58 protein-coding genes (2 of these 58 cut by a window edge) are annotated in these 57,047 nt (G+C 50.5%); 22 read left to right on the top strand and 36 right to left on the bottom strand.

Annotation, left to right across the window (positions count from 1 at the left end; all coding sequences use genetic code 11):
• The 3 genes in view from E4L36_RS02890 to folM are tightly spaced (at most 44 nt apart) and all read left to right on the top strand, a layout consistent with a single transcriptional unit that may run on beyond the window.
• A protein-coding gene (locus tag E4L36_RS02890) for a deoxyribodipyrimidine photo-lyase (RefSeq protein WP_136679104.1) crosses the window boundary here: on the top strand, window positions 1–996 show its 3' portion. 432 nt of this gene lie to the left of the window's left edge; only the last 996 of its 1,428 coding nucleotides appear in the window; its start codon lies off the left edge, out of view; it ends in the stop codon at window positions 994–996.
• Window positions 997–1,040: 44 nt separating this feature from the next.
• The gene (gene folX / locus E4L36_RS02895; RefSeq protein ID WP_136679106.1) at window positions 1,041–1,415 is read left to right on the top strand and encodes a dihydroneopterin triphosphate 2'-epimerase; all 375 of its coding nucleotides are present in this window, start codon (window positions 1,041–1,043) and stop codon (window positions 1,413–1,415) included.
• Complete coding sequence (gene folM, locus E4L36_RS02900) at window positions 1,405–2,112, top strand: dihydromonapterin reductase (RefSeq protein WP_136679108.1); 708 nt, start codon at window positions 1,405–1,407, stop codon at window positions 2,110–2,112. The genes folX and folM overlap by 11 nt, the downstream gene beginning before the upstream one ends.
• Window positions 2,113–2,150: 38 nt before the next feature.
• On the opposite strand, the gene E4L36_RS02905 is transcribed toward folM, so the two are convergent.
• Window positions 2,151–2,738: an XRE family transcriptional regulator gene (locus E4L36_RS02905; RefSeq protein WP_127692729.1), complete on the bottom strand. Its 588-nt coding sequence runs from the start codon at window positions 2,736–2,738 to the stop codon at window positions 2,151–2,153.
• Window positions 2,739–3,204: 466 nt separating this feature from the next.
• On the opposite strand from E4L36_RS02905, the gene E4L36_RS02910 reads away from it, so the two are divergent.
• The 6 genes from E4L36_RS02910 to E4L36_RS02935 all read left to right on the top strand — a co-directional run bounded on the left by E4L36_RS02910 (window position 3,205) and on the right by E4L36_RS02935 (window position 8,812).
• Window positions 3,205–4,212, top strand: coding sequence for a TRAP transporter substrate-binding protein (locus tag E4L36_RS02910; protein WP_136679110.1), 1,008 nt, complete (start codon window positions 3,205–3,207; stop codon window positions 4,210–4,212).
• Window positions 4,213–4,283: 71 nt separating this feature from the next.
• Window positions 4,284–4,847 carry a TRAP transporter small permease gene (locus E4L36_RS02915; protein ID WP_127692727.1) on the top strand — a complete coding sequence of 188 codons (564 nt, stop codon included), beginning with the start codon at window positions 4,284–4,286 and terminating at the stop codon, window positions 4,845–4,847.
• Window positions 4,848–4,863: 16 nt separating this feature from the next.
• A complete protein-coding gene (locus E4L36_RS02920; RefSeq protein WP_127692726.1) occupies window positions 4,864–6,207 on the top strand; it encodes a TRAP transporter large permease in 1,344 nt (447 codons plus the stop codon).
• A gap of 54 nt (window positions 6,208–6,261) precedes the next feature.
• Entirely contained in the window at window positions 6,262–6,762 is a 501-nt protein-coding gene (locus E4L36_RS02925) for a universal stress protein (protein ID WP_136679112.1), read from the top strand.
• Window positions 6,763–6,862: 100 nt separating this feature from the next.
• Window positions 6,863–8,062 (top strand): chromate efflux transporter, encoded by a 1,200-nt coding sequence (chrA, locus tag E4L36_RS02930; RefSeq protein ID WP_136679114.1) that lies wholly within the window; start codon window positions 6,863–6,865, stop codon window positions 8,060–8,062.
• 87 nt (window positions 8,063–8,149) lie between these two features.
• Complete coding sequence (locus E4L36_RS02935; protein WP_136679116.1) at window positions 8,150–8,812, top strand: hypothetical protein; 663 nt, start codon at window positions 8,150–8,152, stop codon at window positions 8,810–8,812.
• 42 nt (window positions 8,813–8,854) lie between these two features.
• Here the strand turns inward: E4L36_RS02935 and E4L36_RS02940 are convergent, their stop codons facing one another.
• Both E4L36_RS02940 and E4L36_RS02945 read right to left on the bottom strand, forming a co-directional pair.
• A complete protein-coding gene (locus E4L36_RS02940) occupies window positions 8,855–9,502 on the bottom strand; it encodes a response regulator transcription factor (protein ID WP_136679118.1) in 648 nt (215 codons plus the stop codon).
• 3 nt (window positions 9,503–9,505) lie between these two features.
• Window positions 9,506–9,811, bottom strand: a complete 306-nt coding sequence (locus tag E4L36_RS02945; protein WP_136679121.1) for a DUF6506 family protein — start codon at window positions 9,809–9,811, stop codon at window positions 9,506–9,508.
• 319 nt (window positions 9,812–10,130) lie between these two features.
• On the opposite strand from E4L36_RS02945, the gene E4L36_RS02950 reads away from it, so the two are divergent.
• Window positions 10,131–12,293 (top strand): EAL domain-containing protein, encoded by a 2,163-nt coding sequence (locus E4L36_RS02950; RefSeq protein ID WP_136679123.1) that lies wholly within the window; start codon window positions 10,131–10,133, stop codon window positions 12,291–12,293.
• A gap of 37 nt (window positions 12,294–12,330) precedes the next feature.
• Here the strand turns inward: E4L36_RS02950 and E4L36_RS02955 are convergent, their stop codons facing one another.
• The gene (locus E4L36_RS02955) at window positions 12,331–13,128 is read right to left on the bottom strand and encodes a helix-turn-helix transcriptional regulator (RefSeq protein ID WP_136679125.1); all 798 of its coding nucleotides are present in this window, start codon (window positions 13,126–13,128) and stop codon (window positions 12,331–12,333) included.
• Between the two features lie 102 nt (window positions 13,129–13,230).
• Between E4L36_RS02955 and E4L36_RS02960 the strand changes: the two genes are divergently transcribed.
• Window positions 13,231–14,178: a DMT family transporter gene (locus E4L36_RS02960; protein WP_136679127.1), complete on the top strand. Its 948-nt coding sequence runs from the start codon at window positions 13,231–13,233 to the stop codon at window positions 14,176–14,178.
• A 55-nt stretch (window positions 14,179–14,233) separates the two neighbouring features.
• Here E4L36_RS02960 and E4L36_RS02965 read toward each other — a convergent pair whose 3' ends face one another.
• The 7 genes from E4L36_RS02965 to E4L36_RS02995 form a co-directional block, all read right to left on the bottom strand.
• Window positions 14,234–14,920, bottom strand: coding sequence for a hypothetical protein (locus tag E4L36_RS02965; protein ID WP_136679129.1), 687 nt, complete (start codon window positions 14,918–14,920; stop codon window positions 14,234–14,236).
• 125 nt (window positions 14,921–15,045) lie between these two features.
• Complete coding sequence (gene zapE, locus E4L36_RS02970; RefSeq protein ID WP_136679131.1) at window positions 15,046–16,179, bottom strand: cell division protein ZapE; 1,134 nt, start codon at window positions 16,177–16,179, stop codon at window positions 15,046–15,048.
• Window positions 16,180–16,221: 42 nt separating this feature from the next.
• Window positions 16,222–17,025 carry a DNA-binding domain-containing protein gene (locus tag E4L36_RS02975; RefSeq protein WP_136679133.1) on the bottom strand — a complete coding sequence of 268 codons (804 nt, stop codon included), beginning with the start codon at window positions 17,023–17,025 and terminating at the stop codon, window positions 16,222–16,224.
• Entirely contained in the window at window positions 17,022–17,867 is an 846-nt protein-coding gene (locus E4L36_RS02980) for a DUF692 domain-containing protein (protein ID WP_136679136.1), read from the bottom strand. The genes E4L36_RS02975 and E4L36_RS02980 overlap by 4 nt, the downstream gene beginning before the upstream one ends.
• Window positions 17,868–17,920: 53 nt before the next feature.
• A complete protein-coding gene (locus E4L36_RS17965) occupies window positions 17,921–18,385 on the bottom strand; it encodes a hypothetical protein (protein ID WP_136679138.1) in 465 nt (154 codons plus the stop codon).
• Window positions 18,386–18,504: 119 nt separating this feature from the next.
• A complete protein-coding gene (locus E4L36_RS02990; protein ID WP_136679140.1) occupies window positions 18,505–20,019 on the bottom strand; it encodes a HAMP domain-containing sensor histidine kinase in 1,515 nt (504 codons plus the stop codon).
• Window positions 20,009–20,710, bottom strand: a complete 702-nt coding sequence (locus tag E4L36_RS02995; protein ID WP_136679272.1) for a response regulator transcription factor — start codon at window positions 20,708–20,710, stop codon at window positions 20,009–20,011. The genes E4L36_RS02990 and E4L36_RS02995 overlap by 11 nt, the downstream gene beginning before the upstream one ends.
• Before the next feature lie 747 nt (window positions 20,711–21,457).
• Between E4L36_RS02995 and E4L36_RS03000 the strand changes: the two genes are divergently transcribed.
• The gene (locus E4L36_RS03000) at window positions 21,458–22,069 is read left to right on the top strand and encodes a PEP-CTERM sorting domain-containing protein (protein WP_136679142.1); all 612 of its coding nucleotides are present in this window, start codon (window positions 21,458–21,460) and stop codon (window positions 22,067–22,069) included.
• 72 nt (window positions 22,070–22,141) lie between these two features.
• Here E4L36_RS03000 and E4L36_RS03005 read toward each other — a convergent pair whose 3' ends face one another.
• Window positions 22,142–23,059, bottom strand: coding sequence for a LysR family transcriptional regulator (locus E4L36_RS03005; protein WP_136679144.1), 918 nt, complete (start codon window positions 23,057–23,059; stop codon window positions 22,142–22,144).
• Between the two features lie 91 nt (window positions 23,060–23,150).
• On the opposite strand from E4L36_RS03005, the gene E4L36_RS03010 reads away from it, so the two are divergent.
• Complete coding sequence (locus tag E4L36_RS03010) at window positions 23,151–23,873, top strand: SDR family oxidoreductase (RefSeq protein ID WP_136679145.1); 723 nt, start codon at window positions 23,151–23,153, stop codon at window positions 23,871–23,873.
• A gap of 34 nt (window positions 23,874–23,907) precedes the next feature.
• On the opposite strand, the gene E4L36_RS03015 is transcribed toward E4L36_RS03010, so the two are convergent.
• The 7 genes from E4L36_RS03015 to E4L36_RS03045 form a co-directional block, all read right to left on the bottom strand.
• Complete coding sequence (locus tag E4L36_RS03015) at window positions 23,908–24,411, bottom strand: YcxB family protein (RefSeq protein WP_136679147.1); 504 nt, start codon at window positions 24,409–24,411, stop codon at window positions 23,908–23,910.
• 208 nt (window positions 24,412–24,619) lie between these two features.
• The gene (locus tag E4L36_RS03020) at window positions 24,620–25,525 is read right to left on the bottom strand and encodes a hypothetical protein (protein ID WP_136679149.1); all 906 of its coding nucleotides are present in this window, start codon (window positions 25,523–25,525) and stop codon (window positions 24,620–24,622) included.
• Between the two features lie 81 nt (window positions 25,526–25,606).
• Window positions 25,607–27,121, bottom strand: coding sequence for a hypothetical protein (locus tag E4L36_RS03025; RefSeq protein ID WP_136679151.1), 1,515 nt, complete (start codon window positions 27,119–27,121; stop codon window positions 25,607–25,609).
• Window positions 27,122–27,330: 209 nt separating this feature from the next.
• Window positions 27,331–28,764 carry an aldehyde dehydrogenase family protein gene (locus E4L36_RS03030; RefSeq protein WP_136679153.1) on the bottom strand — a complete coding sequence of 478 codons (1,434 nt, stop codon included), beginning with the start codon at window positions 28,762–28,764 and terminating at the stop codon, window positions 27,331–27,333.
• A 103-nt stretch (window positions 28,765–28,867) separates the two neighbouring features.
• Window positions 28,868–29,650, bottom strand: a complete 783-nt coding sequence (locus tag E4L36_RS03035; RefSeq protein WP_136679155.1) for an alpha/beta fold hydrolase — start codon at window positions 29,648–29,650, stop codon at window positions 28,868–28,870.
• 37 nt (window positions 29,651–29,687) lie between these two features.
• Window positions 29,688–31,157, bottom strand: coding sequence for a PLP-dependent aminotransferase family protein (locus E4L36_RS03040; protein ID WP_136679157.1), 1,470 nt, complete (start codon window positions 31,155–31,157; stop codon window positions 29,688–29,690).
• Between the two features lie 238 nt (window positions 31,158–31,395).
• On the bottom strand, window positions 31,396–32,778 hold the full coding sequence (locus E4L36_RS03045) for an aminotransferase (RefSeq protein WP_136679159.1): 1,383 nt from the start codon (window positions 32,776–32,778) through the stop codon (window positions 31,396–31,398).
• A gap of 294 nt (window positions 32,779–33,072) precedes the next feature.
• On the opposite strand from E4L36_RS03045, the gene thiS reads away from it, so the two are divergent.
• Both thiS and E4L36_RS03055 read left to right on the top strand, forming a co-directional pair.
• Window positions 33,073–33,276: a sulfur carrier protein ThiS gene (gene thiS / locus E4L36_RS03050; RefSeq protein WP_206052589.1), complete on the top strand. Its 204-nt coding sequence runs from the start codon at window positions 33,073–33,075 to the stop codon at window positions 33,274–33,276.
• A 2-nt stretch (window positions 33,277–33,278) separates the two neighbouring features.
• Window positions 33,279–34,061, top strand: coding sequence for a thiazole synthase (locus E4L36_RS03055; RefSeq protein WP_136679160.1), 783 nt, complete (start codon window positions 33,279–33,281; stop codon window positions 34,059–34,061).
• 43 nt (window positions 34,062–34,104) lie between these two features.
• Here E4L36_RS03055 and E4L36_RS03060 read toward each other — a convergent pair whose 3' ends face one another.
• Window positions 34,105–34,395 carry an antibiotic biosynthesis monooxygenase gene (locus tag E4L36_RS03060; protein WP_136679161.1) on the bottom strand — a complete coding sequence of 97 codons (291 nt, stop codon included), beginning with the start codon at window positions 34,393–34,395 and terminating at the stop codon, window positions 34,105–34,107.
• A 146-nt stretch (window positions 34,396–34,541) separates the two neighbouring features.
• Window positions 34,542–36,170: a BCCT family transporter gene (locus tag E4L36_RS03065; protein ID WP_136679162.1), complete on the bottom strand. Its 1,629-nt coding sequence runs from the start codon at window positions 36,168–36,170 to the stop codon at window positions 34,542–34,544.
• A 460-nt stretch (window positions 36,171–36,630) separates the two neighbouring features.
• Here E4L36_RS03065 and E4L36_RS03070 point away from each other — a divergent pair, with 460 nt between their 5' ends.
• The 3 genes from E4L36_RS03070 to E4L36_RS03080 all read left to right on the top strand — a co-directional run bounded on the left by E4L36_RS03070 (window position 36,631) and on the right by E4L36_RS03080 (window position 40,247).
• Window positions 36,631–37,755 carry a ring-hydroxylating oxygenase subunit alpha gene (locus E4L36_RS03070; RefSeq protein ID WP_169051455.1) on the top strand — a complete coding sequence of 375 codons (1,125 nt, stop codon included), beginning with the start codon at window positions 36,631–36,633 and terminating at the stop codon, window positions 37,753–37,755.
• 69 nt (window positions 37,756–37,824) lie between these two features.
• A complete protein-coding gene (locus E4L36_RS03075; protein WP_136679163.1) occupies window positions 37,825–39,273 on the top strand; it encodes an NAD-dependent succinate-semialdehyde dehydrogenase in 1,449 nt (482 codons plus the stop codon).
• Window positions 39,274–39,296: 23 nt separating this feature from the next.
• Window positions 39,297–40,247, top strand: a complete 951-nt coding sequence (locus E4L36_RS03080; RefSeq protein ID WP_136679164.1) for a PDR/VanB family oxidoreductase — start codon at window positions 39,297–39,299, stop codon at window positions 40,245–40,247.
• On the opposite strand, the gene E4L36_RS03085 is transcribed toward E4L36_RS03080, so the two are convergent.
• Entirely contained in the window at window positions 40,248–41,135 is an 888-nt protein-coding gene (locus E4L36_RS03085; protein WP_136679165.1) for a helix-turn-helix transcriptional regulator, read from the bottom strand.
• 13 nt (window positions 41,136–41,148) lie between these two features.
• Window positions 41,149–42,060, bottom strand: coding sequence for a LysR substrate-binding domain-containing protein (locus tag E4L36_RS03090; RefSeq protein WP_136679166.1), 912 nt, complete (start codon window positions 42,058–42,060; stop codon window positions 41,149–41,151).
• 99 nt (window positions 42,061–42,159) lie between these two features.
• Between E4L36_RS03090 and E4L36_RS03095 the strand changes: the two genes are divergently transcribed.
• Window positions 42,160–43,227, top strand: coding sequence for a tartrate dehydrogenase (locus tag E4L36_RS03095; RefSeq protein ID WP_136679167.1), 1,068 nt, complete (start codon window positions 42,160–42,162; stop codon window positions 43,225–43,227).
• Window positions 43,228–43,271: 44 nt separating this feature from the next.
• Here E4L36_RS03095 and kdsB read toward each other — a convergent pair whose 3' ends face one another.
• Genes kdsB through E4L36_RS03125 form a run of 6 tightly spaced genes read right to left on the bottom strand, consistent with a single transcriptional unit; the run spans window position 43,272 to window position 48,578 of the window.
• On the bottom strand, window positions 43,272–44,030 hold the full coding sequence (gene kdsB / locus E4L36_RS03100) for a 3-deoxy-manno-octulosonate cytidylyltransferase (protein WP_136679168.1): 759 nt from the start codon (window positions 44,028–44,030) through the stop codon (window positions 43,272–43,274).
• Window position 44,031: 1 nt separating this feature from the next.
• Entirely contained in the window at window positions 44,032–44,229 is a 198-nt protein-coding gene (locus E4L36_RS03105) for a Trm112 family protein (protein WP_127692687.1), read from the bottom strand.
• Window positions 44,222–45,223, bottom strand: a complete 1,002-nt coding sequence (lpxK, locus tag E4L36_RS03110) for a tetraacyldisaccharide 4'-kinase (RefSeq protein ID WP_136679169.1) — start codon at window positions 45,221–45,223, stop codon at window positions 44,222–44,224. Before lpxK ends, E4L36_RS03105 begins: the two co-directional genes overlap by 8 nt.
• A 3-nt stretch (window positions 45,224–45,226) precedes the next feature.
• Window positions 45,227–45,649: a biopolymer transporter ExbD gene (locus tag E4L36_RS03115; protein WP_127692685.1), complete on the bottom strand. Its 423-nt coding sequence runs from the start codon at window positions 45,647–45,649 to the stop codon at window positions 45,227–45,229.
• Between the two features lie 12 nt (window positions 45,650–45,661).
• Window positions 45,662–46,285, bottom strand: a complete 624-nt coding sequence (locus E4L36_RS03120; protein ID WP_127692684.1) for a MotA/TolQ/ExbB proton channel family protein — start codon at window positions 46,283–46,285, stop codon at window positions 45,662–45,664.
• Between the two features lie 58 nt (window positions 46,286–46,343).
• Window positions 46,344–48,578: a DNA internalization-related competence protein ComEC/Rec2 gene (locus E4L36_RS03125; RefSeq protein ID WP_136679170.1), complete on the bottom strand. Its 2,235-nt coding sequence runs from the start codon at window positions 48,576–48,578 to the stop codon at window positions 46,344–46,346.
• Between the two features lie 73 nt (window positions 48,579–48,651).
• Between E4L36_RS03125 and E4L36_RS03130 the strand changes: the two genes are divergently transcribed.
• On the top strand, window positions 48,652–49,155 hold the full coding sequence (locus tag E4L36_RS03130; RefSeq protein WP_136679171.1) for a DUF2062 domain-containing protein: 504 nt from the start codon (window positions 48,652–48,654) through the stop codon (window positions 49,153–49,155).
• A gap of 2 nt (window positions 49,156–49,157) precedes the next feature.
• Here E4L36_RS03130 and lolD read toward each other — a convergent pair whose 3' ends face one another.
• Both lolD and E4L36_RS03140 read right to left on the bottom strand, forming a co-directional pair.
• Complete coding sequence (gene lolD, locus E4L36_RS03135) at window positions 49,158–49,844, bottom strand: lipoprotein-releasing ABC transporter ATP-binding protein LolD (protein WP_136679172.1); 687 nt, start codon at window positions 49,842–49,844, stop codon at window positions 49,158–49,160.
• A complete protein-coding gene (locus E4L36_RS03140; protein WP_136679173.1) occupies window positions 49,837–51,081 on the bottom strand; it encodes a lipoprotein-releasing ABC transporter permease subunit in 1,245 nt (414 codons plus the stop codon). The genes lolD and E4L36_RS03140 overlap by 8 nt, the downstream gene beginning before the upstream one ends.
• 228 nt (window positions 51,082–51,309) lie before the next feature.
• Here E4L36_RS03140 and E4L36_RS03145 point away from each other — a divergent pair, with 228 nt between their 5' ends.
• Both E4L36_RS03145 and E4L36_RS03150 read left to right on the top strand, forming a co-directional pair.
• Entirely contained in the window at window positions 51,310–52,143 is an 834-nt protein-coding gene (locus tag E4L36_RS03145; RefSeq protein WP_136679174.1) for a hypothetical protein, read from the top strand.
• A 32-nt stretch (window positions 52,144–52,175) separates the two neighbouring features.
• Complete coding sequence (locus E4L36_RS03150; RefSeq protein ID WP_136679175.1) at window positions 52,176–52,454, top strand: hypothetical protein; 279 nt, start codon at window positions 52,176–52,178, stop codon at window positions 52,452–52,454.
• A 56-nt stretch (window positions 52,455–52,510) separates the two neighbouring features.
• On the opposite strand, the gene sthA is transcribed toward E4L36_RS03150, so the two are convergent.
• The 5 genes in view from sthA to nqrE are tightly spaced (at most 59 nt apart) and all read right to left on the bottom strand, a layout consistent with a single transcriptional unit that may run on beyond the window.
• Window positions 52,511–53,911 carry a Si-specific NAD(P)(+) transhydrogenase gene (gene sthA / locus E4L36_RS03155; RefSeq protein ID WP_127692677.1) on the bottom strand — a complete coding sequence of 467 codons (1,401 nt, stop codon included), beginning with the start codon at window positions 53,909–53,911 and terminating at the stop codon, window positions 52,511–52,513.
• A gap of 59 nt (window positions 53,912–53,970) precedes the next feature.
• A complete protein-coding gene (nqrM, locus tag E4L36_RS03160) occupies window positions 53,971–54,210 on the bottom strand; it encodes a (Na+)-NQR maturation NqrM (RefSeq protein WP_136679176.1) in 240 nt (79 codons plus the stop codon).
• A gap of 7 nt (window positions 54,211–54,217) precedes the next feature.
• On the bottom strand, window positions 54,218–55,243 hold the full coding sequence (locus tag E4L36_RS03165) for an FAD:protein FMN transferase (protein ID WP_136679177.1): 1,026 nt from the start codon (window positions 55,241–55,243) through the stop codon (window positions 54,218–54,220).
• Window positions 55,244–55,249: 6 nt separating this feature from the next.
• On the bottom strand, window positions 55,250–56,476 hold the full coding sequence (gene nqrF, locus E4L36_RS03170; RefSeq protein ID WP_127692674.1) for an NADH:ubiquinone reductase (Na(+)-transporting) subunit F: 1,227 nt from the start codon (window positions 56,474–56,476) through the stop codon (window positions 55,250–55,252).
• 35 nt (window positions 56,477–56,511) lie between these two features.
• Window positions 56,512–57,047 carry the 3' portion of an NADH:ubiquinone reductase (Na(+)-transporting) subunit E gene (nqrE, locus tag E4L36_RS03175; protein ID WP_127692673.1) on the bottom strand. 73 nt of this gene lie beyond the right edge of the window, so the window shows 536 of its 609 coding nt (coding positions 74–609); its start codon lies beyond the right edge, outside the window; the stop codon is at window positions 56,512–56,514.

A 57,047-nucleotide genomic window follows, 5' to 3' on the forward strand; every position in this document is an offset into this window, starting at 1 on the left:
GTATTTACGCCTTTCTACCGAAAAGGCTGTTTAAAGCAAGCACCGCGCGAGCCCTTTGGTCCACCTGAGCAGATACCCTTTGCAAACGTTAACGTTGATTTAGACTGCACACTCGATGAGTTACTGCCCAATCCGGAGCCGCGCTGGGACCAAGCAATGCTCGAAGGCCAACATATCGGCGAAATAGGCGCCCGCGAACGGCTCGGAGCGTTCCTCAACTACGGCTTAGCGCGCTATGCGAACCAGCGCGATCTGCCATCAGCTGATGCGGTATCCAAGCTCTCACCTCACTTGCATTTCGGTGAAATCTCACCGAACCGCGTTTGGTACGAAGCTAACCGTATCGGGCACCTCGCCCAGAGTGAAGAGTCTCTTGATAAATTCTTGGCTGAGCTTGGGTGGCGCGAGTTTTCGTACTCGCTGCTCTACTACAACCCGACTTTACCAAGAGATAATTTAAGCGCTAAATTCAATAAGTTCCCGTGGCAAGATAAGCACAGCGATGCCTTCAAACGGTGGCGAACAGGCCAAACCGGTATACCGATAATCGACGCCGGTATGCGCGAGTTATGGCAGACGGGCACGATGCATAACCGCGTGCGTATGGTGGTCGCCTCGTTTTTGGTGAAGAACTTACTGATCGATTGGCGCCACGGAGCTGAATGGTTTTGGGACTGCCTCACCGATGCGGATTTGGCGAGCAACTCAGCCAGTTGGCAGTGGGTTGCTGGCTGCGGTGCTGATGCAGCGCCCTACTTCCGAATTTTTAATCCCGTGACGCAAGGCCAAAAGTTCGACAAAGAGGGGCACTACGTTCGCAAATTTGTTCCAGAACTGGCAAACGTACCGGAGAAATATCTCCATTCACCTTGGGAAGCACCCAGCGCCGTGTTAGCCCAGGCTGGCGTCCTGCTGGGCAAAGACTATCCCAAACCGATAGTCGACCTCAAGGCATCGCGCCAGCGTGCTCTCGACGCTTTAGACCAAACAAAATAGCCACACCCCGCGGGGCGTGCTGTCATTAATACAGGAATAACGCTATGACCAACGTTAGCTTAGCCACTATTACGATTACTAATTTACGCTTAAGAACCTATATCGGCTTCAACCCTGAAGAGACGACTAAGCTGCAGGACGTCGTGATCAATATTCGTATTCAGTATCCAGCAGAAAAGGCTGCCGCAACCGACAATGTGGAGAGCGCCCTGAACTACAAAACCATCACCAAGGAGATTATCCAGCACGTCGAAGAGGGACGCTTTTTGCTGCTCGAAAAGCTGGTTGGCGATGTATTGGCCATCTGCACGACCCACCCGTGGGTTCGCTACGCATCCGTCACGGTCGATAAACCCCATGCCCTGCGCTTTGCCGACTCAGTATCGTTGACGCTGGAGGAGTACCGTGATGAGCAATAAAACAGTTCTCATCACAGGGGTCGGTAAGCGCATCGGTTTGGCATTGGCGCAGCATCTACTTGCTGAAGGTTATGACGTGATCGGTACTTACCGCACCCGTTATGACAGCATTGAAGCTCTCCAAGCCGCTGGCGCCGATCTTTATTGCGTCGACTTTTACGATGACACACAGCTAAGTGCCTTTATCGCAACCATACAAGCGACGTACCCATCGCTACGCGCTATCGTGCACAACGCATCTGACTGGCTACCAGAGGGGCAAGCAGCGCCAGCCGACACTCTTGCGAAAATGATGCAGATACACGTAGGAGTTCCCTATCAGATCAACCTTGCACTGCAAGCGCTCTTAACCGCTCACGATGGCACGGCCGATATCGTGCATTTGTCCGACTATGTGGCCGAGAAAGGCAGCAAGAAGCATATCGCCTACGCCGCGAGTAAAGCCGCCCTTAACAACCTAACGCTCTCTTTTGCTGCACAGCTGGCGCCAAAGGTGAAGGTCAATGCCGTCGCGCCTGCCATGATCATGTTCAACCCTGATGATGACGAGCAGTATCGCGCGAAAACCCTTAAAAAGTCGCTGATGAAGATAGAGCCCGGCGCACAAGAAGTCGTCGAGGCGATCACTTATCTTCTCAACAGTCAGTATGTGACCGGGCGCGTATTGCCGGTCGATGGCGGACGCCACCTGAAGTAGCTTAATCCAACACGACATGCCAGCGTGTTATGACGTTTTTAGTACACCTGCCCGACAAGACTCCAAATCACCACACACGGCTCCGTTTGTGAGCCGTTCATCACCCAGTGTGGTGATTCTCCGGTTAGCGAGAAGCTATCACCCGCGTGTAGTGTATGCACCTCATCACCAAAGCCTAGCAACAATGTACCGGTTTGAACTACGCCAGCCTCGGGGCCTTTGCGCGCCCGCGGTTCTTTGCTGCCAGCCCCGGGTTCGAAGGTCGTTACGACCATTTTTAGCTCATCACTGACCCTTGGCGATAGCAGCTCTTCTCGGATACCAGTACCAGCGAAGTTCAAACATTTGCGATTTTGCTGGCGCACAATGCAGTCCCGCTCGTTACTCGGTACGGGGCGCTCACCCTGAAAAAACCAGCTCATCGGTACATCGAGTCGTTCGCTGATCGCCTGTAGAACAGGAATCGGCAAATTGGACTGCCCACGCTCAACTTGGCTCGTATAACCCACCGAGCGTCCAATATGTGCAGCCATTTGCTGTAGCGTAATACCTCTGGCTTTACGCAGATCACGAATTTGGATACCAATCTGCAAATTATCGGTACGCGCTTTTACGTTAGATTTCATAGCAAGTTATAGCTTCCTTATCCCATCAAACCTGATCACTCAGGGCACCTTTTCGCATCGCCCGTGCCAAAGAGAAGAGGACCTCTGCCGAGGTTATGCGATAAAAAGCACACCTTGCAGCGAGACCCAGCTAATATAATTAAGCAGGAAGTACTCCGACAAGCTTTCACTTGGACCAGTCGGACTAAAGATGGAACTATGTTTAGTTTTCAATATGTTATTGCTGGTTCTAAAGCCACGATAAAGTTGGCCCTAAACAACAAATCGTGACAGGTGAACTATTACATCATCGTCACATTCGATCTTCAGCAGCGAAAAACAGGGTCTTGCGGCGCTTTTTGCTGAGGTCGAACGGGCGGTTCAAGGATGTGATGGCGAGCACAGCGGTGCCACCCAAACATGTCCCGTATCCCGACTTGCTGCATAAAGAACAGCAGGCGGGAAAAACACAATTCAGGAGATACTTATGAAACACAAGAATAAGATCGTTAAAGTACTTTCCCTGACGGCCGGCATGCTCTTCTCTGCGAGCACACTGGCGGCTAGTTGGAATATCGCCGTTGGTGACGGTGGCGGTAGTGCACAGGAAGCTCTAGGACTGAAGTTCATTGAGTCCTTAGAAGAGAAAACCGGTGGTAAACATACTGCTAAGTTGTTCTTGAATGGCCAGTTAGGCTCCGAACAAGACACTGTTAACGAAGCTGCGATTGGTACCCTCGACTTTTCTATTCTTGCTAGTAACAACCTCGCACCTTTCTCTCCAACACTCGGTATTCTCTCCCTTCCTTACATTTTCGAAAACCTAGATCAAGCCCAACAAACCGTTGAAGGTCCAATTGGTGCTGAGCTGGTCGAAAATACTGTCCGTGACGCGGGTGTTCGTATCCTAGGTTGGACATACTCAGGTTTCCGTGTACTCAGTAACTCCAAGCAACCGGTTCAGAAACTAGCAGATCTGGATGGTCTTGTGGTGCGTGTACCGAAAAATGAGATCATGATCGATACTTACAAGTCTTGGGGTATCAACCCAACACCAATGGCGTGGTCAGAAACATTCACGGCGTTGCAGCAAAAGGTTGTTGACGGACAAGACACACCTTATACAACCATCCATGCAATGAAGTTTGGTGAAGTACAAAAGTACATCTCTGACTTACATTACCTATTCCTGCTTGAGCCTCTCATCGTTTCTGAATCACTGTTCCAAGACCAAAACGAAGCCACTCAGCAAGCGATGCTAGCCGCAGGTAAAGACGCGACAGCTTACAGCTTGCAATGGCTAAAAGAGCAAGAAGCGGCGATCAAAGAAGAGTTGGTCAGCAAGTACAACATGCAAATCGACACACTGGCTGATGAAGCTGAGTGGGCGAAGCGCGCGCAAGATGCTGTATGGCCAAAATTCTATGAGTCAGTTGGTGGCAAAGCGAAAGTAAACGAGCTGCTGCGCTCTCTGGGACGTGACGAAGTCAAATAATTGAGACCTTGTCGATCCACACGCGCGGTAACTGCCTAACGGCAGTTACCGCTGTATCCGGAGGCCTGACCATGGGCAGAAAATTCCTTCACTTTATCGATAATATCGAAAGCTACGTCTGCCGTACGCTACTGGCGATGTTCGTCACATTGCTATTCGCGCAGATCATCTCCCGCCAGTTTTTTAATCACTCCTTCTCATGGAGCGAAGAGCTGTCGGTTTACATGTTTGTTTGGTTCGTATTTTTTGGCGCCAGCTACGCTGCAAAGCTAGCCGCCCATAACCGAGTGACTTTTCAGTACAAGCTGATGCCGGGCAAAATGCCAATCGTACTCGAGGCCATCTCTGACCTGATCTGGGTGGCATTCAACTGCTACTTTGTCTATCTCGCATATGACTTTGTATTCAACCGCATGAATCTTTTCTGGAAGTCGCAAACACTCGGCATCCCTATGAAATACATCTATATGATTTTGCCAATCGCCTTCACATTAATGACGATTCGCATCATTCAGGTTAACTATTACAAGTTTGTCAAAGGCATCGATATTCGTGACCCTGAATCTCAGGAGCTCGATAGTTTGATAGACGATGCGCATCAGCAAGACGATAACAACAATAAGAGCTCGGCTTGATACAGGAGCCTGACCTATGACAGAAACATCGATCGTATTAATTCTATTCGGGTCTTTTCTCGTATTGCTGGTAATGGGTGCACCCGTGACGGTTTCGTTGGGTGTTGCAGCGTTAGCTTCATTCCTCTACCTCGATCAGAACCCGATTAAGTTTGTTCAAATTGCTTTTACCTCCGTGGGCTCCTTCCCGTTGATGGCATTACCCGCATTTATTCTTGCCGGTGCCCTGATGGAAGCCTCGGGGATATCCAAGCGGCTTGTACACCTTGCCGAAAGCTTTGCCGGGCCAGTCACCGGTGGCATGTCGGCAGCCGCTGTATTGGCGTGTATGTTCTTTGGCGCGATTTCAGGATCAGGCCCAGCCACCACAGCGGCAGTCGGTATGTTGATGATCCCAGCGATGGTGAACCGTGGCTACGATAAAGGCTACGCCTCAGCTGTCACGGCCTCATCTGGTGGATTGGGTATTGTTATCCCGCCCTCGATCCCGATGGTTATCTTTGGTATTTCGGCCATCGGTATGCAAGTACCGCCAGAAGCCATTGCGCGCCATGGTGAGTTCCAGAGCGTCTCAATCACCAAGCTGTTTATCGCCGGTTTCTTACCGGGCATGGTACTCGCGGGTGCTCTGATGACACTCAACTACATTCGTTGTAAGCGTGCCGGTTACAAAGGTACGGCAGAAGGCTGGGATATGGGCCAAATCGGCCGTGCGTTTAAAGACGGATTTTGGTCCGTTCTGGCGCCACTCGTGATCTTGGGCGGTATCTACTCTGGTTTCTTCACACCAACAGAGTCAGCGATCGTGGCGATCTTCTACACGTTGTTCATCGGGCTATTCGTGCACCGTGAACTGGGTTGGAAAGATATTTCGCGCTCCCTCGAGACCACCACATGGCTATCAGGGCGGGTACTCCTGATTCTCTTCACCGCCACAGTGTTTGGCCGCTTACTGGTGGAGAACCAGATTCCTGCCATCGTTGCAGAATCGATGCTCAGCCTGACCGATAACGTCTACTTTATCTGGTTGCTGATCATTGCATTCTTGCTGTTTGTCGGCATGTTTATGGAAACGCTCGCAGCGATCATGATCCTAACGCCGGTACTGCTGCCTGTGACCTACAACCTCGGTATCGATCCTGTCCACTTCGGTATCGTGATGGTATGTAGCTTGTCGATTGGCTTTGCAACGCCACCACTGGGGGAGAACCTCTTCGTAGCTTCGGGTATCTCGGATACCTCACTTGAGGAGGTGACCGCCAAAGCGCTGCCATTTGCGCTGGTGTCCGCACTCGGTGTTGTCATCATCGCGTTTGTACCCGAAATCGCACTCTTCCTGCCGCGCTTGTTCGGCTATTAACGGACGATAACAGTGGCCTACGGGCCTCTTGTTTGGAAGACCTGAGGAGTTCCTATGCTACCGACTATCAAAACCATTCTATACAGCACCGACCTTTCCATCGGCTCTACTGCGGCCTTTGAGCACGCGGCTTACCTAGCGAAAACAACCGGTGCAAACATCCACGTACTCCATGTGGTAGAAAAGCTCTCACGTGAGGCAAAGATCACCCTGCAAACCTATGTGCTGGATGCACCCAGCCGCAAAGATATCTTCGAAGAGCGTGTGCACCGTGCACAGGCAAAACTTGAAGAGCGCCAAAACAATTTTTGGAATGCACTGCCTCCCGAGGAGCAAGCGCTGCGTCAACAGGTGCTAAGCGTCAGCGTCGTCGAGGGCTACCCAGCCGAAACCATTTTACTGGAAGCTCAGAAACGCTCGGTGGATCTCATCGTCATGGGCACCCATGAAAAAGGCATGATCCAAACTTTTCTGGGCAGTGTGGCTAAAAACGTCCTTAGTCGTGCAAAAATACCCGTTATGACGGTGCCCCTACCGGAGCGGCGCAGCGATTAGATACACACAAGCCAGCATGATGCTGGCTTTTTTGTCACGTTTTCTTCATGTTAATTCGCTACGCTATTCGGTTGTCTAATGTAAAAATAACGAATCCATTATGTTCGAAGATACCCAACAGCCCACGCCAGAAAACACACCGTTCCTAACAATATTTCTGATCTTTTTACGCTTAGGTCTCACCTCTTTCGGTGGTCCCGTTGCGCATATAGGTTATTTTCGGCGCGAGTTCGTGGATCAACGCCACTGGCTTAGCGAGAGCACATTCACCCAGCTGCTCGCGATCTGCCAGTTCTTGCCTGGACCTGCTAGCTCGCAGCTCGGATTCGCCATTGGCATGCAGCGCGGTGGTTGGCTAGGCGGACTAGCCGCGTTTAGCGCTTTTACGCTGCCATCAGCTGTTTTATTGCTCCTCTTCGCGCTGGGTGTGAGTGAGTTTGTGGGGCTTACTCCCCTTATTCAGGGGTTAAAGTTGGTCGCGGTGGCCGTCGTTGCTGATGCACTGCTCTCGATGGCGCGTAACCTATGCCCAGACCGCCAGCGTCAAGTGATCGCCTTAATGGCGATTAGCCTCATCGCATTAATCGATACCTCATGGAGCCAACTCATTGCTGTTGCAGGCGGCGCGATGCTCGGTTTTGCGCTATGCAAACAAGCCAGTCTCAGCCAAGCGGAGATTCTGACGCATAACTACCACCCACGCTCAGGCATTATCGCCGGTGCTCTATTCGCTGGGTTGCTTATGGTTGCGCTTATCAAACCGTTCCCTACAGGCACACATGGCAACCTATTCCTGAGTTTTTATGAAGCTGGCGCCCTCGTCTTTGGCGGCGGCCACGTTGTGCTACCGTTGCTTGAATCTGCAGTTGTCGATACGGGGCTCGTCAGCAGCGAAGCTTACCTAGCAGGATATGGAGCAGCACAAGCCGTACCTGGGCCAATGTTTACATTTGCCAGCTACCTAGGTGCTGTGATCAATGCCAGCAGCCCTATTCTTGGGGCAACCGTCGCGCTTATCGGCATTTTTCTACCGGGGTTCCTACTCCTTATTGCCGTGCTGCCGCTCTGGAAAAAGGCCGCAGAACACCGCGGCATGGCAGCCATGGTATCGGGCGTTAATGCAGCCGTGGTAGGTTTACTGGCCTGTGCCTTCTACGACCCCGTCATTACCAGCGGTATCACCTCAATGATCGACTTTACGATTGTCACCGTTGCATTCGTGGCGCTGCACCTTTGGCGTATGCCTGCTATGTGGGTAATTTTATTCTGCATCACGTGTGGAGTTTTGCTCGGTCTTTGAGCTGGCGCTAGTTGCTGGTGGTGACTGGTGCTTCCGAAGCCCTCTGGTAGTGATTAGATTGGCCATTTTGCCAGAGGGTCATCGCACATGAGCGCATATAATAAGATTCGACTCCCACAGTGGGCCGAGCCAAATACCACAATCGGTTCTGGCCATGACATTCGCACCAGCGAAAACGGTCTGTTAAACAGCTTTTATGGCAGCCTAGAACACGCCTCACGCTTTGCTTGGCTTAATGCCGGCCGCACACTGATTGATAAAACCTATATTAACCTCTTGTGGCAAGCCGTTGGCTTACATCTCAGGGGACGCACCAGCGATGAACTCGCCCGAGAACTCGACAGCTTCATCCGCACGCATATTGCTCCGCGTTGGGATGATCTAGAGGAGTGGAATCCAGAGCAACAGCAGCAGCGGGTGGGTGAGCTCGTCGATATACTGGCTGGCGTCTTGGGCGGCCAAGATCCGCAGCGCGAGGCAAGTTGGCTGCTTTTTTACATGCTGCCACAGCTCCCTGTGTTTCCATTGTGGGCGAGCGATATCGGCACATACGCCGAGCACCATACCGCGTGTCGCGCTCACTTCTCGCACCACCTGCCTACCTTCTATACGCCTGCACCAAAAGCGGCGGTTGGCACACCAGACGAGCGCTGTGCTATCGATCAAGCGGTGAAGATGGGCGATTGGTGGCAGCGCCGCTGCTTTATCGCACAAGCCATGCCAGTCACATTAGACTCACAGATAAGTTAAGAGGACACCGCCAGCGATTACTATGCTGGCGGTATGATCGGATTAAGCGCTCAGGCGATGCTCAAATGGGTCGTGTGGTGCTTTAATATCTCGCAGCGCGACAACCAGCTGCGTGCGATTCTCGATGCCAAGCTTGCGTAAAATATTAGAGATATGAGTCTTGATGGTGTGTTCGGTCAAACTCATTTCACACGCGATCTCTTTATTCCGCAGCCCCGAGCGTACCAGCTCAAGTACGCGGCTCTCACGATTGGACAAGCGGCATAGCGCATAACCTAAACGCGTTGCTTGGTTGGTCAGTGGCACCTCTGCAACATCATCGTAACGCCAGCAAGCTCCGCTCATCACCGCAACAATTGCATCCACCAGTTCCTCCATCGGAGCCGTCTTCGCAATAGCCCCCGACGCGCCACTAAATAGTACACGGCGCATCTGCACAAGATCTTTGGTATCCGTGAGTACCAGCGTTTTTACCCGCCCAACGCTCTCTAGTACTTTCAGCTCTTGGAGATCCTCACTGAGTTGTCGACTATCGATAATCACTAGGTAACTACCGTGCCTGCGTAAATCGGGTAACACATCAATGAGGGTTTCAGCATGAGCAGAGCGCGCCATTACACCGGCACTCTTCAATGCAAGTTCAACACCCAAGCGGTAAGCCGGGGAGCGATCCACAATAAAGACTTTCATCGATCACTCCTTGCTTAGCTCAGCGGCTAAACGGCTGCGCTCTTCTGGTGTGTACTGCACCACACCAACGGGGATATGGTCGTTAATTGCATCGCGAATTGATTGCGCATCTTCCGGCATAAACCCGCCACACAGCTCAATCAGTTGAATGCCTTTGGTGATCATCTCCTGAGCGACTGCTTGCGCTTCCGTGACACTGCTGACACCCGCTACTGACATATCAAAGCCTTCACTTTGGATACGCGCATGGTGTTTAAACATCTCTAGGGATGGGCTTTTAACGATGTAACCGTAACGCTCTAAGGCCATGTGCAAGACTCCTTCAGATCATTGTTTTTATTCTCGTATCTATTAAAGGAGCTGCGAGGAAAAGCGATTAGAACCAAAGACTATGTGACTTTAGTACCAGTACATACAAGATAATAAACAAGCGAAGGAAATGGCCGAAATACACTGGAGTCTGTGGTGCGTCACTCCGACATGCAAAAATTTGCGCATAACTATCTAATTACCGTCATTTTTGTGCAAATCTGGCTACACTATAAACGTACTGGAAAAGAGAAGATTGCAGCACGTCGCAAGACTGCGTCATAACCTACTAATGATGTTAAGAGTAAGGCCGTAATAAGTGATCCAGATTTCAGACGAACGCAATGAAGCGATTCTCTCCGTCGAGGAGCTTGACCATATTCTGCAACTCCAACATGCGCTATTTCCGCGCGTATTAGATGATGCAGACCACATCGGGATTATTAATGACCTTTGCTTTGCAGCTGAGAAATTACTGCCCAACTCAGTGGCCTCAGTGATGCTGTTATCTGAGCAAAGCAGGCTGCTCAATGTCCTATGTGGACCCAGTATCCCCGACTCGGCAAAAGCATCATTAGCAAACTTGAAACCCGGACCTTTCGGTGGCTCCTGTGGTAATGCCGTTCATAGCAACCAGCCAACTTTCGTAACCGACACATACACTGATAAGCGTTGGTCAGACCTTAGAAAAGTGGCGGTGGATTTCAATATTTGTGCCTGCTGGTCAATGCCGATACGTAATAAATCGGGTGACGCTATTGGATCTTTCGCACTCTCCTCTTTTGAGCATCGCGCACCGTCGGAGTTTCATCGCCGCCTGCTCGTTGTTTGTGCGTCGATCGCCTCCATTGTTTTGGAGCGGCAAACCAAAGAGCTCCTGCTCAAAAAGCGCAATCATCAGCTGCGTATTATGGGTAACGCCTTAAAACAAGCCCAAGAACTGTTTCTCATTATTGATGCCGAGCGCAAAGTTATTGAGGCGAGCCAAGCAGTAGAGCCGTTATGCGGTTACTCTCCTCAGGAGATCATCGGAAAGCCCCTAAGCGATGTACTTGCCCCGTGTTATTCCACCTACTTTATCGAGCGCATCTGGTCGCAACTGGAAGCGACGGAGCGCTGGCACGGCGAGGTCAAGATTCGCAACAGTGAGTCCCAAGAGTTAGTTCAGTGGCTCAGTATTAGCCAAACAGAGCAGTACGACGATGATCAGCCAAGCTATGTCGCGGTTTTCACCGACCTCTCGGAGATAAAAAGAAGCCGTGAAGAGCTAGTCCAAGCACTAGAGTATGATCAGTTAACAGGGCTAGGTAATAAGGGCAAGCTGATGCTCGCGTTGGAGGTGGCAGAGCCAGATGCAAGCTTACTCCTGTTAAACCTAAACGGCTTCAGTATCGTCAACACGGCGTACGGTATCGACTTTGGTGATCGCCTGCTGATCGCAATTGCTGCGCATCTACATCAGTTTGCGAGCGCGGACCGGCTTTATCGAATCAACGCCGACGAATTCGCGTTACTGCTTCCTAAACACGCTGACTTAGAAGGCCAGATCATATCGATTCGTGACTATTTTGCGAGTACTACGATCGATGTTGATACCCTGAATTTCAATGTTACCTTTACCTACGGCGGCGCTGCCAACACCAATGATCTACTGAGCAAGTCGTTGCAAGCGCTGCGTAAAGCAAAACGCCGTGGTAAACACAGCTACCATCTCTATGACAGCGATCAGGACGCACCAGACCAGTCGCAGCGAATGAACCATATAGAATGGGGCCAAAAGCTACACGCAGCCATTGCTGAAGACCGCATCGTGCCCTATTTTCAAGGCATCCAAGATAATAAGCTTGGTACGATCAACCACTACGAAGCACTCGTGCGTCTCGTTGATGATGAGCAAATACACAGCCCGTTCCACTTTCTGCCGGCAGCGCATATCGCTGGGCTACTCCCCACCATCACCCGTATTATGATCGATAAGAGCTTTGCGCATATTGCAGATATGCCGGTAACACTATCGCTGAATATTACGGAAGCCGATTTAAACGAGCACTACTTAGCCGACTATCTTGCCGAAAAGTCTGAAGCTTACGGCGTTTCCCCCGAACGTATTACCCTTGAGATCCTTGAAAGCGTGAGTGCAGATGGCAAGAAAAACCATATCAAGCAGTTGGGGGCGCTAAAGGCCCGCGGCTACCACCTCGCTATCGACGATTTCGGCACAGAATACTCCAATTTTGAGCGTATTTTGGAGCTGCAGGTGGAGCAGCTTAAGATCGATGCCAAGTATATTCGTAACATTACCAAAGACAGAACAGCACTTGAGATCGTGCGTGCTATGGTGTTTTTTGCCAAGAATACTGGCATTGTCACCGTTGCGGAATATGTTAGCGACGCCGACATTCAGGCCGTGGTCGAAAGCTTAGGTATTGAGCTCTCACAAGGGTATCTGTTCAGCGAACCGGCCCCCGCCATTACGCGCTAAATACCGCAAAACAACAGACCTATCGATACGGTAACACTCAGAGCGTGCTCTGTTGTTTGCGATATTCATCCGGCGTAGTGTTTAAAAGCCGGCGGAACATCGCGATAAATGCAGATGCGGTACTGTAGCCAAGGTCCAGCGCCACACTCTCGACGCTCATCCCCTCTTGCAGCAATACAATCGAGCGCATCACTTTCAGCCTTTGCCGCCACTCGCTCAGTGGCATGCCTAAATCTCTGCGGGCTTTGCGCGCCAGCGTTCTCTCCGTGGTACCGAAATACTCAGCAATCGCACTTAAAGATTGGCTATTGGCGGGATCATCTTTTAGATAGTTCAGCACCTTAACCAACGTGCCATCACTAGAGTTTGGCAGATAGCTACCCGTTGCAGGGCTTGCCACGAGCTGATCTAACAAAACATCGAGAAGTTTGCTCTCTTGCACAGTATAGGGACTTTGGGGCGGATGGTGCCGTAAGTGGTTCAAAATCGCCTGCAACATCGGATTGATCAGCAATGCGCATGTCCTAGCGGGCATACCGCGCTCACGGGCAAGAGCTGCGTCGATATATAGCGAGCAGTGCAGCGACGCATGGGTATTTCCACCATGATGCTCACAACCCGGTGGATGCCATAATCCAAAGTTCGGCGGCACTCGAAACTCCAAGCCCTCGGCTTTCATCTCTAAAACGCCACTGAAGGAAAACACGAACTCCCCCCACAGGTGTTGATGGGGTAGGTAAACGGTATTCGCGGGCATATGGCGAACCTGATGAAAAATAGGCTCTGGCAAACTATCAAGTTGTAGCGGAGTATGTAAAAAACGATCTACCGGCATGACCTGTCTGATCCTAACTATGGACTGTCTGATTCTCACTATATACAACAGTAACGACACTATAGGCTTTACAAAAATCCCCCTCAAGTAAAGAGTCTTACTATGGATACACGCAAAGAGATGGACAGCCTCGCAATCGGCTTGGTGACGCTTACCAGTTTTACTTGGGGGTTACAGCAAGTTCTCTTAAAAGCGGTATCTGCGGATATGTCGCCGGTTTTACAGATCGCAATCAGGTCAGGGATCGCAGCAGCGCTGCTCGCTGCCGTGATGATGTATCGCCAGGAAAAGCTTTTCAGCGATCACACTTGGAAGCCAGGCCTAATGGCTGGCGTGTTGTTCGCTCTGGAATTTTTTCTGGTTGGCGAAGGGCTACGCCACACCACGGCATCTCACATGATTGTGTTTCTTTACACCGCCCCGATCTTTGTGGCGCTGATACTGCACGTCAAAATCAAATCAGAGCGACTAACACCTATCCAGTGGCTCGGCATTCTCGTCGCCTTTACGGGTATCAGCATCGCCTTCCTTTGGCGGGATGTCCACAGCTCCACACCCAGTGCACCCAATATGCTCTGGGGCGACCTGCTCGCGCTAACCGCTGCCCTTTTTTGGGCACTCACTACGGTGCTTATTCGTAGCTCAAGCCTTGCCAAAGCACCCGCAACACAAACGCTGCTCTATCAGCTCGTTGTGTGTTTTATTATCGTCTCCTTCGCTGCCATCGCGTTGGGGCAAACCCACTACACACTCACAACCGCGGTGGTCAGCAACTTGGCGTTCCAAGGGGTTGTGGTGACATTTGGCAGCCTGCTGCTCTGGTTCTGGCTGCTACGCCAATACTCAGCATCACAACTGGGCGTGTTCACTTTTATGACACCCCTTTTTGGCGTGTTATTAAGTGTTTGGCTGCTTGATGAGCCGTTTGAGGAGGGATTTCTCTATGGTGCGATCTTAGTGTTGCTAGGTATTTTTATGGTCAGCGGACACGCGAGAATCGGCGGCTATCTGGCGCTACTTCGCAATAGCGCCGCGCGTATTGATCGCTGAGGCTACCAGTACTTTCGTGGCGTACCTCAGCACTCTCACAGTGCCCGGTCGCTGACTAGCGTCGACGTGCCGCTGCGGCACCCAGCACACCCGCACCGAACAGCAACGCAGTGCCACTTAACGGCACACTCGCAGATGCGTCACGGACCAGCGCAACACCTAAGGTATTAACGCCAACGTCTGCTGTGAACGCGTAATTGTCGGAAGATTTAAAGACAGTACCCGCGTTATAACCCGTGAACAGGTCGGCAAAATCATCGTTTACGCCAGTAAAAGCATAGAAACCGTCACTATCTGTATCGTTTCCATAGAGTGCCATTGAACCACTGAAAGGGTCTAGCGGGCTAAATGGGAACCCACCGTTAAAGATCGTTTGACCCATCAGCTCGATAAATGCGTTTGCAGCATCGTCTTCCGCTGTCGGGTTGGAGGCCAGTGTTACCTCCTGCTCGGTGTTTTCGTTTGCATCTAACGCGATGCCAAAACCAAAGTCCTGATAAAGCCCCGCAACCTCATCATGCAATGCTAGGCGCCAACCGTCGGCTGCAAAGATACCTAGCGCCTCGTTGATCGACAGATCAAGCGTCGCATCCCAGCGTAACCATTCAAGGGTATCGCCTGCAACAACGTTGCTAGAATCATCGTACTGATACCCTGTATAATCGATAATCGCGGCTGATGCAGGCATCGCAGCCAGGCATCCTACCAACCCCAAAGACGCCAACAAACTCGGCAGTTTCATCTGTTACTCCTTACGTTCTTCATCTGCGAATGACAGTGCTCAAATTGTGAACAACTCTACAAGCGCAGCAGCATAGCGGTAGCAGATGACGAAAATATGTCCAGTTCGAGTCAGTACTTTTTTGCCTACGCCGTTTCCTCCGTGGCGCGCTGCAAATATTCATGCGATTGCATCTCGGTCAGGCGGCTGTGGGTGCGGCGAAACTCAAACGTCAGCGCACCACCGCAATACAGCTCAGCCAGCGGCACATCCGCTTGGAGATAAAGCGCTACATTTTGATCGTAGAACTCATCTACTAAACTGATGAAACGCCGAGCTGGGTCATCCATCCTCGCGTGCTGCACAACCCGCTCACCGGTTTCGGTAACCGAAAAGCTGCCATCCTCAGTCCCGCGCGCTTTGATACCGCTGCGCAGCTCTCCCCCTAGTATTGGAATGCCAGTCACCAAGACCACTGACCAACGTTTGGCTATCTCGATATAGTCCAGCGCAGATCGCGGACCTTCACACAGCGCGCTAAAATCAGCCCAAACAGCCTTGTTACTCACGCCATTAACATCGATATCACGCCCCAATATACGGATGCTACTAGGCCGAGACACCTCATCTGCAACATGTGAAAACAGCACAGCAAAATCCTGTTCGTGGGGTAAGTAATAGGTCTTTTGCGGAGTCAAATGGCGCAGCCGATGATCATGGGCTCCACTGAGATGTAGCATCTGCAGGTGAGCTTCAAGCAATGCAATCGCAGGCAAGAAACGGGAGCGCTGTAAACCATCCCAGTAGAGCCGCTCGATCGGAATATTAGAGGTGGCTACGAGTGTTACGCCGCAAGCAAACAGCGCGTCAAAAAGGCGCCCCAGTAGCATCGCATCGGCGATATCAGAGACAAAAAACTCATCAAAGCAGATGACTCTATGCCCTTTTGCAAAGCGCTTAGCGATAACGGTGAGTGGCTCCGGCTGACCGGCTACCTCTTCAAGGGAGCGATGCACCCACGCCATAAAGTGGTGAAAGTGCATGCGCACTTTTTTATCCGGCGGCAGACTGTCGTAAAACAGATCCATGAGGAAGGTTTTTCCGCGACCAACATCTCCCCAAAGGTAAAGCCCTTTGATCGGCTTTCGGCGCAGCGTAAAGCGCTTAATATCAGCGGACAGCTCTGCTGAGAGAAGATCCAGCGCTACCACAGCCTCTTGTTGAGCTGTATCAACAGCGATCTCCCCTGCATCAACAAGTGCTTGATACTGAGCAAGCATGAGCAATCCCCGAAAAAGGGAGCATGGTAACCGATCTATCGTTTAAACGGCAGTTAACTCAGTGCCTGCATCGGTGGGTAATGCAATAACCCAGCCCGCATCAAGCCAAGTAAACAGTTGTTCAACCAGGTGCGCAGCTATCAGGTCTGGAGCAAAGCTCGCAGCTAGCTGCTCTGCAACGCCAGCGAGGTTGTTGCCACTTAGGAAGCCATTCAACATAAGTTGCTCGAAATCACTTGCGGAGCGGAACTCAGTCAAGCGCTCGGCGTTTCGCCATAGAACCCACATGGCAGCTTGAGTGGTCAGATCAGGTGGGTGTTGCTCAGCTTTGATCGCCTGCCAAATCTCTACAACATTGTAGGGCGCTTGAAAGCGCTGCAGACTTGGATGAAAACGCAGCGTCATGTTAGGCCATTGCTCCTGTGGTATGGCCATCAGATCGCTACGCGCTAAGCGCGGTCGGTCTGCTGCATCAAACGAGTCCATCAGGGCACGCTCGAAACGAGCCAAATGCGCAAGCTGCGGGTAGTTTTGAAACGGTTCGGTCTCGGTTAAAAACTGCGGTAGTTGATTACCGAAATCGCGTAGCGATGTGTACTGAGATGGGCACGTTTCGATATACCCCTCGATCATTGGGTCAAACAGCTCATCCCCCATGTAACGCCCCAGAATATCGAAGTCGGTATCAAGCACATCACGTAGCGCACACAGGTAATTATTTCGGTAGATTCCAAGCCGTGTTTGGGTATCCGCACCCTGCCCCTCTTTAAGTAGGCCATCGGTAGACGAAGGCTGCCCCATAATAAAGGCCATCATCTGCTCTTGCAGGTGCTTAAGGTCGCTCATGCAGGTATCCCTTCACGCAGTTCAGGTAGCACTGCACTGGCAAGTTGGCGCGCTTGATCTAACTCGACTAACAGTTCAGGCAAAGGGGGAATATGATCATCACGCTCGATCATAGTACTTACCGGCCCCAGTTTCGCGATGGTTGTTTGGTACAGTTCCCATACGGCGTCACACACTGGATGATCATGGGTATCTATCACATAGGTGCCGTAGTCAGTGTGTCCTGCCAAATGGATCTGCCAGATGCTCTCTGGGTCAAAGGCGCCGATATAAGCATGTGGGTCGTAGTTGTGGTTCCGTGCACTCACATAGACGTTGTTGACATCCAAGAGCACTTTACAGCCAGAGCGGCGAACCATCTCGGCCATGAATTCCCATTCAGGAATACTGGAGTCGGTAAACTCAACGTAACTGGATGGGTTTTCCATCAGAATGGGATGGCCTAAGAACTCTTGAACCTGATCCAGCCGCGAAACAATATGGTTAAGGGCTTCTTCAGTGTAAGGAACGGGCAACAGGTCGTGGCTATTCACTTTGTTCACGCCCGTCCAACAAAGGTGATCCGATACCCAAGCCGGCTCAAGCTCTTGAATTAAGCGCTTAAGGCGGGTGAGATAGTCACGGTTTAGCGGGTCGGTGGAACCGATTGAGAGCGAGACACCATGCATGACCATCGGATAGTGCTGACGTATTTCATGTAGGTAGTATTTTGGTTTTCCGCCTTCAATCATGAAGTTTTCTGAAATCACTTCAAACCAATCGACTGGTGGCCGCTCAGCTAATACATCGTGGAAATGATCAGTACGCAGCCCTAGTCCAAACCCTAAAAATTCTCGTTTCATCGTGTGCTCCGTGACAATGCGGGAGCATGGCACTCCCGCGTATTCAGCCGCGCTTAGACGTCGTTGTTACCGCCAATGTGGTCGCAAGACTGCGGTGTTGTCAGAACAAAGCCTGTGCCTTTGCAAGACGCATGGCCCGCGCAAGCGTTGTCTGCTGTTTTACAGTCGTTATGACCTTTACAGATGTTAACACCATAGCACTGGGTTAGGTCAGCTTTGCCGATCGCACCGCGCCAGTCATCTTTTACCGAACCACCTACGTCAGCACACGCTTTTGCAGGCATACCTACAAAGCCGGAGCCTTTGCAAGAGCCGTGGCCCGCACATGCGTTATCTTTACCACCACAGTCGTTGTGGCCTTTACACTTGTTCACACCGTAACAATGCACCATCTCTACTTGATCTGCTGCAGCAGACGCTTGAGAAGCGGTTTGTTGAGTCGCGCCACATGCTGCCAAGCCTGCCGCTGCTAATGCAATTGCTGCCCCATTTAGTGCCGGTTTTAGATAGTTATTCATGGCTAAGTCCTCGCTTGTCTGGTGCCATACTTATTGTTTTTGACACACAGCCGTTATGCTATATACAACGTTAGTTAGATGCTCGGCTAGCTCACACAACTCGTAGCTTGTGTTAACTGCTAAGCGCTTTTATGCAGCGTGAACGAAAACGTGGTGCCTTCGTTCAAGCTACTTCTCACTGCAATAGTGGTTTGATGCAGATCGAGAATCTTCTTCGTAATAGCGAGCCCCAAACCGCCATGCGCGGTGTTCTCACGCACACTATTCTGCGCCTTGAAATGGGGATCAAAAATATGAGGAATATCTTGGCTCGGTATGCCGATACCCGTATCCGTTACCTCAATCGAAACCATGCTGGAACGCTCAAAAAGATGGACGGTAATAGCACCTTTATCAGGCGTATGACGCAGCGCATTTTCAACTAAATTGGTAAATACACGGTCGAGCTTTTCAATATCACCCCAAACACAGATCGCGCTGTTTTTTGGCATCACATCGAGTGACACACCCCGCTTGCCCGCTTGAATCTGGAACTTTTGCAGAACATCTTGCACCAGTTCAGCAATAGGAAACTGCTCTTTTTGTACCTGAACATTGCCGCTATCAAGATGCGCGAGTTCAAAAAGCTGTTCAATCAGCGTAGAGATGCGGTAAGCGCTTTTCTTCGCCGTCGTTATATATTGGCGGCTCTCGTCATCCGTCATTTTGCCCTGCTGCAGCTCCCATGTTTCGAGATACCCCATTAAGGATGCCAGCGGCGTTCTTAGGTCATGGGAAACGTGAGATAGCAGCTCTTTACGCAGGTCATCAATCGTCACAACCTGCTGATATTGCTCGTTGAGCTTGTCCACCAACTGGCGAAACGCCACACCCAATTTATCAAGCTCATGTTCGCTTTCTGGGCACCAGCACTCTAACTTCTGCATCGCTTCCAGATTGGCACGCGGGTCTTTGCTCAGACCTTTTTGTTGAATCGCATCCACTTGACGCGTCAGTCTGCGCAGCGGCTTCGTAATAACACCTGTAACGAACAGCGTTGCAAACAATGCAAAGGCCAGCCCGGCAAGCAAAATAATCAAGCCCCACTGAAACACTTTATTGTTCCAAACCCGTGCAGCAACGGCGTCATAGACCTGACTACCGAGGATGACATAAAGATATCCTTTGAGCTGTTCGTCCTGCTTGATCGGCGCCACACTGAACACTTTAGTGGCAGACTCTGAGCGCGGATCGTCACCATAAACAGGGCGCTGCACTCGCGATTGGGCCAAATAGTTACGTAATGGAACCAAGTCTACCTGCGCTCGTTTTAATGCGTTTGGGTCTTCGGCGGAAAATGCGAGCACCTTACCGTTGGTATCAAGGACGTAAAACTCAAAGTTTTGTCCCAAAAACATCAACTGATGAAAGGTCTGCTTGGCCGCAGCAAGGTCAATCGTATCGCCCTCTTGCGCGAGATAATCCTTCACCACATGCTGCGCTAGCCCTTTGTGCATCTCTTGCATGGCTTGTTGCTGAAATACCTGAATAGAGCAAAACAGTGTCACGAGCGCCAGCAAGCCTACCGTCAAAAAGCTAATAAACAGGGTTAGCGACAAACGCCCCTGAAAACTGCCAAACGCCTTATTGCTCATTAAACTTATACCCCACACCCCAAACCGTCATAACATACTGCGGGCTCGAAGGGTCAACCTCTAACTTGCCACGCAAACGGTTAATATGAGAATTCACCGTATGCTCGTAACCGCTGTGCTGATAACCCCACACCGCATTCAGCAGTTGCTCGCGGCTGAACACCTGCCCCGGGTAGCTCGCTAGATATAACAGCAGATCGAACTCTTTAGCCGTTAAGCTGAGCGCTTCTCCCGCGATAGAGACAAGGCGTTTTAGCTTATTGATCCGCAACTGACCAAATACCAGCAGATCACCATCATCCATCGTTTGCTGTTGTTTGTTCAATGTCATACGGCGCAACAGTGCTTTTACACGAGCTTGCAACTCCAACACACTAAAAGGCTTGGTGAGGTAATCATCCGCCCCGACCTCTAGCCCGACCACGCGGTCTGCCTCACTTTTCTTGGCCGTTAACATCAAGATAGGGGTATAGACCTCTTTCGCACGCAAGGTCTGGCAAACCTGTAAACCGTCCATCCCCGGCAACATAAGATCCAGCACGATCAGATCGAAATTCTCATCAAGTGCACGTGCGAGCCCGTCTTGACCGTTCATTTCGCGGGTAACGGTATAATTGATCGCCTCTAAGTTCATAGCGATGAGTGCATTGATATCTTCTTGATCTTCAACAATGAGTATTCTTTCGTGCATCATCTTTACCTTTTTACTGCAGCTTACCTGTTTAAGTTAGCAGCTATTGATACTCAGTCCAGATACAAGTGCCGGATAGATAGAAACAGCGCCAATCCTTGCTAGAGCAGCGCGTACAGGAGTTAGATTAAGGAGGAGTGTTCAATTAGAGGTCACGCATTTGTAAAAAAAGTATCACGCGCTTTTTCCTAGATAGCGACGAGGTAGAAAGCGCCGCTTTTTCAGTGACAACAGGGCAAAACAAACACAGCTGTAGATTACCTCGCCAACAAGCATCAGTTTTTGTCTGTGCAGAGTTACAATAGATCGCCTGCAGGGCAGCACATGGCTCGAGCGCAACGGAGCGATATATTAACTTTTAAAGAATATTTAAGAGAAAATCCTTTTATAAAAAACTTTAAAACTTAGTTAAACGTCACCTAACTGATACGTTAAAAGTAGATATTTTTAACCTTTCATTCAGCATTAAATAATATAGAAAATAAAATATTCAAAATAACCATTTATTTAAAACAGTTGTTTGATTATTTTTTCTGAATCTGTAGATTACCGTTGAGTGGTCCACTCTATTATTGATGTTTCTATCCTTTGCTTTATAGAAAAAAGAGCCCGATTTCTGTCAATCTGCACCGCTTAAACAGAAGCGTCGCCGGTTGACGGCTAAAAATCAGATCACTCATCGATGGCCCGTTATTTTGGTGCAATAACTATCTATTAATAAAATAAAACCATACAGGAGATTTTAAAATGAAAAAGCCACTAGCGCTTTCCGCATTACTTCTTATGAGCAGCGTCGCTGATGCTGGCCTTATCCTCGAAATCACCGAAGGTAATGCTGTAGGAACAACTAAATGGACATTTTCTGGCTCAGCCATCGCCGGAGGAGCAGGTTTTTTCGATAACGAAGGCAATTTAGGCTCTCAAGATACATGGTCAAATATCGGCTCATACACTGAGGTTAACGATTTCGAAAACACCACACTTACCGGTAACGCATTCCTGAGTGTTGGCGCCGATACGCGTGATATCAACATGGTTTACATCGATGATGACAACGGTGTCGATTCTGACGATATTGGCGTGGGCATTTCAGGCGGTACACTGCTGGCGTTTGCTGCAGGTGATACTGTCAGCTGGGGTGGCGAGTTGTTCGTTACAGGGATTAGCCTTGCAGACCTTTCTGAGTCAGGTTTACCCTTCAGCTATACAGGCAGCACCTATGGCGGGCAAGACGGTACGCTCGAGCTAACAGTGAATATTGGTAGTGGAGCGACCAGCGTTCCTGCACCAGCAACAGCATTTTTGTTCTGCGCTTCACTGCTAGGTGTTGCGGCGTCTTCTAAGCGTAAGAAAAGCTAATTGGGTATCCGTGCTCATGTAAGCATAAAGGGGCTACTTTAGCCCCTTTTTTGTGGGTTTTGCTCGCTTAGATTAACTTCGCAGGCCTCCGTGCATGGCCACCTCTTGATAACGATTAGGAAACTGTTGGGCTAGCCAGTCAAGCAACAGCTTCACCCGTGCAAGCTGATAGCGGCCAGGTGGACACACCAGTGAGATTGGCGTTACCTGATGCCACTGCGGTAGTACCTCGACCAAGCGCCCATCTTCAAGCGCAGCCGCCACGTAGATATCAGCTAAGCGCGTGACGCCCAGCCCAGATAGTGCAGCATCACACATCACGCGACCACTGGGCACTTGAAAACCACGTTGGGCTTTCACTGTAATGGTCTGGCGTTGTTGTACAAACTGCCACTCACTCACACTGCCGAAGATCAGTGTGTGGTTAGTCAGGTCATCAGGTTGCTCGATGGGTGACGAGCCAGCCAAATAGCTTGGACTAGCCACGTAGCGCGTATGCATACGATGAACACCGCGGGCGATCAAAGTCGAATCTTCTAACTGCCCCATTCTCAGCACGAGGTCATAGTCACTCGTAAGAAGGTCGATGCGCTGACTAGAGAAATCCAACGATACATCAATCTCTGGATAGCGCTCTTGAAATTCAATCAATAGCGGCGCAATAACCGCCTCTCCGATCAAGCCACCTACGCTATTCATCTGGATATGACCTGCATGAACCCGCTGTACCTGTTGCACCCACTCATTCGCGTCCTTGAAAATCGCCAGCGCTTCACGGCAACGCTGATAATAAACCTCTCCCACATCTGTGGGCCGCAGTTGACGTGTCGTTCTATGGAGCAGTTGAACACCTAAAGACTTTTCTAATTGCGATACGTGCTGACTGAGATTGGCTTTGGATACGCCAGTGAGATCAGCAGCACGCGTAAAACTCCCATGCTCGACCACTGAAACGAACGCATATATGCCAGAAAACTGCTTACTGTTCATAAATACTTAACTGTATTTTTTAATTATATGGATTTATCAAAATAATAGCATAGTTAAAATGGCTACATCACGAAATCAGAGGAAACAAAAGATGAATAAGCCACTAATCGCTATTACCGGTGCAAGCTCAGGCATTGGCGCAGCCTTTGCTCGCCTGTTCAGTCAAGCTGGACACCCTCTCCTGCTCATGGCGCGCCGCGTAGACCAACTTGAGGCGCTCCAACTGCCTAATGCACTTTGCAAAGCGGTAGACGTAACAGATCTAGAAGCTCTACAAAGCGCAGTGGCTGAGGCCGAAACGCAATATGGGCCTATTGACTGCCTTATTAACAACGCCGGTTGTATGCTGCTGGGCCAACTTGATAAGCAAGACCCTGCCGAATGGCGCCGTATGTATGACGTCAATGTTTTAGGCTTGCTCAACGGTGTCAACGCCGTTTTACCCGCTATGCGAGAACGCCAAGGCGGCACCATCATGAACGTGAGCTCTATTGCGGGACGTAAAACATTCCCGAATCACGCGGCATATTGCGGCACTAAGTTTGCCGTACACGCTATGGGAGAAAACTTACGCGAAGAAGTTGCAGCGGACAGTGTTCGAGTGATTACGATCGCGCCTGGAGCCGTTGAAACCGAGTTACTCAGCCACACAACGGATGCTGAGATCATCGCCGGTTACGAAGCTTGGAAAGAGAGTATGGGTAGCGTGCTTGTACCAGACGATATCGCACGCTCTGCGCTGTTTGCCTACCAGCAGCCTCAGCACGTTTGTATTCGTGAGCTGGTGATCGCTGCAACTAAGCAAGAGCCATAAAGCACCGCACACAACCGTGTTGTGTTAAATCGTGCTAGTGGGTACGTACGCCGTGCTCCGCTAGCCGGTTTAAAATAAAATCGCAGCCAGATTTTCCTAGATCTCGTGTGGGGATCGATAGAAAACGCTTGTTAGAGAGCGGCAGCAGCCATACTTGATCATGGCGCCATAAATCGGGGATACGATCCCATTTTAACGAATCTTGCTCGCTGCCAGATTTGACCTTAATACCACGTTCATCCATCTCGAGTGTTACCGGAACCTGTGCCGTCCAGTTCAGGTAGTTGATCACGCGGCGCACATTTAAGATATAACTGACGAGCAATGCCAGCGCGCCTAACATCACCGCGCCCATCGCATAAACCAGCATGACGGCCGAATTGCTCTGTATAAAGCGATAGACGATCAAAGTAACCAGGCCTACTGCCAGCACCACAATCACAGGGTTCAACTGTTTGAACCAAAAGACAGTCGCAGATTTCTTAGCAAGCTCTTCTGAATAGGTAAGCTCAATGGGTTCCATACCGCTTAACGACATCCCGTATACGCTTATAAAAGACGCCCATCCATCCTAGACTCGTCTCTTAGAGCTAAAGGCTTCCTGCCTTTAATATCCATAGTGCGCTACTGAACCGCGCTCTAAAAGCATAGCCGAAGATCAAGAATCTGCAGTTTGAAACAGAAGAAAAGCAACTGAATGCCTATTTTTAGTAGGCAAAGTGCCCGACCAAAACGATGTTAAGCCGTTAGTTGATAACGCCAGCGCGACGCAAAACATCATCGAGTTGCAATGCGGTAGGCATACGTGGATTCAATGAATGGCTCGCCCACCATAACCAGTCACGCGACGCTTCAGGGCGTGAATTCAGCATACCGAACCAGTCGAGCGAGCCTAAGTACTGATTGACGCGAGTAAACTCCCGAGGAAAATGCACCGCTGCACCCACCGTAACAATGTGCAGATTCGCGAGTGTAGCCAGTTGCTTATCGCACAGCTGTACAAGCGCCTGTAACGCGTTCTCAATCACATAATTGCCCTTGCTGTGACCAACCAGCAGCGCTATATCACTGCGCAGATGATAGAGCAGGTAAACCAGCGCCGCGCCATCCGGGCTGCCATAGACCAAGCGCAGCGACTCCTCGCTGTTAAGCTCACTGTCGGTCAGTTGGCAGAGCCGTTTGTCGGGCGTCGGAGCAACGGCATCAAAGTAATCTCTGAAGCTGGCGTAGCTATTTCTCATCCCATGCACATACCACCCCCCGATCGCTTCAGACAGCATATCAGCGGCGCCAAACCCGGTAATAACCGCCATCACGGGTCCTTGCAGTTGATTCGCAACCGCACGCGCAAACGCGGCACTGCCAAGTGCTGAGCTACCAACGCCAGATAAAACAACCGCTGTGGGGCGCTGATCTTTAGGTAACAGTTTGAGCGCATGGACGCACGCTTGTGCGGAGCCACTAAAAATAGTGTGCTCACTTCCGTGGGGATAGACCACCAGAACATGGCCTTCAGGATTGCTTTCACTGCCCAGCTTTTCGATCTCAGCAGCCGTTAACAACTGCGTATCATAGAAGAAGCGATCAGCAGATTGATTCAATGCAGGGTTGGTTGGGGCCAATAATTTTTCGAAGTAATTCAATTCCGCCATACAAACCCCAACCCTTCCTTGACTGCACTAAGCGCTATTAATACACATTAAGCCTATATATTAGCATTCCATTGTGACGAACTAGTAGCTAAATAAGTAACGCAATGTATTACCTGCCTCGCGCTGTGGTAGCGCTAAAATCCGATCATAGAATCGGATAAACGTGCGGCACGCTGCCGAATAGTCTTCGTGACCGCGCAAACGCTGGTTATGTAAGAAATGCGCGCTCAACCCCAGTGATACCACCACATCCGTCACAATCGTTTGTGCATTCGCCACATCGAGCGCTCCCGCTTCGGTGGTGTAGCTATCCTCTATCACACGCTCAAATGCCACCATCATCGGCGTCATCTCTTGGATTGATAGGTGGCGGGTGATATCAAGCTCACCATACACGGTAGGAAAGATATTCTTCATGCAGAGTATCGGGTTAATCATGTGCAAGGTTGCTAACAGGTTAGCAGTCTCTTGCACAAATTGAGTAATGGCCACATCACTGGTTCTTGGTAGTAGTGAGCCGGCCATCTCGGCAATAATCTTGCCAGCCACCTGTTTGATCTCGATAGGCGATGCACCCGCAATAAACATCTGGTTGAGCATATGCAACATCTGCAGATAAAGCTCAGGCTCATGGCGGTTGATGGCTCGCATAGCAGGCATCGACTGCAGCATCTCATCCACTTCAAATAACGTGGACGGCTGATATTGTGTCTCTTGTACACTCGATGGGCTGACAACCGCGTGCACAACCCCAGCATCGATCATCTCCTCAGTAGAGGGATACCAAAGATCATCAGAGTTAACGGCAAAAATACGTTGGATAAACTCCCCAGAGACACCTTGCTCTCGGTAATAAACCAGATCACGCACTTGCTCTCTACGCAACAGTGCAGCGTCATGTAGGCTAGGTGTTTCAGTGTAGTATTGGTGGAAGGCTAAGTTCGCACCCGCAGCTAGATAACGCCGCTCTCCAGAGATAAATGCTGTGCCACAGGCCGAGTAGCAACCGGTTAACGAATACGTATCTAAACCCGCGGTGGAGATCAAGGATGCCAGTTGGCGCCCCTCGTAAATGCGCCCCCCTCGGCTGTCTAGAATAATACCCTCGATATCCTCATGACGTTCAAGCACTTGTTCAACCGCATCCGTTACGCCAAACCCCAAACCACCTTGAAGGTGCACGAGCTTGCCGTTATCGGTCAGTTGAACCGTGTAATCAGCAAAGGGGTCGGGCACAAAAGCGATGCGATACAGCTCTTTGTATGTTGTGGTCGCCTGCGATGCTAGCGTCACCATAAAGCCTGCCGCAAGCGCGACACAAAACCGCGCCGCAACCGCCCAACCGCGGCGGCGCCCAAGGAACAACGTACAGTCTGCCGTACGCCAAAGACCCACGAGTTGCCAAACAAGAATAAGCGCTGTGACGACATAAAGCACCAGCAGCGCCCGTGCAGATAGAACAGGGCTGTTGGCCAGTGCCCCTGTCAGAATAGCTACTTCGATTAACTTTAAAAGCGCCAAACCGCCAATAAAGTTCACCCAAAACGCTACGGGAAGACTCAGCTTTCCTTGCCAATGTTTCTTGAGATATTGCATAAAGCCACCTCGCTAACACTGAGCATTTTTTATACAGCTGTAGGAAGTATGACTCAGAACTGCAACTTTGGTTTGATTATTTTCACAATCAAAACCGTAGGCTCAAGCGAGGTTATGACTTAAAAATCGGCTGGAATCGCTACAAGCACAGGAAACGAGAACAAAAAAGGGAGCCTGAGCTCCCTTTATCCGTTTATTTTTGATAAGCCTTAAGCGCGCGGGATGCTACCAAACATCGATTTAGGCTCAAGGAACTCTTCCATACCGTAAATACCCCACTCGCGGCCGGTCCCCGATTCTTTAAAACCACCAAATGGTGCTTTTGGATCCGCAGGCGCCCCATTGAGATGCACCATACCTGTACGCATCTGGCTAGCAACAGCTTTTGCTCGTTCAAGATCGGCGGAGTAGACACCTCCTGATAAACCAAAGCAGCTATCATTGGCGATCGTAATCGCCTCCTCTTCAGTTTCATAAGGGATAATGGTACAAACTGGCCCGAAGATCTCCTCCTGCGCTATCCGCATATGCGTATTAACATGGCTGAATACTGTAGGTTTGACGAAGTAGCCTTTCTCTACATTGTCAGGCAACCCTAAACCACCGGCAACGAGCTGTGCGCCTTCATCTAGTGCGCCTTGGATAATGCCTTGGATTTTGTCCCACTGTGGCTTTGATACCACTGGGCCAATCACCGTGTCGTCGGCCAGCGGGTCACCTGCCACAATCGATTCTGCCGTGCGTTTCGCAATGGCAACAGACTCTTCTAGCTTACTGGCTGGCACAAGCAATCGGCTCTGAGCGTTACAAGATTGCCCGGAGTTACTCATCACACCTTTGATGCTGCGGCTAATAACTTTCTCAAAGTCGACATCATCCAATACGATATTCGCCGACTTGCCACCCAGCTCCAGCGATACTTTTTTAAGGTTAACGGCTGCCGCCTGCGACACCAGCTTGCCCGCCTCAGTGGAGCCCGTGAATGAAATCATATCGATACGAGGATGCGCGCTTAGCGAAGACCCCACACCAGCGCCATTACCATCCACTAAATTGAACACGCCAGCGGGTACGCCAGCATCATGGAGAATCTCAGTGAAGATATGTGCCGAGCGTGGCGCCACCTCACTCGGTTTTAGAATCATTGTGCAACCCACCGCCAATGCAGGCGCGACCTTACACGTAATCTGGTTGAGCGGCCAGTTCCACGGTGTAATAAGAGCGCACACGCCAATCGGCTCTTTGGTGACCGTTGTGGTACCCATCACCTGCGTGAACTCTTCCTCTTTCATGAGCTTCAACGCCACTTTGATATGGCCAAGACCCGCCGGCACCTGCATTTTTCGAGCAAAGCTGATCGGTGCTCCCATCTCTTCCGAGATCGCTTGCGCAAGCTCTTCCATACGTGCGGAATAGCCTTCGATAATGCGCTCAAGCAGCGCAATACGCTCCGCTTTGCTGGTTTTACTAAAGCTTGGAAACGCTGCTGTCGCCGCGGATACCGCAGCCTCTACATCATCGTTGTCACCTAAGCGAATGGTTGCGATGGGTGCTTCATTCGATGGATTCAGTACCTCGAGCACCTCAGAACCAGATGGCTCGACCCATTGGCCGTTAATATAGAACTTTTGTAAATCATGCATGTGCTCTGTCCTTTTTGAAGCCGAATAAACGAGGAGGCTAGATTTACCATTTGGTAGACCACCATGCAACAAAAACAAGGGTTTTTACTTATATGGCAGCGCACTATCCATTGGGTGTAGACCCTATAAAGTGGCGCAGATTCTCCCGATAGGCATCCGTATCAGAGATATTGACGTGATTCGTATTTGGGATAACCACCAGCGATGCAAGACCTGGCCTGAACGCTTGCAGCAGCCGCTTGGTACTTCCAAATGGGACCACTCGATCATCCGATGCAGCCACCAATAGCGTCGGTGCGGTGATCTTGGGTGCACGTTTTGCCGAGTCAAAACGGTCGAGCAGCAGCCAATGAACCGGAAACATCGGATACCGAGCGGCAGCAAGCTGCTCAATACTGTCATAAGGGGTGATAAGAACAAGGCGATCGATCTGGTCATGTTTTGATGCCAGATAAGCAGAAACGCCGGTGCCGAGGCTGCGGCCTGCGATCGATATACGGCTATGGCGCTTCACAACCTGCTCAAAAAGCACATCGGCTGCAGCAAACAGAGCCGCTTCGGTCGGCTCGCCTTCACTCCCTCCAAAGCCCGGATAGTTCATCAGGTACACCGTATGCTGCGGCAGCATACCTTCCATCCATTGGGCGCTACGCAGTGCCGACTCGCCATTCCCGCCAAAGTAGATCAGCGCCTGCTCCTGCCCTTCGTTGAGCACAATGATCCTGACCTGATCACCACCGCTAGCAACAACCTCGACAGGATAATCATGCGCTAGCACGGGTGTGGGGTGGTAGAGAATATCGCGTTGGATAATAAAGAGTCCCAGCGCGGCGAGCAGATAAGCACCTGCTGCGCCACCAAGGATATAGGCAGTGGTTCTTGCCAATGTTGCTAACCTTCTGTTTTTTATGTGATGCGCTTAATTATAAAAGCTCATCGATCAATTCAGAAAGTCTACGAATGCCGGGCTCGATACGATCAGTAGCGATGGACGAGTAGCCAAGGCGGAAATAGTTTTTAGGCGGATCATCCGTCAGAAAGTGGATCGCTCCCGCCTCAATCAAGATACTCTCCTCCTGTGCCCGAACACGCAGCGCTTCAGCATCAAGGCCTTCTGGCCCTTTCACCCAATAACAAGACCCACCGAAGGTTGGCTGGGTATGGGAACGCGGCAGATGAACTGAGAGCGCTTCATGCATAGCACGCCATCTTGTTTGGTAGTTGCGGGTGATATTCATGATTAACGAGTCGTGATAACCACGCTCTAAAAACAACGCCACCGAGCGCTGGTTATTGGCTGCAGGGTGACGCACCATCAAGCGCCGCAAGGCGCGCGCTTCGCGAATAAACTCCGGCGGACCGACGATATAGCCCATCCGCAAACCCGGCGCGAGTGTTTTTGATAAACTGCCCACATAGATCACGCGCCCCGATCGGTCTAAACTCTTCAACGCCGGCACGGGGTTCGAGTCAAAGCTGGTTTCACTCTCGTAGTCATCCTCAATGATCAATAGATCTTGCTCATCAGCCTTTTTCAATAACTCGTAGCGCCGCTCGATTGGCATGGTGACGGTCGTCGGGCACTGATGGCTTGGCGTTGTGTAGACAAGATCACACTCATCTAAACGCTCATCCACCACCATGCCCTGCTCATCAACAGGGATGCCTTTGATGTTAACGGGGTTCAAGCCGACGATATTGCGAACATCAACATAACCCGGATCTTCAAGCCCAATGGTACTGTTTCGGTCCATGAGTAGCTGCGCCAATATATAGAGCGCCTGCTGTGCACCAACAGTGACCAAAATTTGGTCTGGTGATGCCCACACGCCCCGTCTTGGCAACAAGCGGGTACTGATCTGCTCCACCAGCAGCGGGTCATCGTTATCAAAACGGTCAGCCGCCCAATCGCTAATCGCCGCACCACTGACCGCATCACGGCAACACTCGCGCCAGTTCACGGTGGGGAATAGTGACGGGTCAAACTGTCCGTAGATAAAGGGATACTGATAGCTCTGCCAATCGCGCGGTTTAACAATATTCGGTTGCTGAGTTGGGTTGAGCTTAAAACGCTGTTGCCAATCTGGCAGGTTAACGCTCTCATGCTCGGCAAGTGGGGCGTTGGCCACACGTACCTGGCCGTTTAAAATATCAGGGTTCACATAGTAACCGCTGCGCTCACGTGCGATGAGATAGCCGTCGTCCAGTAGGTGTTCATACGCCAGTACAACGGTGTTTCGCGCAACATGGAGCTGCTGCGATAGCTTACGGCTTGAGGGTAACGGCGTATCCAGCGGGATGTTGCCATTGAGAATAGCCGTTGCGATCTGTTCACGAAGCTGCTGCTGAAGACTGCCACCTTTGCCTGGCGTCAGATGGAAAAGTTGAAACATATCTCTGCCTTATCATTATTGTTCTGTGTCAGATCTTGTCACCAAGATCTTAAATAGATGATTCCCTTCTTGTGAGCCACATCGCTCAACATCATCCATTTGTCTTCCTTGTCGCACTGCTTTTCTGTTTGGCGCTCAAGATACAATGTAGCAGCAAATGCAAAAAGCCCGCCAACATCACCAAGTTGGCGAATGCAGGCGGGCTTTTTTTCTGTGGCAGATGAAAGCCTAGTGAGTGTTAAGCCAGCTCAGCCAACGCAGCATCAATCGCATCAACAATGCGGTCGATATCAGCTTGAGTTGCGATCAAAGCTGGGCTTAAGCAGATGGTGTTATTAAACTCTTCGAAAGAGCGGTTTGTACGTCCAATGATCACGCCATTCTGCATACAATGTGCCGCAATCGCCATAGGTAGAGACTCTTCAACAGGCTCTTTAGTTTCACGATCTTTGACAAGCTCGAAGCCCGCGAAAAGGCCTTTGCCGCGCACATCACCGATAATATCGTACTTCTCTTGCAACTGATTTAGGCGGCCGCGCAGGTATTCACCTTGGATCTTAACGTTATCGAGTAGATTCTCGCGCTCGATGATCTCCATGTTGACCAAGGCCGCTGCAGGCCCTGCGGTACAGCCACCAAAGGTGGAAATATCGCGGAAATAACCCATACGCGCGTCGTCGTCTTCTTTGAAGGCGCTGAACACCTCTTCGGTTGTAACCGTGCAAGAGATCGCAGCGTAACCCGACGCAACACCCTTCGCCATAGTGACGATATCAGGCTTAACGCCGTAGTGCTGGTAGCCAAACCACTCGCCAGTACGTCCCAGACCGCACACCACTTCATCAATGTGTAGCAAGATGTCGTACTTTTTGCAGATCTCTTGCACGCGATCCCAGTAACCACGAGGTGGTTCAATCACGCCGCCACCCGCCGTGATGGGCTCTAAGCACAGCGCACCAACGGTTTCTGGCCCTTCCGCTAGGATCACTTTTTCAATTTGGTCTGCAGCCCAAACACCGTAGTTTTCGAGATCTGCATCGCTCTGCGGGCGGTATTCGCAGCAATGTGGCACTTCAACAAAGCCTGGAGTGAATGGGCCGTATTGGTTCTTCCGCTCAAACTGCCCTGTCGCACTGAGTGCTGTGATCGTTGTACCGTGATAGTCGCGCTCGCGGAACAGAACTTTATATTTCTTACCGCCATACTTTTTCTGCGCAATTTGGCGCACAATTTTAAAGGCTTTCTCGTTCGCTTCTGAGCCCGAGTTGGAGTAGTAAACGCGGCTCATGCCCGGCATTTTGCTCACCAGTTTCTCAGCGAACAGCGCTGCTGGTACGTTGCCTGCTGTTTGAGCGAAGTAGTTCATAGTGACCAACTGCTCACGTACTGCATCTGCAATTTCAGTGCGGCCGTAGCCTACGTTAACCGTCCAAACTGCGCCTGATACCGCATCTAGGTACTCATTGCCTTTTGCGTCCCAAACACGCATACCTTCGCCTTTCACGATCACCATCGGATCTGCGTTTTCAAATGGCTTGTGCTGGGTGATGTGATGCCAAACGTGGTCTCGATCGTTTCCAACTACTTCTTTTGCGTCAAATTCGTGGGCGTTATAAGTCATATCGCACTCCCCTGAGATTTAGATTTATTTTTTTACAGAGGCTGGAGTCTTCCCGGCATCCGTTACAACAGATCAGAGGTTTTGCACCATAAGGGGGCGCTCGATACTGATCTTGTGATACCGAATAAGCTAACGAGACGCACCACTTAGCCGTTAGAACCAGTTTTATTTGCAATATGATGCCAGCGCTGGACTCACTTCCCGCCAACATCTGGATCTTCGTCATATCCGCGTTTTTATCGACCATGACGCTAGCCCTATTCCGGCAATAATAAAAATGAGGAGGTCAGTGATATGATCCGTCTTACCGTAAATGGCGAACCTGTACGGGTTCAGCAAGCCAACAATGTGGCTGAACTTCTCAGCACACTGAACCTTCACGAAAAGCGTGTCGCCGTGGAGATCAATAGCGAAATCATCCCCCGCAGCGAACACCCGACAACGCGCGTCCGTGAGGGTGATCGCGTTGAAATTGTGCGTGCCATCGGAGGGGGCTAACCATGTCTAGCGATCGACTAAATGTTGGTACTTATAACTTCCAATCACGTTTGATGGTGGGTACGGGCAAGTACCGCGACCTTGACGAAACGCGCTTAGCAATTGAAGCCAGCGGTGCGGAAATTGTCACGGTTGCGCTACGCCGCACCAATATTGGGCAGAACCCTAACGAGCCGAGCTTGTTGGATGTGATCTCTCCAGAGCGATACTGCATTCTGCCCAACACGGCGTTCTGCTATACCGCAGACGAGGCGGTGCGTACTTGTCGACTCGCCCGTGAGTTGCTAGACGGGCATGACTTAGTCAAACTTGAGGTGCTGGGTGACGATAAAACCCTCTATCCCAACGTAACAGAGACTCTTGCCGCAGCAGAAACGTTGATAAAAGACGGCTTTCAAGTGATGGTTTATACCAGTGATGACCCTTTGATCGCGAAGCGTTTAGAGGAGATGGGCTGCGTTGCCGTTATGCCGCTCGGCGCGCCTATCGGCTCTGGACTCGGCATCCGCAACCCTCATAATATCGCCTTAATCCTTGAAAACGCTAAGGTCCCAATCATCGTTGATGCAGGGGTCGGCACCCCTTCTGATGCCACTGTCGCGATGGAGCTTGGCTGTGATGGCGTTCTTATGAACAGTGCGATTGCCCATGCGGACCAACCTGTTTCGATGGCAGAAGCGATGAAACTGGCTGTGGAAGCAGGACGTGCTGGCTACCTCGCAGGTCGTATGCCAGCAGCCACCTATGGACGTGCATCATCACCGCGTAGCGGGCTGATCGGTTGATCTCAACCTATGCGGCGCTCTGGAAAGGCGCCGCGCATCCACGCTAAGACGATTGATAACGTCGTGCTACCTCAACCACTTCAACTTGATAGTGTTCATACCAGCGTTGCGCTCCTATCTTTTGTGCCTCGGCATGAATCGGATCGTCGCGCCAACGCTTGATATCCTCAAGGCTAGACCAGTAGGAGATGGCGATCTCATTGTCGCCCTCTGTCAGCGCGGTGAAATCGAGGCAATGATAGGACTCAAAAGCGAGTGCTCTGAGCTTGGCGGCCATCTCACCATACTCGTCATCAAGATGGCGCAACTTGGCACGAAAAATAACAGCGTACATTTGAAGGGGCTCCTAGCCAGCAAACGGATGACTTCCATTATAAGCCAGCTAGCAGCACGATAGGTACCGAGGAAAAACGATACCTCTGCCGCCGACAAGTGGGCAGAGGTACCTAAAAAGGGCGGCACTATGCGCCCGGGGCGAGATTACGCTGGCTTGTCCACCGCGACATCAGATGCTTCATTTGGCAAGTGAGTCACTTGGATAGCCTTGTTTTCTTTTTCACACATGGCTAGTGCTTTGGGCGCTAGGTCTTGACCGAAATCTTGATAAGCCCAACGCAACATCGAAGCGGCCATAATGATCAAGACAGGAATCATCGGTAGCGCGACAAGAATGGTAGAAGTTTGCACAGCCTTCAGTCCGCCAACCGACAGCAGTCCTACCCCTACAAACGCTAGCAAGATCGTCCACATGATGCGGTTCCAACGCTCAGGCTCTTGATAGCCTGTGATCTCCTTCGTACAGATCGCAGCAAGCATGTAAGCAGAAGAGTCAACGGTCGTTGCTAAGAACACAAAGCACAACAGTGTGAACACTGGGATAATAATACTCGCCGCTGGCAAGCTCTGGAGCACAGCAACGACTGTCGCTGGAATACCGCCCTCATTGAGCACAGCTTGTAGATCAACACGCCCAGAGACATCGGTATCTATCGCATAGCCGCCCCAGATTGCGAAGAACGCCCAGCAGCCGATACTGCCCCAAACAACTCCATTGATAATCAGCTCTTTGATGGTACGGCCACGGGAGATACGTGCCACAAACAGCCCCATCATCGGTGCGTAAGCGATCCACCATGCCCAGTAAAAGATCGTCCAACCTTCTGGGAAACCACCTTTATCTACCGGATCTGTCCAGAAGTTGATTCGGAAGAAGTTATCCATAAACAGACCAAAGCTGTTTGACCACAGGTTCAGTAGGAATACGGTAGAGCCTGCGAAAAGAACGAAAACCAACAAAATAAACGCCAGCATCGCATTGATGTTCGAGAGCGTCTGAATACCTTTGTTCAAACCGTTGTATACGCTCCACGCGATCATCAGTGTCCACGCCGCTAAGATCGCCATCTGGAGTAGGAACGAATCCTCTAACCCAAACATCGCTTGGAACAGCTCGGAAACCAGTGGCACAGAAAGGCCCAACGAAGTACCCACACCGCCAACGATAGAGAAGATCACGATGATATCGATCACTTTACCCACAGGGCCATCAACTAGATCACCCAAGATACCTCGGCATGCTTCACTCAAGCGCAGTACGTGCACCTTGCGAACATACAACGCGTAACCGATAGGTAGCGCTGGCATCAAATATAGTGCCCAAGGTACAACACCCCAGTGGAACATTGGATACATCGCAGCCCATTCAGCAGCTGCCGGCGTATTCGGCTCTACACCCAATGGAGGGCCAGATAGGAAGTACAGTGGCTCAACGAATGCCCAGTTACAGATAGAGATACCGATACCTGCGCAAAACAGCATCGTAATCCAAGAGAACTTCTTGAATTCAGGCTGGTCTTCAGGACCACCCAGCTTGATCTTTCCTAATGGTCCGAATGCGAGCCACACCATGAAGAAAAAACTGCCAATCCCAGTTAGCAAATAAAGCCAACCGAAGTTGCCAGTGAACCAGCTAAGCAGTCCGCTCACGACTGCCTTTCCGGCAACAGGGTTTAGAGCCAGTGGGATGCTCGCCGCCAATATTGCGAGTACCGCAGGCCACAGGATGGCGGGGTCTACCGCCATTTTCTTGTCTTCTTTAACCACACTCATTTGGATTACCTGTTTTTATATTTAAAAGTGGTTTGCTCTCAACACCGTCCCGCAGTTGGGCGTGAAAGCGGATTGTGCAACACAGGCACAGCTACACCAGATGCCTCCTGCATCGCGTGGGCCGTTTTAATTGTTAAAGATCCCTCAAAACTCAGTTGTCTAGCGAAAAACCAACCTTTTGGTTAACAAATCACAAAAACCAAGCACATATAAACCTGAGGTTTACAAAGATATTCTTCTCTATTGATCTCTGTCAACAAAAAATATCAACATATTTCAGCCACATACCCAAGAATCTCCGGAAATATGGGGCTGATGCGCACGGCTATTCATATATATAGCCATGTAAACAACGATAAATATCAGTTTACTTTTTACTTGACCTCAGTCAAAGAGGTGCCTATCATCACGCCAAAGTAAACCACGAGTTTACATAATAAAAATATCTGTGGAGCCAATCATGACTGTTGAGCAAATTATCCGTATTGAAGACCACCAAGACATCGACAACGCATGGACTATTCCGGCGCGCTACTATACATCCGAAGAAGCCTACGAATTCGAAAAAGAGAAGATCTTTGCAAACTCTTGGGTATGCGTCGCTCACAGTAGCGAAGTGGCGGATAAAAACGCCTACATCACGCGTGAAATCATTGGTGAAAGCCTAATCATCGTGCGCGGCCGCGATAAGGTATTACGCGGGTTCTACAATGTTTGCCCACACCGTGGACACCAGCTAATGAGCGGTACCAGCGGCAAGGCAAAAAATGTTATTACTTGTCCTTACCACGCTTGGGCGTTCAAACTGGACGGCGAGCTTGCTCACGCAACAAACTGCGAAAACGTAAACAACTTCGAGCATGAGGCGCTAGGCTTAACACCGTTCCATGTCACAGAGCATGCTGGCTTCATCTACATCAACCTCACCGAAGGCGAGCCTCAACCGATTGAAGAGCAACTGCCAGGTCTTGCCGAGCATATGAACAGCCGTATGCCAAACATCAAAGACCTGAAGCTAGCGGCACGTTTCGTTAGCCATACACCGGCCAACTGGAAAGCGATCGTGGATAATTATATCGAGTGCTACCACTGCCCTACGAACCACGTCAGTTTCGCAAGCTCTGTCAACGTTGATGTCTACGAGCACGTTTTGAATGAGAACTGGACGGTTCAAATTGGCGAAGCCAAACCGTCAGATAGCTCATTCCAGTTTGACGATTCTCTTGAGAATCCAAACTTTACAGGCTACTGGATCTGGCCTTGCACTATGTTCAACATGCCTCCTGGCGGCGACTTCATGACGGTGATCTACGAGTTCCCGGTCAGCGCGGGTGAAACCTTGCAGCACTACGAGATCTACTTCCTCAACGAAGAGCTGACGCAATACCAAAAAGATCTCGTGGAATGGTACCGTGACGTATTCCGCCCAGAAGATTTACGTCTTGTCGAGAGCGTTCAGCGTGGTCTGCAATCGCGCGGTTACCGTGGCCAAGGCCGCATCATGACAGACCGTCAACGCAGCGGTATTAGCGAACACGGTGTTGCGCATTTCCACCACACACTTGCCAAGTGCCACGCAAGCTAATTACGCTGCTCAGAGCATCAACCTAGGTTTGGGCGACACTGCCCAAACCCATTTAGAGGTCATAATAAAATGGATCAATTGAAATCCCCCTCCCTCTTTCGCCAGTCTTGCTATATAAACGGCCAATGGGTCTCTGCCGAGAAGACCATCAATGTTGTCAATCCGGCAAATCAAGCCGCGTTAGGGCAGATTCCGGCACTGCCAACAGATGCAGTTAACTTAGCCGTCGAACAAGCACACGGCGCGATGGATGCATGGCGCGCACAAACAGGCAAGCAGCGTGCTGCCCTACTGCGCCGCTGGTTTAACTTAATTGAAGAAAATGCCGATGATCTAGCGCTAATCATGACCCTAGAGCAAGGCAAGCCGCTACATGAAGCCAAAGGCGAGATCCTATATGCAGCGTCTTTCATCGAGTGGTTTGCTGAAGAAGGTAAGCGTATTTACGGCGATACTATCCCGCAAACGGTAGCAAGCACGCGGATCACAACGCTTAAACAGCCAATCGGTGTATGTAGTGCGATCACACCATGGAACTTCCCTGCGGCCATGATCACACGCAAAGCGGCACCAGCACTAGCAGCAGGCTGCACCATTGTGATCAAACCTGCCACTGAAACGCCATTCACAGCACTCGCGCTGGCTGAGCTTGCCGATCAAGCGGGCATTCCTGCCGGTGTATTTAATGTGGTAACGGGTGATTCCCGCGCCATTGGTGGGGTACTAACCTCCCACCCACTCATCAGCAAATTCTCGTTCACAGGTTCCACACCCGTGGGACGCTTACTTGCCGAGCAGTGCGCTTCCACCATCAAGAAAACCTCGCTTGAGCTGGGCGGTAACGCACCTTTCATCGTCTTTGATGATGCTGATGTCGACAAGGCGGTTGCTAGCGGTATCGCAGCAAAGTTTCGTAACGGTGGCCAAACATGCGTATGCGTAAACCGCTTCTATATTCACAGCGATGTTTACGATGAGTTCTTAACAAAGTTCACTGCCAAAGTCGCGCAACTTAACGTTGGTAATGGTGCAGAAGCGGGCACCGATATTGGCCCAATGATCACATCAAAAGCGATTCAGGATATGCAAGCGCTAGTCGATGACGCTCTAGAGCGCGGCGCCAAGCAGATCATCCTTGGTAACGAGATTGAAGAACACGGCAACTTCTTCAATCCCAAGGTGTTGGTTGATGTTGATCACTCGATGCGTATCGCAAACGAGGAGATCTTTGGCCCCGTAGCGACGCTGATCCGATTTGATAGCGAAGAGGAAGTGCTCAAGATGGCTAACGACACGATCTACGGCTTGGCATCTTACTTCTTCTCGAACGATATTCGTCGCGTGACACGGGTTGCGGAACGTATTGAGAGCGGCATGGTGGGTATCAACACGGGCATCATCTCCAACGAGGTTGCACCCTTTGGTGGCGTCAAGCAATCAGGCCTTGGGAGAGAAGGCTCTAAATACGGTATCGAAGACTACCTAGAACTGAAGTATCTCTGTCTCGACGTAGACTGAGCGCAATAAAGAGGACACCTGCAATGTCACACAAAAAAGTGGCCGTCGAAGTTAGTCGCATCGAGCAGCTTACCCCGACCATCAAGTTGTTTGAGTTCACGCCCATTGGCGCTGAGCCACTACCTCCGTTTAGTGCAGGTAGTCATATTACAGTGGATATGAGCGACGAGCTTAGCCGTTCATATTCGCTGATCAATGCGCCCATGTCGCCTAAGGCTTACGAGATCGCTGTGCTTCTTGATGAGCAGTCGAAAGGTGGCTCCGCTTATATGCATAGTGAGATCGCCGTGGGAACACAGCTAACCGTCTCGGAGGCGGCTAACTTTTTCCCGCTAGCACAAGAGCAGGACAGCAAGCATATCCTGATCGCAGGCGGCATCGGTATCACACCGTTTATGTCTTACCTCTATGAGTTGGAGTTGCTTGGTGCCGATTTCGAGCTGCATTACTGTTTTCGTGATGCAGCCAATGCAGCCTTCATTGATGAACTAAAAGCACGAATTGGCGATAAGCTCTTCACATACGAACAGTCGGCTGACCAACGCTTGGATGTTGCGGGCCTGATTGCCAAAAACGCTGGCAATAGCCACGTCTATGTTTGCGGCCCACAGCCATTGATCGATGATGTGGTTGCCAACGGCAATAATGTTCTGGGTGAAGAACGTACTCACTACGAGCTATTTGGCGAAGCACAGAGTAGCGGCGGTGCTTTCGAAGTGCACTTCCAACGCTCCGGCTTTAGCTTGGATGTTGGCGAGAACATGTCGATACTGCAAGCGATTGAGGCGGACAGCCGCATCAAAATCGAGTGCTTATGCCGCAATGGCGTCTGCGGCACTTGCGAGACAACCATCTTAGAAGGTGAAGCGGACCACCGTGATAGCTATCTCGATGATGAGGAGCAGGAGGCGCAAGAGACGATGATGGTTTGCGTATCTCGCGCCAAAGGCAAGCGTATTGTGCTTGATCTGTAGTTAATCGATTTCAAGCATAAGATAGGACTTTCCATCGTCATGCATATGGCGATGGATCGTCATTTCAATACCTTCAAACGACAGCATCGCAGGCTGCTGCGCGGTTTCGCCAAATAGATCAGGATACTGCATCACCGCTTTGTAGATCAGTGACTGTAGCTCTAAAAACGAGAATGCTTGGTGGCTATCTGCTAAGTTAGTCTCGATGATCTCTCCGGCTTGATCCGTAAATAGCACCAGCGAAGACATCCGCGACAACAACAGCTTTAAGAAACCACGATCACGCTTGAGCGCTAATTCAGCGAGCTTGCGCTCCGTATTGTCGATGCTAATACCCACAAGACGAGTAATCTTTCCGTTCTCACCCGTTACGCCAGCAGCCCGTGAGGTAATCCAGCGGCGTTGCCCACCCACTTGCAGTGCAAAGTCCATTTCATGGGCGCCTCCCTCTTGGATGATCTTCTGGTATCCGGCGTTAAGCTTCTCTCTAGCTTGCTCGCCCATCAGTTGCCAATAGTCTTGGTTACTGTCGATGCGAATTCCGTATACGCGCTCAACATTATCGGAGTAAACCACACGATCAGTCAGTAGATCCCACTCCCAAAAAACGATCTCTGCCGAATCTTGAAGGTGCACTTCATTGATGCCTTCATGACTTGCTGAAAATACAGGAGTGTTATTCTCTTGCTGGCCATACTTCAGCCAGATCATATCCACGTCGAGAAACTCAGCCAGCCGCTCCAAATTGGTATCATCAATCATACCGCCCTTGGTCCACTTATTGACGGCTGTGCGCGATAACCCCAATTCGCTAGCAACACGCGTTTGGCTAATTTTTTTCTTTTTAATCAGTTTAAGCAGGCGATCACTAAAGCCTGTATCTTGCATATATCCTCCCTGGTTAGGAACGTTGACACGGTAGACGCTGCTGCAGGAACATCGCTAAGCTTTCAATAATCAGCTTGAGTCCAGTATTGGCTCTCGCTTCATTGGCATACACCGCAAAAATATCAGCCGGCTGCGACCACTCTGGCATTACCTGCACCAGCTCACCCTGCTGGAGCTCCTGAAACACATTCCAAATAGAACGAAGCATGATCCCTTCCCCACTGAGGCACCACTCTTTTGCAACGTAACCATGGTTAACAACGAGTTTACCGCTGGGCTCCATGGCAACTGTCTCATCACCCCGGTGAAGCTCCCAAACCACACGGCTATGCTGACGTTCACGAATCGCAATGCAGGTATGAGCAGCCTCAAGCTCTTTAGGTGACTGCGGCAAACCGTGCGAAGAGATATAACTCGGGGCCGCACACAAAACTCGTGTGTTTACGCCAATCCGCCGCGCGATATGGTTATCCGGCAAAGGGCCACCGATGGCGATATCGAGATCAATGCCTTCAGTAACGATATCTATGGCCCGATCGATCAAGACCAGATCAATACTCAGGTTGGGATATTGTTCCCGCAGCGCCAGTACAAACGGGTTGAGATAAGTCATGCCGAATCCACTGCTACAACTGATTCGATATCTACCCTCAGGTGCCACTTCATTCACCGCACCTTGCATAGCGAGCGCAGTTTCGAGCAGCGCTTCAGCATGAATGACCGCAGCTCTCCCCTCTCGCGTTAGGCTTACAGCACGCGCTGCACGATGAAAAAGATGGCAGCCTAGCTGCTCTTCGAGCACCTTAATCCGCTTCGAGATATAAGCAGGGGATACTTCCAGTAGATCCGCCGCTTTTTTAAAGCTCAGTTGACGAGCACACACCGTAAACACACGTATGTCCTCAAGAGCAGGCAATCGATTCACGATTCGTAAACTCTGAGATTACACTTAGAGTCTCCATCATAACAGACGGATAATTAAACTAAAGCGCATCACATAGTGGCATCGACAAAAGGATCAAAAATGCGCGAGTTCAATATTGCTGTGATACCGGGTGACGGTATTGGCAAAGAGGTTATCCCTGAGGGAATTAAAGCACTTGAAGCAGCCACCGCTGCCTTTGGTATCCAGCTAACCTTCACATGGTTCGACTGGTCTTGCGAAACCTATCACCAAACCGGCAAGATGATGCCAGACAATGGCTTGGAAATTCTCAAAACCTTCGATGCGATCTACTTAGGGGCAGTAGGTTTCCCCGGCGTTCCAGACCACATCTCGCTATGGGGACTACTCTTACCGATACGTCGCGAGTTTGATCAGTACGTTAATTTACGCCCCGTACGCTTATTCGAAGGTCTTGCATCGCCACTGGCCAATAAAGCGCCTGGAGATATCGACTTCTATGTTGTGCGCGAAAATGTTGAGGGAGAGTATTCCAATATTGGCGGCGTACAGTACCCGGGAAGCGACAATGAAGTTGTGGTTCAGCAGAGTGTTTTCACTCGTAAGGGGACTGACCGTATCATCAAGTACGCATTCGAGCTTGCCCAACAGCGTGATAAGCATTTGAGCTCCGCTACAAAATCGAATGGTTTGTATCACTCAATGCCTTACTGGGATAGCCGCGTGGAAGCCATCACTGCCGACTACCCTGAGGTAAATGTTGATCATTTTCATATTGATATCTTTTGTGCCAACCTCGTACGCATGCCAGAGTTCTACGATGTCATCGTTGGCTCAAATCTGTTTGGGGATATCCTCTCTGACCTTGGGCCAGCTTGCACCGGAACCATCGCAATCGCGCCCTCGGCCAACATCAACCCAGATAAAACGTTCCCATCTATGTTTGAGCCGGTGCACGGTTCCGCGCCCGACATTGCAGGGCAAAATATCGCAAACCCGATCGGTACTGTTTGGGCTGGCGCGATGATGCTGCAACATCTCGGTTGCGACGATGTGCACGATGTAATGATGGCAGCCATCGAGGAAGTGATTCAGCGCCAAGAATCTCTCACCAGAGACATGGGTGGCATAGCCTCTACGCAAGAGCTAGGTGACGCCATCGTAGCGGCCATCGGAAATCATCGCTAAGCCAAGGCAGATATCAAAAAAAACGCCCGATAACGGGCGTTTTTCTATTTTTGCAGCAGCGCTCGTAAACGCTCTAAATCCTCCGGAGTGTCCACTCCCGGCGGCGGCAATTCATCAGCCACAGCAACATGAATACGCTGACCGTTCCACATGGCGCGCAATTGCTCTAGTGACTCGGTGGTCTCAATGGGAGCGGGCTGCCAACGCACAAACTCGTTTAGCATTTTCACACGATATGCATAGATTCCGATGTGACGTTGCCAGTTAAAGCCATCCGGCATTTCGGTCTTAGACTGGGCAAACGCATCACGCGGCCACGGGATCGGCGCGCGACTAAAATAGAGCGCCATACCACGCGCATCCGCGACGACTTTCACCACATTCGGATTTAACAGCGTATCAATATCTTCGATCGGCTCTGACAGTGTTGCTATCGATGCTTCGGGTTCAGCTTTCAAGTTGTGGGCAACTTGGTTAATGACCCGTGGCGGGATCAGTGGCTCATCGCCCTGCACATTCACTACAATATCGTCAGCATAGAAGCCAAGCTTCGCGACCACCTCCTGAAGGCGGTCCGTACCAGAGGGGTGATCCTCTCGAGTCATGCACACTTCAGCGCCAAAACTATCGGCAACGTCTGCAATACGCTGATCATCGGTCGCGACAATCACCCTTTCCGCTTCGCTTTGGCACGCGCGATTATAAACGTGCTGAATCATAGGTTGACCGTTAATATCCGCGAGCGGCTTACCCGGAAAACGCGTGGACGCGAAACGTGCAGGAATAATGACACTGAAGCCCATATTAGCTTTCCTTATCTTCTTTTAAGCGCTCTTCCGTCGTTAAAGTACGCGCTTCAGACTCCAACATAACGGGGATATCATCACGAATGGGGTATGCCAGACCACTGGTGCGGCAAATCAACTCATTTGTCTGTGCATTATATTCCACTGGTGCTTTAGACACCGGGCAAGCCAGTATATCTAATAGCTTTTTATCCATGGTTTGCTCTCTCGCTTATCTTCTGTGTTAGCCGTTCAAGCAGATGCGCTTCAAAGCCGTTATCAAACTGCGCATCCACTGGCAAATAGTAGGTCGACTCGGGTAGTTTAAGCGCCCGACACTTAACCGCATCTTTTTCTGTCATGATAACAGGAAGTCCATCATTAAACGCTATATCTTCATCGCGGTAAGGGTGATGATCAGGGAAGCTATGGCGGATAACTTTCAACCCCAGCGCCTCAAGGGCCAAAAAAAAGCGCTCTGGATTACCGATCCCGGCAACGCCATGTACCGATTTTCCCGCCCACTCAGCAACACTAACAGGGAACAGCTCTGCTTGGAGCGGAACGAGCTTTGAAGCCACAAGTACCATACGGGCAGCCTCAGGATAGTTAAAAGCTCCCTGTCCATTAATGATGATAAAGTCGCACTCCGTTAACCGCTGTGCAGGCTCACGTAGTGGGCCAACGGGCAGACAGTGCTGATTACCAAGCCCGCGCTGGCTATCGACAACAGCAATCTCAATATCACGCTGCAACGCGTAATGCTGGAGTCCATCATCACTGATGATCACATCGCACTGAGCTGATTCTAAAAGCGCGCGGCACGCTGCGGGACGATCAGGGTCGATAATAAGGGGAACATCGGTGCGCTGGACAATCATAGTAGGCTCATCGCCCCCGACTTGCGCTGTGCAATCGGCTGTGACCCGATAGGGGACATACGGAGGTTTCGCACCATAACCCCGGCTAACAACGCCAGGGTTATAACCGGCTTGGCGCAGCATTGTAATCAGCGCAACCACAACAGGAGTTTTGCCAGTACCGCCCACCGATATATTACCCACAACGATCACTGGAACAGGCGCTTGCCAAGCGTCAGCCTGCTTCTTAGCGCGCTGACGCTTGGCCAGCGTAACAAAGAGGTACTCAAGCGGAAATAACACCCGCGGCCAGCATGCTCCGCTGTACCACGCGCGCTCTAAAACCCGCATCGCTTACTCGCTCGCTTGTGTCGTGGTGATACTGAGCTTTTCAAAACCAAGCTGGCCAGAAATATCCATTGCAGTCACCACTGACTGGTGAGGCGTTTTAGCATCCGCAGTAATAACAAGCGGTGGTAACTCACCCTCGGTGGTAATGAACTCTTTAATCGCCAGTCGTAGGGTCTCTGCTTGCGTATTCACTAACGGCTTTTCATTGACGCTGTAGTTACCATCGGCGCTAATGACCACCTCGATCGTCTGCGGCTCAACTTCTGTAGAGGGCTCTTCCGAGGATTCAGGCAGGTCTATCTCGAGATGGCTCTCTTTAGTAAAGGTGGTCGAAACCATAAAGAAGATCAGTAGCAAAAACACCACATCAATTAGGGGAGTAAGGTTAACACTAACCTCCTCGCGGCGCTGTCTTTGGAACTTCACAGGCGCTCTCCGCTACTTGCCATTATCAACTTCGCGCTCACCATGCACAGCTTCCACCAGCTTAACGGCTTGCTGCTCCATCTCAACCACTAGAGAGTCAACACGGCGAGAAAAATGGCGGTGAAAAATCAGCGTTGGTATCGCGACAGCTAATCCGGACGCGGTGGTAATCAGTGCCTCTGAGATACCGCCCGCTAAAACCGAAGCGTTACCGGTACCTTGGATCATGATTTCAGTAAAAACTTTAATCATCCCTATGACGGTTCCGAGCAAGCCAAGCAGCGGTGTAATCGCAGCAATCGTACCTAGGGCTGTTAGAAAGCGCTCCATTTCATGGATAACTTGAGTGGCGGCTTCTTGGATACTCTCTTTCATAACCTCGCGGCCATGGCGAGCGTTAGCAAGCCCTGCAGCGATAATACGGCCGAGTGGGCTACCATCTTTGACTTCACGCAGCTTCTCAGGCGTCATGGCGCCGCTCTTCAACAGCGTCCAAACTTCTTTGGTAAGGTGGGGTGGAGTAATATTCTTAGCCCGTAACTCCCATAGGCGCTCCATGCATATCGCTAACGACAAAACCGAACAGCCGATGATTGGAAACATCAGCCAGCCACCAGAGACAATCAACTCAAACACGTTCTAACCTCCCTTCAAGATGCGTAACTTTAGCACAGCAAATGGAATAGTGAAGGAATTAGAATGAGATAGACCAATAACGTGGCCAGCTCTCTCGCCAACTGCTGGCAAGACACCCATCAACACCATTATCACGCAGAGTAATCATGCCGTGGTGATCCGTTCGCCACACCTGAATCTCACGCTGTGTCACTCGCTGCATGACCGATGGATGTGGATGATGATAGGGGTTCATGTAACCCGCGCTGACGATCGCTGCCACGGGCTTGAGCTGATCTAGTAACGCATTGCTCGTGGAGGTTTTACTGCCATGATGCCCGAGGAGCAACCAATCGGTGGGATAGAGCTCGTTTATCAATGAACGCTCGACCGCTTGACCCGCATCACCGGTCAATAATAGCGAACAGGTGTCACTGCGCACTTCCAAAATACAAGACCGATCATTGTTATTGCCTAGCGAAACGCTAGGCACCAGATAGCGAAACTGCACACCACTCCACTGCCATGGTTGAACATGATGGCAAGACACAGCCGCCACACCAATATCGTCTGGCATACCACTCTCGATTTTCGCGACAGGGATACTATCGAGAACATGCTGCGCGCCACCAGCATGATCATTATCCGCATGACTAATAACCAGCTTATCAAGTGATTGTGTGCCACCGGCTTGTAGCGCGGGCAATACGGCGCGCAAGAAGGCTGAACTGCCACTCTTGTAACTACGTCCCGTGTCATACAATAAGGCATGGTCTGATGTTGTGATGAGAACTGATGTGCCCTGCCCCACATCGAAGACCTTTGCTGTGAAGCGCTCAACGGGAGCAGGTTTGCTTGGCTGCAACGCTAAAGACCAGAAGACCACACCGATAAACCGCGTCTGCGAGGCAAGCGGAAGTAGCAATAAGGCCGACCCAAACAGCGCCAATGCCACATCGAATTTAGACAGGTAAATCCCTTCAAACTGCAATTTTTCGCCCTGTATTGCAGCCCAGTGAAGCGCTTGCCAAAACCACTCCAGCCCACTCGCTACAAAATCCATAGGCGATGGAAAATCGGCAATTAGCGCTAAAAATGTACTTAGAAAAAGAGCAGGCAGAAGCAGCATCATAAAAGGAATGGCCGCTAAGTTAACAATAGGGCCCAGTAACGTAAGAGCTCCAAACAGGTGTAGTAGAAACGGAGTGATCACGAGAAAAATAGCGACTTGACTTCTCCATGCCATCGCAAGCCATCGAGAACGACTTTCGTAGCGCTGCTCGGATAGATAGATCAATATCGCGACAGCGGAAAACGATAGCCAAAAACCTGCTTCCCAAAAGGCTAACGGCTGTAGCGAGAGCACCACCGCCATGGATGCCCAAAAACGCCGCCAAAGTGTTGAGCCCCGACTTAACAGCCATCCTCCTAGAAAAACGGCTGCCATTGCCCATGCCCTTATCGTTGGAATGCTGAAGCCTGCCAAGGCGACATAAAGGCCACTAACCACGAGCGCTGAAACGGCCGGCAGTTTATAAAAGCGCCGCACCCCCAGCACAATAAGCAGACTCTGCACTGCTCGGCCCAACCACCACCCAACCGCAACACAGATCCCGATATGCAAACCACTCACGACAACGAGATGCACGGTGCCAGTTGCTCGCATCACTTGCCAATTGGCCTCATTGAAATACTGTTTATCGCCAATGAGTAGGGCTATAACCGTTGCCGAGACCTGTGAAGCCTCTCCATAGCGCTGCTGCAGCATACCGGTGATCGCTTGACGAACCCTGACCAAAGGCGCTGCTCGTTGTTCTATGACCGCATCGACACTGCGTAGATAGCCGACGCCATCAATACCGTTGACTAGCGCCCACCGCTCGAAATCAAACCCACCCGGATTTGCAAAGCCATGCGGCGGCTTGATGGACACTTCCGCTGCTATGATGTCGTTTTGAGTAATCGACTTATCTGGCTGATACCAGCTCAGCATCAATTTGCGGCTCGCTAAGCTAGGCGTGCTATCTGACTGCAAGATCTCTAGGTTAAAGCGAACCACACCGGCTTTATTCACCACAGACGAAGACACCTTCCCCACCACTTGATGCTTACCCGCCTCTAACTCTGTAATACGGCTATCCAGCTGCGTATTTCCAAACCACACAGCAACCGCAATCCCCAGCAATAGCGGCAGGAGTTTAGGATAGTAGTTCCAGATAAGGTATGAGGCAGGCAGAAGTAAAAGGAGCGTCGCGGTCGGTACCAGAGTCGGCATTAACCCAACCAGAAAAATCCCTACAATATATGCGATCATCCTTGATCCTATGTTGGCTATCTAACTGGCGGTGTGCATAATACCCCTATTAATTTTTCCAAAGTATGGAATCATGCCCCGCAAGCTTATAAAAAAGTACCTGCCGGATGAGTCTTCTCTCCGTGAAAACAAGCATCTCAGCTGGTTAGGTTCTAGTCTGCACGACCCTAGCCTTTGGCATTTGACACGCAAGTCAGTTTCGCGCGCTTTTTTGGTGGGCATCTTTTGTGCATTTCTACCCGTACCTTTCCAAATGATTATTGCTGCAGTCTTGGCACTGGTGATAAGGAGCAATATTCCGATCTCGGTCGGACTCGTGTGGCTAACAAACCCCCTAACAATGCCACCTATCTTTTACTTTACCTATTTGGTGGGCTCATATCTCCTGAATACCCCCCCCATGAGTATCGACTTTGATTTGGAGAAGTTGCACCACATACTTGAGCAGATCTGGTGGCCACTTCTGACAGGTTCTGTGTTTTGCGGTGTCGTCTTTGGCGTTATCAGCTACTTTGTCACCAGCTACTTTTGGGTCTGGCATGTGCGGCGCACTTGGTCGCGCCGACGCCTGAAATAGCGTTATTGCGGCGAAAATAGCCCACCATCTCGCAACTCTAATGTCTTATCCATCGTTTTAGCTAACTCTAAGTCATGCGTCACAATGATGAACGAGATGCCTCTCTCAGCATTCAGCTGTTTAATCAACGCTTGTATATCTTGAGCGGTATGGCGATCAAGATTTCCTGTGGGCTCATCCATCAACACACAAGCAGGCTGTGTGACTAGTGCTCGTGCTATGGCCACACGCTGGCGCTCTCCGCCACTAAGCTGTGCTGGCTTATGTTTTACCCGCTCGCTTAACCCGACGGCATTCAGAATTTCGCGCGCAGCGCCTTCTACATCAGTTAAGCCAGTCTGGCGCAGCAGCAAGGGCATGGCAACATTCTCAAGCGCTGTGAACTCAGGTAGCAGATGATGGAACTGATAAACGAACCCTAGCTGCCGATTACGAATACGGGCTCGCTCATGCTCATTCGTTGTGTAGAGGTCTTCGCCACCTACCGTAACGCATCCTGTAGTGGGGGCTTCTAAGCCACCCAAGATATTCAGAAACGTACTCTTTCCCGCTCCTGAGCTACCGATAATAGCGATGCGCTGCCCTTTTTCGACCGAGAACTCGATATTCGCCAGAACTTCCAGTGAAGTACCGGCGTCATGATAGGTTTTACCAACCGCCGAACACGTTAAAACCGGTGAATTACTCATAACGTAGCGCCTCCGCAGGTTGAGTCTTTGAGGCTCGCCACGCAGGATAGAGCGTTGCCACGAAACTAATGATTAACGCCGCCGATGCGATCATACCCACATCCGGCCAGTTGAGCTGAGACGGCAGATAGTTGATGAAGTACACATCAGCCGACAAAAACTCGATACCCAAAAGCTGTTCGATCCATGCAACTAAGTCACTCACCGTCAGCGCAAGCACCACACCCAATAGCGTACCGAGCAACGTGCCGATAAGACCTATCAAAATACCTTGCACCATAAAAATGCGCATAATCAAACCGGGTGTCGCGCCCAATGTGCGCAGAATAGCAATGTCAGATTTCTTATCGGTCACCACCATCACCAACGTAGAAACGATATTAAAAGCGGCCACGAAGACGATCAAAAATAGCAATAAGCCGATCATCTTCTTCTCCATCTGAATCGCTTGGAAGAGATTCCCATGGGTTCGAGTCCAATCGGAGATCAGATAGTAGCCATCAAGGTTTTGTGCAATCTCGCGCACCGCGTGGGGCGCATCGAATAGATTCTCAAAGGAGACGCGGATCCCCTCAACGCCCGCGGGAATTCTTTTCAAACGGGCCGCATCTTTGATGTTGATATAACCAATCGAAGCGTCGAGCTCAGCACCAACGGAGAAAAGCCCAACCACCGTAAAACGTTTTAACCGCGGGTTCACGCCCGCTACACTCACTGATGCTTCGGGCAAGACTAGGGTGACTTTATCTCCGACCTGTACGCCTAAAAAGCGAGCTAACAGATCCCCCATCACGATGCCAAAACGTTGCTCCCCTAGTGCCTCCCAGCTACCTACCACCATATTCTCGGCAACGATGGAGATGTTGGCCTCTGCTTGCGGGTCTACCCCCTGAACGAGCACACCACGCACCTGCCCCGCGTGCGTCAGCATCCCCTGTGCATGAATAAACGGCGCCGTACCGATAACTCGGCCATCTTGTTTGACGCGCTCAGAAGCGGCCTGCCAATCCTCTATCGGCTCGTTGTAGCCAGTAATGGTTGCATGAGGCACCATACCGAGTATGCGGCCACGCAGTTCACGGTCAAAACCATTCATCACTGAAAGCACCACGATTAAGGCGGCTACACCTAGCATCAAACCCAGTGTTGATACGAGAGAGATAAATGAGATGAAGTTGTTGCTTCGCTTGGCAGCGGTATAGCGTAAACCAACGAATAAAGAAAATGGTTTGAACATAATGTGAGGGCTTAAGTAGGCACCTGAGGTTCGCTCTATCAATTACCCCGAAACAACCTCGGAATTTCTCGGGCAACGTAAGTGGATCGCAGCTTAATGACAACCAGTATAACGTCTGCTGAACCAAACAGAAAACAACTCTGTAGAGATTAGCTTACCCATGGATTGAGTATTAAAAAGCGAAATGGTTCAATGAAGTCAATAGGATAGCGATCTTGGGCAAACTTCATGTATAGCGATGTTATTGAGTCTTTCAAACGCATGACGAGCGACCTACAGCGCTTCGCAAGCGCATTTAACACTGAAAAACCTGTCACCAAACTGCTTTGGGAGCCCGTCGCACCTCCTAAAATCGCACTCACCGCCTATACCAACCTATGGCACGAGGCGCACGGCGATGGCAGAGCAACGGAACGCCTGTATGGTGTCGTTGGGTGCTCACCGGACTTACTGGCGCTAGCAAAGCAGGTAAACATATCCAAGACGTTGTTTCAGCAATCCGTCAAAGCCACGCGAGAGCAACAACGCGCCGAAGTGCTCGGCCACTTGAGCGCCATTGAGAACCCAATCCGCACGGCACTCAACTACAACGGGCTGGGACGCCTGCATTTAAAACAGTGCTATCGCTTGCTCCCTATTCTCGACGAGCGACCAGACTCCATTCGCTTTAGCTGGTACACGAGCGGGCGCAGCATCAAAAAGATCACCGCAACCCAATGCTTGGAGCTGCTGTGCCGCTTTGATCAGAGCCAGCCACACATCCAACGGCAACTTGATCTGCTTAAAGCGCTCAGCGACAGCGACGACCTGGCACAAGTACAGGAGCAAAAACCATTAGTGCGGGCAAACTTCGCATGGCGAGTGTCAGAAAACACGTGGCGCAGATCAGCACGCAATTGCCCTCTGCCTATTTTATTACCGCTAGACAACGGCCAGACGCTCCCAAAGCTGAAAGAACCAACGCCTGAACCACCCGAGAGAAGCCGCTCGGTCCGCTCTGACCGGATCATCGAGGATACTCCATTCCTGCCAAGTATACGCGTGCACCGCTATATCGGTTAGACTCTCTCCAGCACATACCTTGGAGAAACAACATGAAACATCAAAAACTCCTACACCATATCGCCACGGGTGCAGGTTTCGCTTTTCTAATTGGCTGGTTTTACGTAGGCAAACTGCTCGGCTTTTTAGACTGGTGCATAACGCTCGCACCTGCCAAATATGAAGGCGCAGCTCTGATGGTAGGTATCTGTGCACTAATGGCACCGGGATTCTTTATTTGGAATGCATATACCCGTCTTATCGAACGCAAACTCGATATCAAAGGGCAGTATTACGAAGACGCATACTACAACTCAGACGAGAAGAAGTAGCTAGAGCGGAGAAGAGAGGCCGCTGTATTGATAACCAACGGCCTTATAATCCAGTGTTACAGATTAGAGATACGGTTTAATCCTGCAATAGCAGCAACACGATAAGCTTCAGCCATTGTCGGGTAGTTAAACGTTGTGTTCACAAAATACTCGATCGTATTTGCGCTACCCTCTTGGCGCATAATCGCCTGTCCAATGTGCACAATCTCAGATGCTTGGTCACCAAAGCAGTGGATGCCCAAAATCTGCAGAGTTTCACGATGGAACAGCAGCTTCAACATACCCACTGGCTGGCCAGAAATTTGCGCACGCGCCGTATCTTTGAAGAACGCCTGTCCTACTTCATAGGGCACACATTCCCGCGTTAGCTCCTCTTCCGTCTTACCGATAGAGCTAATCTCAGGGATCGTATAGATGCCTGTTGGTACCTCATTGATATAACGGAATGTAGGCGATTTCACTAAATCCGCTGCAGCGGAGCGACCTTGATCGAGTGCCGCTGACGCCAAACTTGGCCATCCAATCACGTCACCTACCGCGTAGATATGGTCAACTTCGGTCTTGTACGTTTGATCGACTGCCAACTGGCCCCGTCCGTTTGGCGTAAGACCAGAAGCCTCAATATTCAAGTTATCCGTGTTACCGGTGCGACCATTACACCAAAGGAAAGCATCCGCGCGAATGCGCTTACCAGACTTCAGGTTCAGTACTACGCCGTGATCATCGCCCACGACACTTTCGTACTCTTCGTTGTGGCGAATCTTAACAGCGGTATTACGCAGGTGATAGCTCAATGCATCTGAGATTTCACCATCAAGGAAAGAGAGCAAACGGCTTTGCGTATCGATAAGATCAACTTTCACGCCAAGACCACTGAAGATCGAGCAGTACTCACTACCGATAACGCCCGCCCCGTAAATAATGAGTGTTCGCGGGGTATGGTTAAGCTTCAGAATCGTATCTGAGTTGTAGATGCGAGGGTGAGAGAAATCGATATCAGCCGGGCAGTACGGTCGGGAACCCGTTGCAACTACAATGTTTTCCGCACGCAAAACTTCCTCACCGTTTGATGTACCCGATACCACAATCGTTTTCGGGTCCTGGAACTTCGCATTGCCGAAGTAAACATCAACGCGGTTGCGTGCATAGAAGTTCGTACGCAGCATCACCTGATTCGACATCACCTTTTCAGCACGTTTTAGTACTTTAGGGAAAGAAAACCAGCGCGGCTCGCCGATATCTCGGAACATCGGGTTCGTATTGAACTCAATAATCTGTTTGACCGAATGCCTCAGCGCCTTAGAGGGGATCGTGCCTTTATGAGTACAGTTACCGCCAACGGTATCTTGCTCTTCCACAACGGCGACTCGTTTCCCATGCTTCACCGCATTCATAGCGGCACCTTCTCCAGCTGGTCCAGAGCCTATTACAACGACATCATAGTCATAAACAGCCATTCATTTCCCCTTATGTGAGCACTAAATTTTTTCTTATATCGTGTTACTGCAAACGCCTATTACTTCAGCTCATAGCTGAGCTCGTCGGCTTTTTTTATCTCTTCAATACGACGCGCTTTCTCATCTTCATCGTCGCAAATAGCCTTATCACCGCCACAAATATCACAGGCTGTGTCCATTCCGAGCGATGCCATACCGCCGCATGAGCCAGCAATCGGCTTACGCCCCATCAAAACACCAACAGACATCGCGACAATAATCAGAAGTAGAAAAGCGAAAACTAGAACAAATGTTTCCATAAATACCTCACTGTGCCAGACGCGCTTTAAAGCCTGGCGTCATTAACTCTTCAAAACCGGAGTTGGTTTTGGCAATAAAATATGCGTCTATATCATTAGCAAGAGCGAACGCGTAAGCGCGCTGCTCCCCCATCACCGAAAATGCAGTAGCCAAAGCATCCGCTTCTGCGCATGTTGGCCTCAGAACTGTGACCGATGCCAGCTTGTGGTTAATGGGCTTACCTGTCGCCGGATCAATAGTGTGAGAGTATCTCACACCCGCCTCTTCAAAGTAATTGCGGTAGTCCCCTGATGTGGCGATCGCTACATCGGTGGCCCTCAAGACCTGCTGCACTTGGCGCGAACCCGCCGTAGGGCTTTCGACGGCAACCTTCCAAGGAACATTGTTCGGCTTCATACCTTTTGCACGAAGCTCTCCCCCTATCTCAACTAGATAGCTAGCAACGCCTTTTTTATCGAGCAACTCTGCTACTTTATCGACGGCATAACCTTTCGCAATTGCCGAAAGGTCAACATACAGGCTACTTTGCTTGCGAATAGCGCCCTCTAATATCTGGAGCTTTTGGTAACCAATATTCGCACGCAACGCTGATATTGCCTCATCAGATGGTGCAGAGATAACACGCCCGTCAGGACCGAACCCCCAAAGATTAACCAACGGTCCAACGGTAACATCGAAAGCCCCATCCGTTCGTGAGCTAATATCCTGCGCAAGCTTGAGTACATCTAAAAGAGCATTGGATACCGGAACTGGCTCATCTTGCTCGAAACGGTTAAACCGCGATAACTCAGAGCCCTCGATGTAGGTAGACATCGCCTGATTAATATCTATTAGCAATTGATCCACTTCACTCTGTAGCTGAGCGGCCTGATTCGCATCATGCGCTAACCACTTAATCGAGTATGTGGTGCCCATCGTAGGGCCTGCGACAGACTGAATAGATTCTTTTGTCTCGCTTGAGCAACCAAACAGAAACAAAAAGGCCAGCAGCAGAGCTGCCGGCCGATTTGGGATACGCAAAAAAGCATCCATCAGCGATTAACCACCGAAGTCATCCAAGAAGATGTTTTCACGCTCAACACCAAGGTCGAGCAACATCTGGATTACCGCGGCGTTCATCATTGGCGGTCCACACATGTAATACTCACAATCTTCGGGCGCTTCGTGGTCCTTCAGATACTGCTCGTACAATACATTGTGGATAAAGCCTGTTAGACCATCCCAGTTATCTTCTGGTTGAGGGTCTGAAAGCGCTAAATGCCACTGGAAGTTATCATTCTCATCCGCCAGCATATCGTACTCGTCATTGTAGAAGCACTCACGCAGGGAGCGGGCACCATACCAGAACGAGATCTTACGCTTAGACTTAAGACGCTTAAGCTGATCAAAGATGTGAGAACGCATTGGCGCCATACCAGCACCACCACCGATAAATACCATCTCATTATCCGTATCTTTAGCGAAGAACTCACCAAACGGACCGTAAACGGTAATCGTGTCGCCTGGTTTCAGGTTAAACACGTATGAAGACATTTGACCCGGAGGCAGGTCATCTTTACCTGGAGGCGGAGAAGCAATACGGATATTGAATTTAACAATACCCTTCTCTTCAGGGTAGTTTGCCATTGAGTATGCACGGATAACCGGCTCATCAACTTTGGATACAAACTTCCAAAGATCGAACTTATCCCAGTCGCCACGGTACTCTTCTTCGATATCGAAGTCTTTATAGTTAACGACGTGCGCTGGGGCTTCTAGTTGAACATAACCACCTGCACGGAAGTCAACGTTCTCGCCTTCTGGCAAGCGTAGTGTCAGCTCTTTAATGAAAGTAGCAACGTTAGGGTTAGACTCAACCGTACATTCCCACTTCTTAACACCAAAGATCTCTTCTTCAAGCTCGATATTCATGTCCTGCTTTACAGCAACTTGACATGATAAACGCCAGCCTTCTTTCGCTTCACGCATTGTGAAGTGGGACTCTTCTGTTGGCAGCATTGAACCACCACCATCAAGTACCTGACACTTACACTGTGCACAAGTACCGCCACCACCACATGCAGAAGGTACGAAGATACCTGCGCCAGCCAGTGTCTGAAGCAACTTACCACCAGCAGGTACTGTAATCGCTTTCTCAGGATCATCATTAATGCTGATCGTCACCTCACCTGAGCTGACCAGCTTAGAACGAGCCGCCAAAATTACTGCTACCAGTGCAAGCACCACCACAGTAAACATGACAACTCCAAGAATGATCGTATTCATATTATCAATCCTTCCTTTAAACCATCATGTTTGGCTTACAGCTGTACGCCAGAGAATGACATGAAACCAAGAGACATCAGACCAACAGTAATGAAGGTAATGCCTAGGCCACGCAAACCCGCTGGCACATCGCTGTACTTGAGTTTTTCACGGATACCCGCCAACGCAGCAATTGCAAGCGCCCAACCGAATCCAGCACCCACGCCATATACGACGCTTTCGCCAAATGTGTAGTCACGCTCAACCATAAATAGTGCTGCACCCATAATTGCACAGTTAACTGTGATCAAAGGCAGGAACACACCCAGTGCGTTGTAAAGTGCTGGGAAGAACTTATCCAAGACCATCTCTAGAATCTGCACAATCGCTGCGATTACACCGATATAAGAGATATAACCTAGGAAGCTCAAATCTGCTTCAGGGAAGCCAGCCCAAGCCAATGCGCCTTCGCGCAACAAACCGTTATAAATCAGGTTGTTGACCGGTGTAGTGATCGCCAAAACGACAATAACAGCGATACCCAAACCGATAGCAGTTTGTACTTTTTTGGAGATTGCCAAAAATGTGCACA

It is taken from the genome of Neptunomonas sp. XY-337 (assembly GCF_004959845.1).
GTDB classification, from domain to species: domain Bacteria; phylum Pseudomonadota; class Gammaproteobacteria; order Pseudomonadales; family Balneatricaceae; genus Neptunomonas; species Neptunomonas marina.

Coding starts and splice junctions, on each gene's coding strand:
- lolD (WP_136679172.1), bottom strand. CDS start 49,844: ATGAGTAATTCACCGGTTTTAACGTGTTCGGCGGTTGGTAAAACCTAT.
- E4L36_RS03010 (WP_136679145.1), top strand. CDS start 23,151: ATGAATAAGCCACTAATCGCTATTACCGGTGCAAGCTCAGGCATTGGC.
- E4L36_RS03140 (WP_136679173.1), bottom strand. CDS start 51,081: ATGTTCAAACCATTTTCTTTATTCGTTGGTTTACGCTATACCGCTGCC.
- E4L36_RS02975 (WP_136679133.1), bottom strand. CDS start 17,025: ATGAGCGACCTTAAGCACCTGCAAGAGCAGATGATGGCCTTTATTATG.
- E4L36_RS03125 (WP_136679170.1), bottom strand. CDS start 48,578: ATGATCGCATATATTGTAGGGATTTTTCTGGTTGGGTTAATGCCGACT.
- E4L36_RS03065 (WP_136679162.1), bottom strand. CDS start 36,170: ATGAGTGTGGTTAAAGAAGACAAGAAAATGGCGGTAGACCCCGCCATC.
- folM (WP_136679108.1), top strand. CDS start 1,405: ATGAGCAATAAAACAGTTCTCATCACAGGGGTCGGTAAGCGCATCGGT.
- E4L36_RS03030 (WP_136679153.1), bottom strand. CDS start 28,764: ATGCATGATTTACAAAAGTTCTATATTAACGGCCAATGGGTCGAGCCA.
- E4L36_RS03165 (WP_136679177.1), bottom strand. CDS start 55,243: ATGGATGCTTTTTTGCGTATCCCAAATCGGCCGGCAGCTCTGCTGCTG.
- nqrF (WP_127692674.1), bottom strand. CDS start 56,476: ATGAATACGATCATTCTTGGAGTTGTCATGTTTACTGTGGTGGTGCTT.
- E4L36_RS02990 (WP_136679140.1), bottom strand. CDS start 20,019: ATGAGCAATAAGGCGTTTGGCAGTTTTCAGGGGCGTTTGTCGCTAACC.
- kdsB (WP_136679168.1), bottom strand. CDS start 44,030: ATGGGCTTCAGTGTCATTATTCCTGCACGTTTCGCGTCCACGCGTTTT.
- E4L36_RS17965 (WP_136679138.1), bottom strand. CDS start 18,385: ATGAATAACTATCTAAAACCGGCACTAAATGGGGCAGCAATTGCATTA.
- E4L36_RS02960 (WP_136679127.1), top strand. CDS start 13,231: ATGGATACACGCAAAGAGATGGACAGCCTCGCAATCGGCTTGGTGACG.
- E4L36_RS02955 (WP_136679125.1), bottom strand. CDS start 13,128: ATGCCGGTAGATCGTTTTTTACATACTCCGCTACAACTTGATAGTTTG.
- E4L36_RS02980 (WP_136679136.1), bottom strand. CDS start 17,867: ATGAAACGAGAATTTTTAGGGTTTGGACTAGGGCTGCGTACTGATCAT.
- thiS (WP_206052589.1), top strand. CDS start 33,073: ATGATCCGTCTTACCGTAAATGGCGAACCTGTACGGGTTCAGCAAGCC.
- E4L36_RS03075 (WP_136679163.1), top strand. CDS start 37,825: ATGGATCAATTGAAATCCCCCTCCCTCTTTCGCCAGTCTTGCTATATA.
- E4L36_RS03025 (WP_136679151.1), bottom strand. CDS start 27,121: ATGCAATATCTCAAGAAACATTGGCAAGGAAAGCTGAGTCTTCCCGTA.
- E4L36_RS03045 (WP_136679159.1), bottom strand. CDS start 32,778: ATGACTTATAACGCCCACGAATTTGACGCAAAAGAAGTAGTTGGAAAC.
- E4L36_RS02935 (WP_136679116.1), top strand. CDS start 8,150: ATGAGCGCATATAATAAGATTCGACTCCCACAGTGGGCCGAGCCAAAT.
- E4L36_RS03000 (WP_136679142.1), top strand. CDS start 21,458: ATGAAAAAGCCACTAGCGCTTTCCGCATTACTTCTTATGAGCAGCGTC.
- E4L36_RS03085 (WP_136679165.1), bottom strand. CDS start 41,135: ATGCAAGATACAGGCTTTAGTGATCGCCTGCTTAAACTGATTAAAAAG.
- E4L36_RS03005 (WP_136679144.1), bottom strand. CDS start 23,059: ATGAACAGTAAGCAGTTTTCTGGCATATATGCGTTCGTTTCAGTGGTC.
- zapE (WP_136679131.1), bottom strand. CDS start 16,179: ATGCTTGCTCAGTATCAAGCACTTGTTGATGCAGGGGAGATCGCTGTT.
- E4L36_RS03060 (WP_136679161.1), bottom strand. CDS start 34,395: ATGTACGCTGTTATTTTTCGTGCCAAGTTGCGCCATCTTGATGACGAG.
- E4L36_RS02920 (WP_127692726.1), top strand. CDS start 4,864: ATGACAGAAACATCGATCGTATTAATTCTATTCGGGTCTTTTCTCGTA.
- chrA (WP_136679114.1), top strand. CDS start 6,863: ATGTTCGAAGATACCCAACAGCCCACGCCAGAAAACACACCGTTCCTA.
- E4L36_RS02995 (WP_136679272.1), bottom strand. CDS start 20,710: ATGCACGAAAGAATACTCATTGTTGAAGATCAAGAAGATATCAATGCA.
- E4L36_RS02965 (WP_136679129.1), bottom strand. CDS start 14,920: ATGAAACTGCCGAGTTTGTTGGCGTCTTTGGGGTTGGTAGGATGCCTG.
- E4L36_RS03095 (WP_136679167.1), top strand. CDS start 42,160: ATGCGCGAGTTCAATATTGCTGTGATACCGGGTGACGGTATTGGCAAA.
- E4L36_RS02905 (WP_127692729.1), bottom strand. CDS start 2,738: ATGAAATCTAACGTAAAAGCGCGTACCGATAATTTGCAGATTGGTATC.
- E4L36_RS03070 (WP_169051455.1), top strand. CDS start 36,631: ATGACTGTTGAGCAAATTATCCGTATTGAAGACCACCAAGACATCGAC.
- E4L36_RS03055 (WP_136679160.1), top strand. CDS start 33,279: ATGTCTAGCGATCGACTAAATGTTGGTACTTATAACTTCCAATCACGT.
- lpxK (WP_136679169.1), bottom strand. CDS start 45,223: ATGCGGGTTTTAGAGCGCGCGTGGTACAGCGGAGCATGCTGGCCGCGG.
- nqrM (WP_136679176.1), bottom strand. CDS start 54,210: ATGGAAACATTTGTTCTAGTTTTCGCTTTTCTACTTCTGATTATTGTC.
- E4L36_RS03145 (WP_136679174.1), top strand. CDS start 51,310: ATGTATAGCGATGTTATTGAGTCTTTCAAACGCATGACGAGCGACCTA.
- E4L36_RS03130 (WP_136679171.1), top strand. CDS start 48,652: ATGCCCCGCAAGCTTATAAAAAAGTACCTGCCGGATGAGTCTTCTCTC.
- E4L36_RS03040 (WP_136679157.1), bottom strand. CDS start 31,157: ATGTTTCAACTTTTCCATCTGACGCCAGGCAAAGGTGGCAGTCTTCAG.
- E4L36_RS02925 (WP_136679112.1), top strand. CDS start 6,262: ATGCTACCGACTATCAAAACCATTCTATACAGCACCGACCTTTCCATC.
- E4L36_RS03015 (WP_136679147.1), bottom strand. CDS start 24,411: ATGTCGTTAAGCGGTATGGAACCCATTGAGCTTACCTATTCAGAAGAG.
- E4L36_RS03020 (WP_136679149.1), bottom strand. CDS start 25,525: ATGGCGGAATTGAATTACTTCGAAAAATTATTGGCCCCAACCAACCCT.
- E4L36_RS03080 (WP_136679164.1), top strand. CDS start 39,297: ATGTCACACAAAAAAGTGGCCGTCGAAGTTAGTCGCATCGAGCAGCTT.
- E4L36_RS02945 (WP_136679121.1), bottom strand. CDS start 9,811: ATGGCCTTAGAGCGTTACGGTTACATCGTTAAAAGCCCATCCCTAGAG.
- E4L36_RS02940 (WP_136679118.1), bottom strand. CDS start 9,502: ATGAAAGTCTTTATTGTGGATCGCTCCCCGGCTTACCGCTTGGGTGTT.
- E4L36_RS02915 (WP_127692727.1), top strand. CDS start 4,284: ATGGGCAGAAAATTCCTTCACTTTATCGATAATATCGAAAGCTACGTC.
- E4L36_RS02910 (WP_136679110.1), top strand. CDS start 3,205: ATGAAACACAAGAATAAGATCGTTAAAGTACTTTCCCTGACGGCCGGC.
- folX (WP_136679106.1), top strand. CDS start 1,041: ATGACCAACGTTAGCTTAGCCACTATTACGATTACTAATTTACGCTTA.
- sthA (WP_127692677.1), bottom strand. CDS start 53,911: ATGGCTGTTTATGACTATGATGTCGTTGTAATAGGCTCTGGACCAGCT.
- E4L36_RS03150 (WP_136679175.1), top strand. CDS start 52,176: ATGAAACATCAAAAACTCCTACACCATATCGCCACGGGTGCAGGTTTC.
- E4L36_RS03105 (WP_127692687.1), bottom strand. CDS start 44,229: ATGGATAAAAAGCTATTAGATATACTGGCTTGCCCGGTGTCTAAAGCA.